Origin of the sequence: Croceitalea rosinachiae, assembly GCF_031846445.1 — a bacterium.
GTDB classification, from domain to species: Bacteria; Bacteroidota; Bacteroidia; order Flavobacteriales; family Flavobacteriaceae; genus Croceitalea; species Croceitalea rosinachiae.
This window is the reverse complement of record NZ_JAVRHR010000003.1, coordinates 113,841-170,907: the sequence shown is the minus strand read 5'-3', so window position 1 is coordinate 170,907 and position 57,067 is coordinate 113,841. Positions and strand designations below refer to the sequence as shown.

Annotated in this window: 63 protein-coding genes (2 of these 63 only partly in view); 24 read left to right on the top strand and 39 right to left on the bottom strand. The window is 35.7% G+C overall.

Annotated elements, in window-relative coordinates; all coding sequences use genetic code 11:
* A protein-coding gene (locus RM706_RS13365; RefSeq protein ID WP_311352378.1) for a hypothetical protein crosses the window boundary here: on the bottom strand, positions 1-11 show its start. It extends 289 nt beyond the left edge of the window; the window shows 11 of its 300 coding nt (coding positions 1-11); the start codon lies at positions 9-11; its stop codon lies beyond the left edge, outside the window.
* 2 nt (positions 12-13) lie between these two features.
* A complete protein-coding gene (locus RM706_RS13360; RefSeq protein WP_311352376.1) occupies positions 14-163 on the bottom strand; it encodes a hypothetical protein in 150 nt (49 codons plus the stop codon).
* 115 nt (positions 164-278) lie between these two features.
* Here RM706_RS13360 and RM706_RS13355 point away from each other — a divergent pair, with 115 nt between their 5' ends.
* Entirely contained in the window at positions 279-581 is a 303-nt protein-coding gene (locus tag RM706_RS13355) for a helix-turn-helix domain-containing protein (RefSeq protein WP_311352374.1), read from the top strand.
* 137 nt (positions 582-718) lie between these two features.
* Here RM706_RS13355 and RM706_RS13350 read toward each other — a convergent pair whose 3' ends face one another.
* The 5 genes from RM706_RS13350 to RM706_RS13330 all read right to left on the bottom strand — a co-directional run bounded on the left by RM706_RS13350 (position 719) and on the right by RM706_RS13330 (position 4,516).
* Positions 719-1,120 (bottom strand): hypothetical protein, encoded by a 402-nt coding sequence (locus RM706_RS13350; RefSeq protein ID WP_311352372.1) that lies wholly within the window; start codon positions 1,118-1,120, stop codon positions 719-721.
* Positions 1,121-1,372: 252 nt separating this feature from the next.
* A complete protein-coding gene (locus RM706_RS13345; protein WP_311352370.1) occupies positions 1,373-2,200 on the bottom strand; it encodes a hypothetical protein in 828 nt (275 codons plus the stop codon).
* A 75-nt stretch (positions 2,201-2,275) separates the two neighbouring features.
* Positions 2,276-2,932 (bottom strand): toll/interleukin-1 receptor domain-containing protein, encoded by a 657-nt coding sequence (locus tag RM706_RS13340; protein WP_311352368.1) that lies wholly within the window; start codon positions 2,930-2,932, stop codon positions 2,276-2,278.
* A 159-nt stretch (positions 2,933-3,091) separates the two neighbouring features.
* Positions 3,092-3,886 carry a cation efflux transmembrane domain-containing protein gene (locus RM706_RS13335; protein ID WP_311352366.1) on the bottom strand — a complete coding sequence of 265 codons (795 nt, stop codon included), beginning with the start codon at positions 3,884-3,886 and terminating at the stop codon, positions 3,092-3,094.
* A gap of 354 nt (positions 3,887-4,240) precedes the next feature.
* Positions 4,241-4,516, bottom strand: coding sequence for a hypothetical protein (locus tag RM706_RS13330; RefSeq protein ID WP_311352364.1), 276 nt, complete (start codon positions 4,514-4,516; stop codon positions 4,241-4,243).
* Between the two features lie 121 nt (positions 4,517-4,637).
* Here RM706_RS13330 and RM706_RS13325 point away from each other — a divergent pair, with 121 nt between their 5' ends.
* Positions 4,638-5,423 carry an SOS response-associated peptidase gene (locus RM706_RS13325; RefSeq protein WP_311352362.1) on the top strand — a complete coding sequence of 262 codons (786 nt, stop codon included), beginning with the start codon at positions 4,638-4,640 and terminating at the stop codon, positions 5,421-5,423.
* The gene (locus tag RM706_RS13320; RefSeq protein ID WP_311352360.1) at positions 5,423-5,674 is read left to right on the top strand and encodes a hypothetical protein; all 252 of its coding nucleotides are present in this window, start codon (positions 5,423-5,425) and stop codon (positions 5,672-5,674) included. Before RM706_RS13325 ends, RM706_RS13320 begins: the two co-directional genes overlap by 1 nt.
* Positions 5,675-5,706: 32 nt before the next feature.
* Here the strand turns inward: RM706_RS13320 and RM706_RS13315 are convergent, their stop codons facing one another.
* The gene (locus tag RM706_RS13315; RefSeq protein WP_311352358.1) at positions 5,707-6,240 is read right to left on the bottom strand and encodes a hypothetical protein; all 534 of its coding nucleotides are present in this window, start codon (positions 6,238-6,240) and stop codon (positions 5,707-5,709) included.
* Between the two features lie 5 nt (positions 6,241-6,245).
* A complete protein-coding gene (locus tag RM706_RS13310) occupies positions 6,246-7,361 on the bottom strand; it encodes a hypothetical protein (protein WP_311352357.1) in 1,116 nt (371 codons plus the stop codon).
* Positions 7,362-7,576: 215 nt separating this feature from the next.
* Here RM706_RS13310 and RM706_RS13305 point away from each other — a divergent pair, with 215 nt between their 5' ends.
* From RM706_RS13305 to RM706_RS13295, 3 genes are all read left to right on the top strand, one after another.
* On the top strand, positions 7,577-8,380 hold the full coding sequence (locus tag RM706_RS13305) for a tetratricopeptide repeat protein (RefSeq protein WP_311352355.1): 804 nt from the start codon (positions 7,577-7,579) through the stop codon (positions 8,378-8,380).
* Between the two features lie 328 nt (positions 8,381-8,708).
* Positions 8,709-8,939 (top strand): hypothetical protein, encoded by a 231-nt coding sequence (locus RM706_RS13300; RefSeq protein ID WP_311352354.1) that lies wholly within the window; start codon positions 8,709-8,711, stop codon positions 8,937-8,939.
* The gene (locus RM706_RS13295; RefSeq protein WP_311352352.1) at positions 8,940-9,398 is read left to right on the top strand and encodes a DUF2335 domain-containing protein; all 459 of its coding nucleotides are present in this window, start codon (positions 8,940-8,942) and stop codon (positions 9,396-9,398) included.
* Positions 9,399-9,604: 206 nt separating this feature from the next.
* Here the strand turns inward: RM706_RS13295 and RM706_RS13290 are convergent, their stop codons facing one another.
* From RM706_RS13290 to RM706_RS13225, 14 genes are all read right to left on the bottom strand, one after another.
* Positions 9,605-9,823, bottom strand: a complete 219-nt coding sequence (locus RM706_RS13290) for a hypothetical protein (RefSeq protein WP_311352350.1) — start codon at positions 9,821-9,823, stop codon at positions 9,605-9,607.
* Positions 9,820-10,128: a hypothetical protein gene (locus RM706_RS13285; protein ID WP_311352348.1), complete on the bottom strand. Its 309-nt coding sequence runs from the start codon at positions 10,126-10,128 to the stop codon at positions 9,820-9,822. Before RM706_RS13285 ends, RM706_RS13290 begins: the two co-directional genes overlap by 4 nt.
* Complete coding sequence (locus tag RM706_RS13280) at positions 10,121-10,438, bottom strand: hypothetical protein (RefSeq protein ID WP_311352346.1); 318 nt, start codon at positions 10,436-10,438, stop codon at positions 10,121-10,123. The genes RM706_RS13285 and RM706_RS13280 overlap by 8 nt, the downstream gene beginning before the upstream one ends.
* 17 nt (positions 10,439-10,455) lie before the next feature.
* A complete protein-coding gene (locus RM706_RS13275) occupies positions 10,456-10,710 on the bottom strand; it encodes a hypothetical protein (protein ID WP_311352344.1) in 255 nt (84 codons plus the stop codon).
* 1 nt (position 10,711) lies between these two features.
* Positions 10,712-10,960 carry a hypothetical protein gene (locus tag RM706_RS13270; protein ID WP_311352342.1) on the bottom strand — a complete coding sequence of 83 codons (249 nt, stop codon included), beginning with the start codon at positions 10,958-10,960 and terminating at the stop codon, positions 10,712-10,714.
* Between the two features lie 4 nt (positions 10,961-10,964).
* Positions 10,965-11,363, bottom strand: coding sequence for a Rha family transcriptional regulator (locus RM706_RS13265; protein ID WP_311352340.1), 399 nt, complete (start codon positions 11,361-11,363; stop codon positions 10,965-10,967).
* A gap of 35 nt (positions 11,364-11,398) precedes the next feature.
* The gene (locus RM706_RS13260; RefSeq protein ID WP_311352338.1) at positions 11,399-12,208 is read right to left on the bottom strand and encodes a hypothetical protein; all 810 of its coding nucleotides are present in this window, start codon (positions 12,206-12,208) and stop codon (positions 11,399-11,401) included.
* The gene (locus RM706_RS13255; RefSeq protein ID WP_311352336.1) at positions 12,209-12,484 is read right to left on the bottom strand and encodes a hypothetical protein; all 276 of its coding nucleotides are present in this window, start codon (positions 12,482-12,484) and stop codon (positions 12,209-12,211) included.
* A gap of 88 nt (positions 12,485-12,572) precedes the next feature.
* Entirely contained in the window at positions 12,573-13,436 is an 864-nt protein-coding gene (locus tag RM706_RS13250; protein ID WP_311352334.1) for a hypothetical protein, read from the bottom strand.
* A gap of 2 nt (positions 13,437-13,438) precedes the next feature.
* Positions 13,439-14,722: a site-specific integrase gene (locus tag RM706_RS13245; RefSeq protein ID WP_311352332.1), complete on the bottom strand. Its 1,284-nt coding sequence runs from the start codon at positions 14,720-14,722 to the stop codon at positions 13,439-13,441.
* A gap of 368 nt (positions 14,723-15,090) precedes the next feature.
* On the bottom strand, positions 15,091-16,971 hold the full coding sequence (locus RM706_RS13240; RefSeq protein ID WP_311352331.1) for a S9 family peptidase: 1,881 nt from the start codon (positions 16,969-16,971) through the stop codon (positions 15,091-15,093).
* Positions 16,968-18,443 (bottom strand): sodium:solute symporter family protein, encoded by a 1,476-nt coding sequence (locus tag RM706_RS13235; RefSeq protein ID WP_311352329.1) that lies wholly within the window; start codon positions 18,441-18,443, stop codon positions 16,968-16,970. Before RM706_RS13235 ends, RM706_RS13240 begins: the two co-directional genes overlap by 4 nt.
* 54 nt (positions 18,444-18,497) lie before the next feature.
* Positions 18,498-19,163 (bottom strand): hypothetical protein, encoded by a 666-nt coding sequence (locus tag RM706_RS13230; protein WP_311352327.1) that lies wholly within the window; start codon positions 19,161-19,163, stop codon positions 18,498-18,500.
* Complete coding sequence (locus RM706_RS13225) at positions 19,164-20,378, bottom strand: dipeptidase (protein WP_311352324.1); 1,215 nt, start codon at positions 20,376-20,378, stop codon at positions 19,164-19,166. It lies immediately after the preceding gene.
* A 228-nt stretch (positions 20,379-20,606) separates the two neighbouring features.
* On the opposite strand from RM706_RS13225, the gene RM706_RS13220 reads away from it, so the two are divergent.
* The 3 genes from RM706_RS13220 to RM706_RS13210 all read left to right on the top strand — a co-directional run bounded on the left by RM706_RS13220 (position 20,607) and on the right by RM706_RS13210 (position 23,912).
* Positions 20,607-21,965: an exonuclease domain-containing protein gene (locus RM706_RS13220; RefSeq protein ID WP_311352322.1), complete on the top strand. Its 1,359-nt coding sequence runs from the start codon at positions 20,607-20,609 to the stop codon at positions 21,963-21,965.
* A gap of 47 nt (positions 21,966-22,012) precedes the next feature.
* The gene (locus RM706_RS13215) at positions 22,013-23,059 is read left to right on the top strand and encodes a sensor histidine kinase (RefSeq protein ID WP_311352320.1); all 1,047 of its coding nucleotides are present in this window, start codon (positions 22,013-22,015) and stop codon (positions 23,057-23,059) included.
* Positions 23,060-23,135: 76 nt separating this feature from the next.
* Complete coding sequence (locus tag RM706_RS13210; RefSeq protein ID WP_311352318.1) at positions 23,136-23,912, top strand: LytR/AlgR family response regulator transcription factor; 777 nt, start codon at positions 23,136-23,138, stop codon at positions 23,910-23,912.
* Positions 23,913-24,274: 362 nt separating this feature from the next.
* Here the strand turns inward: RM706_RS13210 and RM706_RS13205 are convergent, their stop codons facing one another.
* From RM706_RS13205 to RM706_RS13195, 3 genes are all read right to left on the bottom strand, one after another.
* Positions 24,275-25,051: an aldose epimerase family protein gene (locus RM706_RS13205; protein WP_311352316.1), complete on the bottom strand. Its 777-nt coding sequence runs from the start codon at positions 25,049-25,051 to the stop codon at positions 24,275-24,277.
* Positions 25,052-25,060: 9 nt separating this feature from the next.
* On the bottom strand, positions 25,061-26,041 hold the full coding sequence (locus RM706_RS13200) for a PLP-dependent cysteine synthase family protein (RefSeq protein ID WP_311353005.1): 981 nt from the start codon (positions 26,039-26,041) through the stop codon (positions 25,061-25,063).
* A 90-nt stretch (positions 26,042-26,131) separates the two neighbouring features.
* Positions 26,132-27,373, bottom strand: a complete 1,242-nt coding sequence (locus tag RM706_RS13195) for an ABC transporter permease (RefSeq protein WP_311352314.1) — start codon at positions 27,371-27,373, stop codon at positions 26,132-26,134.
* A gap of 3 nt (positions 27,374-27,376) precedes the next feature.
* Between RM706_RS13195 and RM706_RS13190 the strand changes: the two genes are divergently transcribed.
* Positions 27,377-28,606, top strand: a complete 1,230-nt coding sequence (locus tag RM706_RS13190; RefSeq protein WP_311352312.1) for an exo-beta-N-acetylmuramidase NamZ family protein — start codon at positions 27,377-27,379, stop codon at positions 28,604-28,606.
* Positions 28,607-28,855: 249 nt separating this feature from the next.
* On the opposite strand, the gene RM706_RS13185 is transcribed toward RM706_RS13190, so the two are convergent.
* Both RM706_RS13185 and RM706_RS13180 read right to left on the bottom strand, forming a co-directional pair.
* Positions 28,856-29,692, bottom strand: a complete 837-nt coding sequence (locus RM706_RS13185; RefSeq protein WP_311352310.1) for a sterol desaturase family protein — start codon at positions 29,690-29,692, stop codon at positions 28,856-28,858.
* 72 nt (positions 29,693-29,764) lie between these two features.
* Positions 29,765-30,262: a YkgJ family cysteine cluster protein gene (locus tag RM706_RS13180; RefSeq protein WP_311352308.1), complete on the bottom strand. Its 498-nt coding sequence runs from the start codon at positions 30,260-30,262 to the stop codon at positions 29,765-29,767.
* A 51-nt stretch (positions 30,263-30,313) separates the two neighbouring features.
* Between RM706_RS13180 and RM706_RS13175 the strand changes: the two genes are divergently transcribed.
* Positions 30,314-31,024, top strand: a complete 711-nt coding sequence (locus tag RM706_RS13175) for a class I SAM-dependent methyltransferase (RefSeq protein ID WP_311352307.1) — start codon at positions 30,314-30,316, stop codon at positions 31,022-31,024.
* Positions 31,025-31,066: 42 nt separating this feature from the next.
* Entirely contained in the window at positions 31,067-31,963 is an 897-nt protein-coding gene (locus tag RM706_RS13170; protein WP_311352305.1) for a hypothetical protein, read from the top strand.
* Here the strand turns inward: RM706_RS13170 and RM706_RS13165 are convergent.
* The 3 genes from RM706_RS13165 to RM706_RS13155 form a co-directional block, all read right to left on the bottom strand.
* Entirely contained in the window at positions 31,960-32,592 is a 633-nt protein-coding gene (locus RM706_RS13165) for a 7-carboxy-7-deazaguanine synthase QueE (RefSeq protein ID WP_311352303.1), read from the bottom strand. The two genes, RM706_RS13170 and RM706_RS13165, sit on opposite strands and share 4 nt — an antisense overlap.
* A gap of 38 nt (positions 32,593-32,630) precedes the next feature.
* Entirely contained in the window at positions 32,631-35,162 is a 2,532-nt protein-coding gene (locus RM706_RS13160; protein WP_311352301.1) for a T9SS type B sorting domain-containing protein, read from the bottom strand.
* 103 nt (positions 35,163-35,265) lie between these two features.
* Complete coding sequence (locus RM706_RS13155; protein WP_311352299.1) at positions 35,266-35,718, bottom strand: Rid family detoxifying hydrolase; 453 nt, start codon at positions 35,716-35,718, stop codon at positions 35,266-35,268.
* Between the two features lie 77 nt (positions 35,719-35,795).
* Here RM706_RS13155 and RM706_RS13150 point away from each other — a divergent pair, with 77 nt between their 5' ends.
* Positions 35,796-37,301, top strand: coding sequence for a helicase HerA-like domain-containing protein (locus RM706_RS13150; RefSeq protein ID WP_311352297.1), 1,506 nt, complete (start codon positions 35,796-35,798; stop codon positions 37,299-37,301).
* Between the two features lie 30 nt (positions 37,302-37,331).
* On the top strand, positions 37,332-37,880 hold the full coding sequence (locus RM706_RS13145) for a hypothetical protein (protein ID WP_311352295.1): 549 nt from the start codon (positions 37,332-37,334) through the stop codon (positions 37,878-37,880).
* Positions 37,881-38,121: 241 nt separating this feature from the next.
* Here RM706_RS13145 and RM706_RS13140 read toward each other — a convergent pair whose 3' ends face one another.
* On the bottom strand, positions 38,122-38,622 hold the full coding sequence (locus RM706_RS13140) for a winged helix-turn-helix transcriptional regulator (RefSeq protein ID WP_311352293.1): 501 nt from the start codon (positions 38,620-38,622) through the stop codon (positions 38,122-38,124).
* A 28-nt stretch (positions 38,623-38,650) separates the two neighbouring features.
* On the opposite strand from RM706_RS13140, the gene RM706_RS13135 reads away from it, so the two are divergent.
* Together RM706_RS13135 and RM706_RS13130 are read left to right on the top strand one after the other, a co-directional pair.
* Positions 38,651-39,487 (top strand): alpha/beta fold hydrolase, encoded by an 837-nt coding sequence (locus RM706_RS13135; RefSeq protein ID WP_311352291.1) that lies wholly within the window; start codon positions 38,651-38,653, stop codon positions 39,485-39,487.
* Positions 39,488-39,547: 60 nt separating this feature from the next.
* The gene (locus tag RM706_RS13130; RefSeq protein ID WP_311352289.1) at positions 39,548-39,973 is read left to right on the top strand and encodes a VOC family protein; all 426 of its coding nucleotides are present in this window, start codon (positions 39,548-39,550) and stop codon (positions 39,971-39,973) included.
* Here the strand turns inward: RM706_RS13130 and RM706_RS13125 are convergent, their stop codons facing one another.
* Both RM706_RS13125 and RM706_RS13120 read right to left on the bottom strand, forming a co-directional pair.
* Entirely contained in the window at positions 39,974-40,606 is a 633-nt protein-coding gene (locus RM706_RS13125; RefSeq protein ID WP_311352287.1) for a DUF2306 domain-containing protein, read from the bottom strand.
* A gap of 4 nt (positions 40,607-40,610) precedes the next feature.
* Positions 40,611-42,341, bottom strand: coding sequence for an alpha/beta hydrolase-fold protein (locus RM706_RS13120; RefSeq protein WP_311352285.1), 1,731 nt, complete (start codon positions 42,339-42,341; stop codon positions 40,611-40,613).
* Positions 42,342-42,476: 135 nt separating this feature from the next.
* On the opposite strand from RM706_RS13120, the gene RM706_RS13115 reads away from it, so the two are divergent.
* Positions 42,477-42,605 carry a hypothetical protein gene (locus tag RM706_RS13115; RefSeq protein WP_311352283.1) on the top strand — a complete coding sequence of 43 codons (129 nt, stop codon included), beginning with the start codon at positions 42,477-42,479 and terminating at the stop codon, positions 42,603-42,605.
* Here RM706_RS13115 and RM706_RS13110 read toward each other — a convergent pair.
* The 3 genes from RM706_RS13110 to RM706_RS13100 all read right to left on the bottom strand — a co-directional run bounded on the left by RM706_RS13110 (position 42,602) and on the right by RM706_RS13100 (position 46,809).
* Positions 42,602-43,492: a bifunctional 5,10-methylenetetrahydrofolate dehydrogenase/5,10-methenyltetrahydrofolate cyclohydrolase gene (locus tag RM706_RS13110; RefSeq protein WP_311352281.1), complete on the bottom strand. Its 891-nt coding sequence runs from the start codon at positions 43,490-43,492 to the stop codon at positions 42,602-42,604. The two genes, RM706_RS13115 and RM706_RS13110, sit on opposite strands and share 4 nt — an antisense overlap.
* A gap of 48 nt (positions 43,493-43,540) precedes the next feature.
* Positions 43,541-44,869, bottom strand: coding sequence for a signal recognition particle protein (ffh, locus tag RM706_RS13105; RefSeq protein ID WP_311352279.1), 1,329 nt, complete (start codon positions 44,867-44,869; stop codon positions 43,541-43,543).
* 167 nt (positions 44,870-45,036) lie between these two features.
* Positions 45,037-46,809, bottom strand: coding sequence for a hypothetical protein (locus RM706_RS13100; protein ID WP_311352277.1), 1,773 nt, complete (start codon positions 46,807-46,809; stop codon positions 45,037-45,039).
* A gap of 117 nt (positions 46,810-46,926) precedes the next feature.
* On the opposite strand from RM706_RS13100, the gene RM706_RS13095 reads away from it, so the two are divergent.
* The 3 genes from RM706_RS13095 to RM706_RS13085 all read left to right on the top strand — a co-directional run bounded on the left by RM706_RS13095 (position 46,927) and on the right by RM706_RS13085 (position 51,145).
* Positions 46,927-47,427, top strand: a complete 501-nt coding sequence (locus RM706_RS13095; protein ID WP_311352275.1) for an RNA polymerase sigma factor — start codon at positions 46,927-46,929, stop codon at positions 47,425-47,427.
* Between the two features lie 264 nt (positions 47,428-47,691).
* A complete protein-coding gene (locus RM706_RS13090) occupies positions 47,692-48,603 on the top strand; it encodes a FecR family protein (RefSeq protein WP_311352272.1) in 912 nt (303 codons plus the stop codon).
* Complete coding sequence (locus RM706_RS13085; protein WP_311352270.1) at positions 48,584-51,145, top strand: TonB-dependent receptor; 2,562 nt, start codon at positions 48,584-48,586, stop codon at positions 51,143-51,145. The genes RM706_RS13090 and RM706_RS13085 overlap by 20 nt, the downstream gene beginning before the upstream one ends.
* On the opposite strand, the gene RM706_RS13080 is transcribed toward RM706_RS13085, so the two are convergent.
* Positions 51,142-52,014 (bottom strand): Brp/Blh family beta-carotene 15,15'-dioxygenase, encoded by an 873-nt coding sequence (locus RM706_RS13080; RefSeq protein WP_311352268.1) that lies wholly within the window; start codon positions 52,012-52,014, stop codon positions 51,142-51,144. The genes RM706_RS13085 and RM706_RS13080 overlap by 4 nt on opposite strands.
* A 117-nt stretch (positions 52,015-52,131) precedes the next feature.
* Between RM706_RS13080 and RM706_RS13075 the strand changes: the two genes are divergently transcribed.
* Complete coding sequence (locus RM706_RS13075) at positions 52,132-52,875, top strand: bacteriorhodopsin-like (protein ID WP_311352266.1); 744 nt, start codon at positions 52,132-52,134, stop codon at positions 52,873-52,875.
* Positions 52,876-52,930: 55 nt separating this feature from the next.
* On the opposite strand, the gene argS is transcribed toward RM706_RS13075, so the two are convergent.
* Positions 52,931-54,709 carry an arginine--tRNA ligase gene (gene argS, locus RM706_RS13070; RefSeq protein WP_311352264.1) on the bottom strand — a complete coding sequence of 593 codons (1,779 nt, stop codon included), beginning with the start codon at positions 54,707-54,709 and terminating at the stop codon, positions 52,931-52,933.
* Between the two features lie 104 nt (positions 54,710-54,813).
* Here argS and RM706_RS13065 point away from each other — a divergent pair, with 104 nt between their 5' ends.
* The 3 genes from RM706_RS13065 to RM706_RS13055 form a co-directional block, all read left to right on the top strand.
* Positions 54,814-55,239, top strand: coding sequence for a hypothetical protein (locus RM706_RS13065; RefSeq protein ID WP_311352262.1), 426 nt, complete (start codon positions 54,814-54,816; stop codon positions 55,237-55,239).
* Positions 55,236-56,666, top strand: a complete 1,431-nt coding sequence (locus RM706_RS13060) for an SDR family oxidoreductase (RefSeq protein ID WP_311352260.1) — start codon at positions 55,236-55,238, stop codon at positions 56,664-56,666. The genes RM706_RS13065 and RM706_RS13060 overlap by 4 nt, the downstream gene beginning before the upstream one ends.
* A 98-nt stretch (positions 56,667-56,764) precedes the next feature.
* Positions 56,765-57,067, top strand: the 5' end (the start) of a protein-coding gene (locus RM706_RS13055; protein WP_311352258.1) for a peptidase associated/transthyretin-like domain-containing protein. 1,200 nt of this gene lie beyond the right edge of the window; only the first 303 of its 1,503 coding nucleotides appear in the window; its start codon is at positions 56,765-56,767; its stop codon lies off the right edge, out of view.

The window sequence follows — 57,067 nt, the reverse complement described above, 5'->3', positions numbered from 1 at the left end:
TTTGTTTTCATTTTTACTTGATTTGATTATTAAAAATTAGTCTCGGTTTCTTCAAAAGTTGCTGAGAGACTTTTTGAAGTTGTGATAAGTTCTCTTGTGTTGGATTGTATTTGGCCTCATAGGCAACATTCCACAACTTATTAAATCCATCTGTTTCACTCATTTTTATTCTTGTTTAGTATTTATTTATAAACAAATATACATCACAGGTATATATTAAACAAATAGAATTATACTTTAATTGTATATTTAACATAATAATTATACTTTTGAAGTATATGTTTAGAATAAAAGAAGTATTAAAGGAGAAAGAAACCACGGCTACAGCTTTGGCAGAGAAACTTGGTGTTTCCAACAACACTATAACTAGAGTGGCAAATGGAGTATCAAAACCTAGTATTGTTTTACTGACATCAATTGCTAATGAGCTTGATATTGATATAAGAGAGCTATTTAAACCAACTAAAGGAGGGAAGCTTTTAAACGGCTTCGTTCAGTATAAGGATAAGGTTTATACAATCAATAATGAGGCAGACCTAGCTAAATTGGTAGCGGTTGTGGCTAATAATATTGAGAAATGACTAACTGATAAAAGGTGGATAGCTTTTAAATGGTTTTGTCCTATTTAAGGATAAGGGATGCCCTATGATGAAAATTATGTGTCCAGATGAACTTAAAAAACTTGTTTTTTAACTCAGTTCTTCGTTGTAAAACATTTTTAAAATGATTTGAGCTTTTCAACTAAATAACTCCAAAATTCTAAATGATTTTGTCCATAAGATTTGTATGAGATTTTGATGGTATTAATTCTGAAATGTTCCGAATTGTCGGTACATGAAAATCCAAGTTCTCTATCACCATTATAATTTGCATTATCCCGAGGATAATTGAATTCGTAAATACATTGACCTCTTAAGGCATTAAATTCAAAAAGAATTTCAGGAATTATTGATTTAAATAAATGGTCCTCCGCACTTTTTGAATAGCCAATTTCTAAATAACTTCCAAGCATTCTATCAGTTGGACCATATTTTGAATATAATGATTGAATATTATTGTTCTTATTTATCTCGATTAAATGATTCTTAATCTCTTCATCTATTTTCCAAAATTCCTTCATACTTGAGAGTAATTTATTGAAATCTTGTAAATAGAGTAATTTTAATTCCGGGGAAAGATAAATATCATTCAAAACTATAACGTTTAAAATCTGTTTAAATTTAATTCAAATGTCATACAATGGTCTGGGCTATGAGTAGTTACATGGTTTAGCGATTAATTTAGCAAATACACACCAAACTGAAAATCCTCGCGGATTTTCGTAAGTAAGCCTGTACTAGCAATGAATTAAAGCCCTTGTTTTACAACGTTTTTATTTAAAATAATCTTTAATTCTTTTATAAATTTCTAATATCAAATAGCCAACAATCGAATAGGAAAATCCAACAATACCTGAAATGATAATCAAAGCCTTATTTTCTGGATAATTGTATATAATAATTGTAAGTATAATAATTACAAGCGCTATTCCTATTCCAACTGCTGTCCATAAATTTTTCTTAGCTACTTTATCATCATCCACTTTCCGTTCCAATCTAACTGACTTATGATTAATTGAAGTATTTAAAATGGCTGTACTACCATCAATAGGGTCTTCAAATAAAAAATTAAAATGAGCAGTGTCTTTTCTGTTAAATACTGGGATTAAATATTCTTGATTTTGATTTACATAATTAATTTGATTCTGCAAATTATCTGGAATTTGTTTTAACCCATTTTCATCAGTTGGTAAAGCGTTAAACTCAGAAAGAACATTTTGAAAAAAATCGTTATGATTTTCAGTCCAATTGAGCCAAGAAAGACTACTTCTCACATATCCTTCACTTCCTTGAAAAATTGCTCCTTGACTTATACTAAATCTTATTGCAACATTTTCTAAATCAACATTGTTCTTATTTTCAAACTCGACATACGCACTTCTCAGCGAGTCAATTTCTCTTTCGCTCAGAGATATTTTTAAATTTCCTATAAGATTCTTTGATAGATTTGGCTTTAAATTTTGAGTATAAATTTGGTAGGTAATAATTCGTAACCTGTTCTTAAATTTTTCAGTCAATATTCCAATTAGCAACCCAAAAAGGGAAGTGACAATCAATGTGATTGTTCCTGGTAGTAGTGAGTTTATCGTTTCAGTATCCATTTTTTGTCAAATGTTGTACAACGTTCTAGCTAAACTGCGTTTTAATGCAGTTTAGGTTTTGTTATCATCAGTTTATTAGTTTTCTGCGAGTGCTATTAACCAGTCTGTGCGCCAATAGAATTCACCTTTATCAATATCAAGTTTGAACGTATTTGATAGCTTTTCTCCATTGCGACCTAACGGATTCACTTCCACTACCTTTGCAGTCAAACCAAGATAATTGTCCATCTCTTGGTCATTCCAATCGACCAGATCTATTACGCTCCGATTTGGATTATCAACTATTTTCACTCTTTGGCCGATTAAAATACTTTGCTGTTCTACTTTTGGCTTCTTAATTGGTTTTCTCTTAATAATTTGACCTTTGAGCTTTTTACCGACTTCTCCATAATACTTGTCAATATCATTGAGATCCCGAGCTAAATATTTTGAGATTACATCAGGTATTTCATTTACACCAATAAATAATAGAATGGGGATTATATTCTTTTTTAGAGCAATTGCTCCTCCTAATTCGACTAAAACCCAAGCGCTTTTGAGGGACGCTTCACTTAACAAAATGACAAAATCATCAGAATCTCCCAAATGATCATTGATAGAATCATCAATTGCCTTTCCAGTTGAAATATCTTTCTCATCCAGGAAGGTCTCACAACCTAATTGTATTAATTCTTCGGAGATTTTCTTTGCAATCCACTTTTCTCTACTTGAATGACTTATAAATATTTTCATTGTTGTCTATGTTGATGATAACGTCTGGGCTATGAGTAGTTGCGTGGGTTAGCACTTAACTTTGCAAGTACACACCAAGCTGAAAATCCGCGAGGATTTTCAGAAGTAGGCGAGAACAAGCAATTACTTATAGCCATTGTTGTGGTTAGTGTTTTTTATTTATTTACTTAATTTTAAAATTCTTAATGCTCCTTGAATTACCAAAATAAAAACGATTGTTCCGATAATCAAATCGGGTTTGCTCGAACTCAACCAATTTACCAAAAGTCCAGCGATTATGACTCCTAAATTAATAATCACGTCATTCGAAGTGAAAATCATACTTGCTTTCATATGTGCCTCTTCTTTACTTTTCGACTTTTGTAAAATGTAAAGACAAATTCCATTTGCGATAAGCGCAAAAATTGAAACGATAATCATTGTCGAAAAATCGGGAAGTTTCTCGTCTCCGAAAAACCTCCTTAACACTTCCACAAATCCAATAATTGCAAGTGTTATTTGAAAATATCCAGCAAGTTTCGCAATCCGCTTTTTTCTTGTCAGAGTTCCGCCAACCGCAAACAAGCTAATTCCGTAAACGAAACTGTCCGCAAGCATATCCAAACTGTCTGCAACTAATCCCATCGATTTTGAGATTAATCCAGTTGTCATTTCGATTATGAAAAAGGCAAAATTTATGGTAAGTACAGACCAAAGTAACTTTTTTTGGTTTGCATTTTCTTTAAATTCCGTTTGTTCGGTTTGTTCAGTAGAGATTTTCTTTCCGCCTAAATTCAGTTCGATAACGGACTTTTCGATTTGGTCAATTTGTCCGCTGTGAAAAACAGTTAGTTTTCGGTTGGGAATGTCAAAGTCCAAATTCGCAATACTTGAGATTCCATCCAATTTCATTCGGATTAAATTTTCCTCTGAAGGACAATCCATTTTGGTAATCTCAAATATCGTTTTGTTCATTCAATTTATCGGTTTTTGGACATTAACCACAACTACTGGATATGACGAAACATCAGCATATCCCTATTGATTTGGAATAAAAATAGCACTATTTAGGTATAATTTAATATGTTTTCTAAATTCTGTCCATTCCCGATTTTGTGAAAATATTGGAGGTTAAAAGGAATAGTGTGGATAGAATCAATAGCTAAGTAACCGCAAAGAAGATTGGCAGACAGTCTTATTGAGAACAATTAGTTTTTCCCAATATCCGCGCGCTATTCTTTGGTTTCTATAAATTGGAAGCGACATAAATTATAATGCCAACCAAAACAATCATCCAAAATATAATACCATTTTTATCTTCTCCGTCTTTCATAATTTCTGTCTGTACCAATCTCCATCATAAAAATAATAGTAATACCGTTTGTATTCAAAATTTAAGTACCTACCCACTCTCTTGTTGAATATATCGATAGTAACTTCTTTAGTCTTTTTCACCTCTCGAACAACATTGAGATGTTTCATTAAAAACCTACCGTTATTGTACTCAATATAACTAGTTCCTTTGTTTTTAATCTTAAAAGCACCCTCTCCAGATTCAATAACTTCTGCAATCCAATCTTTGATTTGAGCACTATCTAAATTCATTTTTCTTGATGGAGTGTAGGACATAATCCAAAAATATGGATATATTCCTTTTTATTGATGAATGTTTATATCTTGTAAGTGTTAAATGTTATAATTAACTTGAAACGATAAGTTTTGGAACATGTGTTATTCAACAAGACAGACCAGAAAAAGAGAAGAACTTGAAAGACAGCTTCAGGTGGAGGCATTAATTGGTAAAGACCATCAACTGGATTTAGAGCTTATCCACTTTCACGCTAACGGATGGAGCCATCCATTGATGTGGATAATGCCTCAGGAGGAACCCAATAAGATTACACCAGGCATGTGGGGCATAATGCCATCCAAGAATAAAGGTGCTGACTACAAAGAGTATTTCAAGAACTATAAAACATTTGGTGGATTGAATGCCAAATCGGAAAAGCTATTTGACCATTTTATCTATAGATATTCATGGGAACACAAACGATGTATCATACCCGTAGATGGTTTTTTTGAGCCTCACACTACCCCAGTCAAAGTAAAGGGCAAACCATTTAAAGTTCCGTTCTATTTTAAGCGCAAAGATGATGACCCTATATTCTTGGCTGGTATTTACACCACAACGGTTGACGGCTATAACACCTTTACCGTATTGACAAAAGAAGCGACACCAATGTTCGCCAAAATCCACAATGAAAAGTTTAGAAGACCAATCATTATAAACGATGAAGATGTCGATGCATGGTTGTACAATAGAAATACTGAAGATGATGTTCAGAACCTCATCGATGACGATTTATGGGAGGGTGAATTAGAAGCATATCCTATCGCTAAAGACCTATATTCAAGAACTATAGATTCCAATAGGGAAGATATAATCGAAAAGGTTGATTATAATGAAGTGGCAATCGACTACCCGGGAAAACCTCAAGGCTTATTTGGATAATGGATTTAATTGATTACCTCGCACTATCAGAAGAAAAACAATGGGAACGCCTATGGGATAAAGGAGAGCACGTAGACACCTTTAAATCTATTGATTGCTCTTATGTTCTTTATGCTCTTTATAAGTTCTATGTTGAGGTTGAACTAAATCTTGAAACTGACAGAATTATAGGTAAGAGTGTTTTTGTTTATGGTCATAAATTAGAAAAGTACACTCTTGATTTAGATATAAAACCAAAACCTTGGGAATAGTTTCAAGCAATTTGGAATAAGTTGATTCTTTTTTAATCTAATTTAAACCATAATAAAGTCAATCTATTTTTATTTATATTCTTTAATCTGTTGCCATGGAGGTCGTAAGCAAAAAGTCTAGGTCCATAATTTGCACTTCTTGCCATTTTCATAAATTCATCGTACTCTTTCTGATTTGAAAGTTTTGTAATTGCGAAGGCTACAAATACATTTTTCATCTTGAAAGAAGATTCAAGTCGTAATAGTTTGTCAATATCTTTTTCCAATCTATAGGCAGTCGTAGAATCGTTCAATCCTTTTTGTGTTTTTATTTCAAAATAAATTTTTGTCCCCCTATTGGGTTCGACCATCATATCATAATTCGACCCGGAATTTGGATAATACGTTTGTTCACGTGAAAATGAGCCCTTAAACTTCAGATAGGTAAGCATATACATTGCTAATTCAACTTGAAACCAACCTTCCCATCCGCCTTTTAATATATTGCTTAAAATATCATCAATATCCTTCTGTTTTTGTTTCAAGAAGGGAACTACAAAATCTTCTCTTACCTGTTGAGATCTCATTTAAATTAGCTGCTAGTTTTTAATGTATATATTGCGTCGGAATATACCGTTGTTTTACTTTTTGTTGTTGCGTCCGTGATAGTCATTTCAAAACTTGCCTTTTTGTGGGCTTTAGGATCACTTGGAGCAGTGAATGAAAATTTCAAAAAATAAGTATCATCTAATGGATTAATAAGTGATGGCTCGGTTGTCAAATTTGCTCTGATGCCATCAAGAGTTATTTGGATTGAATCGATACTGATGCCCTTAAGACCCTGAATCAAAAGGTTATAATCTGTAGCATAAACTAAATCACTTATAATGTTATCGGATGTAGTACTGCGGACATTTATTAAGCCCGGGGGTGCATCTCTCAGGGCCTCTCGAAGATTATCTACTAATTTGTTGAAGGCGGGATCATTCTCACCTTGCAAAATTTCCTGAGAGTATTCTTTTACTATATCGGGAACTACAAATAAATAAGCATCTTTATTGATTGTCATTGTTGCAGTATCAGAAGAATATCCAAAACAAGGCCCAACTTTCACATATTCACGTACCTCACTAGATTTAACATATATCACAAGAGCGGTTACCAACGGCATTCCCATTAAATACTCACACACAAATATTATGTTACTAACTTTTTCGCTGTCTTTTTCGCTTCCAGTCCCTATTGTAAGCCCGGCCTTACCCATAGATGCCACCATAGACTGGGCAAATGATATTAATGTTTTATCAGTTGCTAAACCAATAACACCCAAAAGCAATTCTTCACTAAAATTTGTCGAGTGACGGGATAAATCATGATGAATACTTTCTTTCTGAAGTTGTATAAAGGAACCCGAGTAGTCAATTATTTTTTTAAGCGCCGAATAATGAAATATGTCATATGATTCCCCTTTGCCTGGTATCTTAGTAAGTTCCATTGCCTTAGTAAGTGCTGCGAAAAATACATTTACTTCATTAAATACTGTTTTCACATCATCTTCAATCTGAGTAGAATTAGCAACAGTTGTAGACATCATAATATTTCCTGTTTGACTAAATACATAGTATTTATCGAGGATAACATTGTGGGTATCATTTTGCATTACGGTAAAAGGCACTCTACCTCTTAATTTTTTTGGAAGTTCGGACATTTTAAGATTTTATTTAGTTAGAGATTTTATTCGATTTTTCATTGCTTTTAAAGTAGTAAATGAAACCAAAAACACTTTGTATAAAAACCATAAAAAAACTAGGGTTTTGCTTTTAAGGTGTAATTAATCAGATATTTATACCAATTAATCGAATTATTTGAAAGACATGTAATAGTAGAATTAGTTTTTCAGCGTACTAACCAATAACTTTTTAAATGAGTAAACTTAAAATCTTAAAAGAGAAATCATTAACTTTTTTAGGTACTGAAAAAGCCTTAAAAATTGCAGAAAAACTGTTGTTACCTACAATTCTAGCAATATTTGTAATAAATAGTAGAGAAACGAATAATGAATTGATAAGTAAACAAACCGAATTATTGGCAATTCAAAATAAGATTAATGAAAAGTATGGACAAGGTCAACTTGATGTAAAATATTTAGAACTTTTTTATATCGATATGACCTCAATGGATGAAGAGAAGAAGACAGCATCTTTAGGACTTCTTCAAGTAATGAACCCGGAGTTGGCAAAAGATTTAAGTGCTTGGACAAAGAACAATATAACTTTAGATTCTGCAGGGATTAAAAAAATAAATGAACTAGACATCAATATTGCACAAAAGCAATCAAACTCCCTAAAAGAACAAGGTATATCATTGCACCGACAGGGAAAATTCAGAAGTGCTATAGAAATATATAGACAAGCTTTAGAATTAAATCCTAAAGACTATGAATTATATGAATACTTTGGACATACAAACTATAAAATTGGCAATTTAGGGAAAGCAGAAATTTACTTAAGAAAGAGCATCACTATAAATTCTAAACATAAAATGGGATATTATAACCTTTCTTTGGTTTTATGGGATTTGGGAAAGAAAAATGAAGCTTTAGAGTGTCTGAGAAAAGTTATCGAATTAGACAAAAACTATCTTCAAATAATCAAAGGGGATGGTCAATTTTCTAAATTCCAACAATCAAGAAAATTTAATTCTTTATTTGAATCACAAAAGAGTTAGAATTATAAAACAACGAATATACTAACCCAATATATCAACCAATTTGTAATTCATTAGTCATTATTTTAGTGATACTCTTGGATTGCTGAGGTATTTTTGGAGTGGTACAGTATTGAACCCATGGAAAAGGCTTAAAAATAATTAGGATTTAAGAAAATTCTGAAAAAAGGCTTAGATTGGAATCCTAAAGACAAAGGCTGAACTATACCAAAATATAACTATATTACGTTATCCTATGTAACTAAAAGAAGGAATTAACGTCTTATTATAAAAACAAATAAGTATTATTGCTTAAATTTAAATACTTATTGAATCGCTACATAACCCAATGAAAAAGGTTTTAAGAAAATACCGTACTGATTTTCTATTCCCTAAGTCTTCATTTATAACAGGAATGGGCAGTGCATTTGATTTTACAGGTAACTACTATAGTTTTAACACTTCAAAGACGCCAGAACTAGCTGATTATAAAGCTATGCAATCTGACTGGGGCATGGTGGGTGAAGACATTAAGGTTTCTGTCGATGAAATTAAAGAGCAAATAAGTCATAAAGATTAAATGTCTGAATTAGATAGCCCAGAAGAGGAGCCGGTAAAAAAAATCCCAAAAGAAGTACAAGAGATTCTTGAAAACCCATCTGTTTCGGATGAGCAAAAGGAAACTCTTATTGAAGTAACACAAGTTAGAAGTAGTAGTTTTAGCGGGCCTTTGCCTCCTCCTGAAGTTTTAGAGCATTATAACGGAGTTGTAGAAAACGGTGCTGAAAGAATCATGAAGATGGCGGAAAATCAAGCTGCTCATCGTATGAGACTTGAAGATAAAGCAGTGACTAGTCAATTGAGTCAAAGCAAGAAAGGCCAAATTTTCGGGTTCATTATTGCCTTGTTGTTAATAGCATCTTCCGTTTATTGTGCTTTTTCAGGCTATGAGAGCTTGGGCAAAATACTTGGCGGAAGTACTATATTGGGGTTGGTTGCAATATTTGTTACTGGCAAGATTCTACAAAGAAAAAAATAAAGAATAGCATCAGTTCTGACTGTTTAGTCTTGGATTCGCCCTAAGTAAAGTCGTATTTTCAATCGAAATTATGTTGTTAACCTAAACTAATATTCCCTCCTAAACCTTTGTTCTTACTAAGTGTTCTGTTAAGCACACCTACTAACTTCTGACCACTTATTTCAAATACCACAGTACCATTCCCTTTTCCATAAAATTATTCTTGTTCATTCGTCTAATATTAAAGTTTTTATTTCTTCATCTGTTATATCCCAACCCATTTCTTTGTAGGCTTTTTTAAGCATATTTAATGGATATTTTCCATCCTTTATTTCGGCCAATTCGAAAAGAGTTTCCTTTTTCAACTTCGAATAATCCAACACCCATCCTCGGTCCTTCATAACCAGTTCTAATAGAACTTCGCGCTCATTCTTTAAATTTCTCATATCAAAAAACATGGCAGGTTCTTTATGTTGAAATTATTCTTTTGATTCTGTTCAATCATCTTTTTAACCTCAGCAGTTTTAAAAACGGTCTTTTCCTTAAGATCAATGAAATCAAGCTTCCGTTTGAAGACATTTGTAAAATCTTCACTTTCAAAACTTAGATAAAGTTCGTTTCCTGAGCTATCCGTAACTTGATTAAAACTCTTATCGTAATAAAAACAGTCAGCAAATAAAGGATAGGTTCCTTGTGGGTCATCCAATTCCAAGTCCTCAAGCATTTCTATATATTTCTTAATCTCACTCATTGATATTCTCTTTTAATTCCTTCAGTTTCATCATGCGTTCTTTTGGGGTTAACTTTAGATAATCTTCAACACTTGTTGAACCCTTAAACTCTGTCCGATTTAATTTTGGAAGAGCATATTCCAACAACTTCACTATGGTATCAACCCTTTCCTTTGGGGTTAGACTTTCAATATCATCGCTAAGTCTTTCCCAATTATCATCCAGTATGTTTTCAACCCTTTTGCGCAGGCTATCTGTAGTTTTGTTGGGCTTTCCCTTCCTTGATGATTTCTCTCCTGCCTTCGCGGCTGTTTCTTTGTCAAATGGCATGTTTCTATATGTTTCTTTTACTTATAGGTTCTCTCAGTCCTAAATTTTATAATCTTGCTATGCATCAAACCATACTTTTCCAAAATTTCTTCATATTGTTCAAATGGCATTTTCTTAGAACTATCGATGATGACCCCAAATTCCAATGAATATTGAGCAACATCTTTGCTCGGTTCAACCATGCCATCGTCTATGATTATTGCAAAAACTTTGGGTGCCTTAAAAAACAAATCAAGGTCGTTCAATAAAATTCGCTTTTGTTCATCATTCATTTCACACAACTATTTTCCTGATTATCCTGATTGTTCTTAAGTCATCTATGCTAATCCCCTTTTCTGCCAATAGTTCGCTAAACACATCAAATTCGAAGTATTGTTGCGCCTCTAATTCTATTCCGATAGCTAAAAGGCTATCCCTCAAATCTTTTTTGATCAATACCCTATGATTGCGTATGACAATAGGAAAGGTCAATAGACTGTCCATCATTTCAAGGTCTTCCAATAGCTGTTTTATGCCATTCATGGTTTTATCTGTACAAGTCGCTTGTATCGCTTTTGTTCCAAGCATAACTTAACTCTAGTTCTAATCTCCTTTTTGATTCAGCTTCGGCTTTTTGGTTCTGTATCTCAAGAACTTCAAGTCTTTCTATTATTTGAAGTCTCAACTCGTCGCTGTATTTAGAGGCCAGAAGTAAAAGACCCTTTTTAGTGAGTAAATAGTGTTTTCTATTTTTTCCCTGCCCATCGATATATTTACTTTCTGTCCATAGCCGACGTAATCCTGCGTTAGCAATCTTTTTTTCTAAATGATAAATTGTTCTTAGAACGTCTGAGTGTCTTTTTCCGACTATTTCTGCTAAATCTCTAGTGCTGTTGTTGTCAACACTTGTAATTTCCGTTAGCCCTTTGTTTATAATCGTTTTCATACAACTTGCTTTTTTTCCGTACCTACTAGAAGCATCTATACTATTTTAATGACTGGACTTAATTCATGATATACTCCTAAAGAACCTTGAGAAAGAGAACCAAAGCGCAAAAACTCAGATTCATTTTCAATAAACTCTTGGTCTTTAATTCCAGGGTATTTTAAAACTGTTAACCTATGTTGTGTAATCAAACCAAGCTTTAAAAGTTTTAATTTGAAATCTTTACCGCTATTTTTATTACAATCATTAACTATATCACTATCTTTGAGTATTTTATGAAAGGACAGATTGGAAATAGTGCTATTTGAACGATATTTTAATTTAAGTTCCTCCAGCGTTACTCCTCGCCGGTACAAATTCTTCCAAATTCTGTAATCGCCTTGGGATAGTCGCTTATTGCGGGAACATGCCTCCAGTACCTCTATCCGTTTAGCCTTCTTTTCAATCTGCCTTTCTTGTTTTTTTATTCTTGAATGAATCCTCACAAAAGCTGAGTATGTTTTTGTATCTACGAAGTTTTTATAAACATTCATTGGTATCAGTTTGTTATTCCTAAATTGGGTAAGGTTTTTATTGCTCCAGTTACGACCTCTAACTGCTATATTGCCATTAAAGTGAACCTCAACTAGATTAAGTTCAATTAGGATTGGTAGGTGTTTTAAAAGAATAGTGCGGGACAGACCCGTTACACTTTGGAGTGTAGCCAACGAGCCTTTCTTCCCCACTTTCCTTATAACTACATCTTTTTTTGAATATCTGATAGTAGCAAAAACAGCTACCAATGAATCAGATCCATGAAAAAGCAGATAATCATATTCCGCATTAGTTAGGTAGACTCTTTTCATCTAACCTACTCTTTGATATTTCATGGATTTGGCCTCTTCACAAACACGATTAAACTCCTTCGCTGTGATTAAGTATTTTCTACCAAACTTTTCAGCTTTTATTCGACCATCTTTGATAGCTGCCCAAACTGTTTGAATACCTAAGGGAGTATTATCGGCAATATCCTTTGGTGAGTATTTTTTTAAAGGTTGCTTGTTAATCCGAGTATCGATTTCATCAAGCCTTTGTAGGATTATTTTTTGACCTTCTACTAGGTCTTCAAATGGAAGTACCATAACCTTGTATTTTATTGTTATACAAGGCCAATTTCAATAAATAACTTAGAGTTGAAAGAGTATAGTAACTACGTTGTGCTACTATGAGTTATATTTTACTTGAAACAAAACTATTGAAGTCCTGCAATATTTCGGGGTGCGTCATTTTTAGCATTTTTTCAACTTGAGTAATATCCTTAATTCTGAATTTAACATTGCTCTGGTTGCTAAGGATCCCCGGGATTTTATTGTAGTACATTTGAAAGTTTTTCCAGTTTTTTCCATATTTCTGACAAACAATTTTAATTTCTTTTTCAATCTGAATGAAATTTAACTCCGCACCAAATTCTTGAAGGGCATAATGATAAATAGCATACTGAGAGGTAGTTGGTGATAAATTTTTAAAAGGTTCAGAACTTTGGGTTTGCAAATACATTGTATATCCAGGCACTAACGTTTGTTCACAGTGAAATATAATTTTAGCAATACAACTAGCGGATTCTACTAAATATTTAAAGCCTTCCAAATCTCTTAATGAATCCAAAAAGTGATGATGATTGTTAATATATTTCCCAGATTTTGTTAAATGGGATAAGCTCGTATTTTTCCTAGCTTTATATTTCTTTAACTCTTTTAAAACCTCTGGTTGATTTTTATCGATCATCTTGGCCTCTATAAAATCTTCACAGAATACTTGACTTAATCTCCATAAGGAGGATACAATCTTCTCAGAATCACTTTCTTTTAATTTAATTAATGAATCATAATAACTCTGGAATACAAAAGGAATTATTTTCAGTCTTTTTTTGTCGGTGAAATCATTTAAAATATCGACTCGAAGCTCTTCTAAAAAAGAAGAATTGTTCTCAAAAGGATCCTTTAATTGCAGCTGATTACTTAATTGGTAATTAAAAGAAAATGTACTTTGAAAATTTTTTACACATTTAAAAAAAATCAAATCAAATTCATCCATTTTTAATCCACTTTCTTTAAAAGTTCAAACTTTACTTTAAAAACATCATTGACCGCTTCGGATTTGGCTTCATCATCAACTTGGTAATATTGGTTTAAGGTTTTCATGTCCTTATGACCTGTTATTGAAGCTATCAGCTTATCACTAATGCCTTTTTTCTTCATCATAGTGATAAATGTCCTACGTGCTGTATGTGATGAAATACGCTCACTAAAACGAATCTTTTCCCTAATATTCTCTTTCCCTTTGGTTGTAACTTTTTCAACGTCCCAGGTATAGCCAATAATTTCAAAAACCTCCTTGATATATTCGTTGTGCTTCTGATTAGCAATCAAGGGCAAATCGTAATCGTACTTTCTAAGAATGAACTTTGCAATATCATTAAGGGGTATTCTTCTTACTACTTTTTCAGCATCCTTCTCTTCTTTAAGATGCAGCTCCCCATTTACAATGTTTTCAAAAGTGATAAATTTCAATTCACCGAATCGCATACCGGTAACGCAAGCGAAAACAAAAATGTCCCGCACCCTTTCCAACCTCTTCAATTTAAACTCATGCGCCATTAACTTCTGAAGGTCTTCTAATGATAATGCAAGTTGATTGGTCACGACAACCTTTTTCTTTTTAAAGTCCTTAAAGTCCTCTTTGTAGGTATAGCCATTCTTAAAAGACCATAACATGAAAGTTTTAAATAAGCCTAGGTTTCTGGAGTAGGTGTTGTTTATATGCTCTCTTTCATTCATGCAGTAATCAGTAAACTCGGCATGAAATTTATTGTTGATTGTATTGAAGGTCAATAAATATTTTCTCTCTCTTTCAAAGTCCTTTAAAATGCCTTTGATATTGTTGTATCTTATTATGGTACTTGGCGACCAGTCCCCTATCTTTTGCTTATAATCCATAAAAGCATCATAGGCTTCAAAGAATAGGTTTTTCTTGTTTGGTGAGCGTTTAAATGATTTATCAAATTCGTCCTTTAGAACCTGTGAGGTAAAATCCTCATCCATTGACTTACATCTTGCTTGAATCTCTTCAAACTTTTCTTTATATCTATTTATCTGTGTTGCTATTTCCGCTGCAAGCTTAGAACGATTAGAACCATGGCGAAGTGGTTGCCGATTTTTAAAATCCCAGCTTTTTGGAGCTATCCTTTCGCCTGTGGAGTAAACAAATTTCTTTTCCTCTAGCTTGAAGTAGCATGAAAATAAAATAAGTGATTCGTGGTTTGATTTTTTTCCTCTTCCTTGAGGGTTCTTTAAAAAGAACGTTGACTTAAGAGTTGACATAAGAATTACAATTTGGTTGACAATTATTTTAAAGTCTAACCAGACTGCCAACTATAATAAAGATAAGAAATACCAGTGTTTCAAGGGATTTTGTAAGCTAACCGTTATTCAATAGTTATCTACAATTAAATCTTACAATACTCCCCGGCTCCACAAGATTAATTAAGCCACGCCTAAAGGCGTGGTTTTGTATTTAGAAACAATCCTAAAAAGCGTGTGCTTTAAGCTTTTATAATTGCAGATTGAGTGAGGGAAGCATTAAACAATCCCTCCGAGTATACTCTTAGATTGTTCAATTTGACTAAAATTTTTTAACTAATTGATTTACAGCAATTTTGTAGCCCCACTTAGCGCTATTTACATTCAAATTATAGCCATTTTTTAAACCAAGCTTCCAGGCGATTATACATATCCACTCGATTCTGGGGATTTCGAAAACCATGGGGTTCATTCGGATAGGATTTACTCTCAAAGGTCTTCTCTTTTTCTTTTAAGATTTTGACGGCCAATTCATACTGCCTAAAGGGGGCCCGAACATCGGCTTCTCCGTGCATAATCAGCAAAGGAGTCTTCACCTTCTCCACCCGTGATAGTGCATTGCTAACCTTGTATATTTCGGGACGTTCATCGGGCGATCCACCATGCCCGGTTTTTGTAAAGATTTTGCCAATGCGATCGGCATTGGTGTAGGCATCCCCAAAATCATAAATCCCTGCCATAGGCACTGCGGCGTCAAAGGCATCAGGCACACGGGTAATTGCAGCCATAGAAGTGATGCCTCCATAACTATAGCCATAAATTCCCACCTTTCCATTTGACCAAGGTTGGGAACGGATGAAATTAGAAGCGAAGGCCGCATCCTTGGCCTGTCCATTTCCCCAATCATTTATACTCAAATCTTGAAAAGGCCTATCAAATCCTGATCCCCCACGGTAATTCACAGCAATGACAACATAGCCTTTTTGCGCCATATATTGTTCGTTGAGACTGAGGCGTTTGTAGTATGTATTGGTTCCCCCACCATGGACATGAACCAGAGCAGGATATTTATTGCCGGCATCAAAATTATGGGGGTAATAAACAAAGCCTTGAATGTACAACCCATCCCAAGAACGGTAACTAATTTCTTCTGGCTCTAAGAGACCCTGCCACTCTGTGGAAAAATTGGTCAGGCGCCGGGGCAATCCTCCTTCAACCTTGATATAGTCAACATCATTACCTCGAGTAGACGTAGAACGCACAAAAACAAAGGCATCGGCACTGGGCGTAGCATGGTAATTGAAAAACGTCCCGCCCATATTGGTTACCCGCGTCGCTACACCCCCTTGGGAAGACACCCGCCATAATTCCACCTCGGAGCGTTCTTGGTAAGGAAAAAAGAGTTCACTACCATCTCCAGACCAGCTTACCGTATGATTAAAAAGCAAATCTGTGGCGTGTACTTGCATTTTCAATTTCTTATCTGTTCCTGCTTTGGGGTCTATCAAATAGATGTAAGAGAGATCCTCATACCAATACTCATCTTTAGCATTGGCAAAGAGCGCAATTTGGGAACCATCGGGAGACCATATCGGGGTCGACATGGCCATTAGATTTTTGGATACTTGACGTTCCTCACCCGTGGCAACATCCACCACCCAGATATCATCTTCCCAATAATCACCCTTAAACGAATAGTAGGCAATTTTACGGCTGTCCGGAGACCAAGAGGGATAAAACCGAAAATCATCGAGTGCCATTGCCTCAATGGTCAGCTGTTTTGCCTCTGCAGAGCCATCAGAAGGAACCATCCAAATATCTTGAAACCCAGACCGACCACTATAAAAAGCCACATATTTTCCATCGGGAGAAGGCTTTGGGGCACGTTCGTCTAAAGTATCGCTAGTCAAACGTTTGGGTGTAATTTCCCCAATCCCAATGGTCCATAGGTCTCCCTTATTGGAGTAAACGATACGCCTTCCATCCGCAAACCAAGATGGAGAGCTACCAGAGATCCAAAACTGGGCTTGAGCACCACTTTCCACTTCCTTGAGGAAAATACCTCTTTGTTCAGGAGTACTAGCCGTTATCGCTACCCATTTCCCATTAGGGGAAAGGGCCGCTCTACTTGCTCCATAATTTTGAGTAAAGATATTTTCCCAAGTCAAGGTAAGAGGTTCACGTTGAGCTTCAAGACCAAGAGAAATCAGGAAAAATACACTTAAGAAACAACTCAAGCATAAGGCCATATATCTTTTTTCTTTTTTCATTCTTTTATCTTCTTAGTATTCGAATTCTTTTCAAAATAGGGTTTCCAGGCCGATTCAGGTGGACGTTCGGTGAATAAGCTAACCACAATATAGGATAGTACACTTACCAAAAAACCAGGAATCACCGGATAGATTAATTCGTTTCCAAAAGCCTTCCATAAACCAGTCACTAAGACACCACCTACCATGGCTGCGATTGCGCCTTGTTTTGTGGCTCGTTTCCATAAAACCCCGCCCACTACTGGCGTAAAAAAGCCAGCGGCCATAATTGCGGTAAAAAGAATGACGATGAATTGAATGAGTTCTCCTTCGGCAAAACCGCTGATAATAGAAATCAAGGGAATAATCCCCACAATTAAAATACCAACTCTAGCAACAAATAATCGTCTGGATTTGGACGCTTTTTTCCGAATCAAATTCTGATAAATGTCTTCGGAAAGGGCAGAACCGGCCACCAGTAATAGGGAGTCTACCGTGGACATCATGGCTGAGGTCACCGCTGCCAACATAATAGTGCCTACAAAAGTGGGCAATACGGTCTTGGCAATCATGGGCATCGCCAAATCCCCTGTGGGAAGATTGGGAAAGAGTACCATAGCCACCAAACCTAGGATAAAAACTAACAAATTGATGCCCGTTACTACAATCACGGCCAAAAGAATGCCTCTGCGAATAGACTTCATATCCTTCATGGCATATAGACGCACTACTTTCTCTGGAGTCGCCACTGATCCCAAGAAAAAGGCAAGTCCCAATCCGATAAGTAATACGGTTGGAAAACCACTCCATTCAAAGGTCAATGGTTTTATCAACTCCACTTTTTCCATTAAGGCGGCCATTCCATCAAAATGAATCAAGGCTAAAGGAACGGATACCACCGTACCCACTATCATGATCAACATCTGCAAAAAGTCGGTGTAGACTACAGCAAGCATTCCGCCCACTAAAGTATAAAGCAATAAAATAAGGGTAAAAATAATCATCCCAGTTAAGGGGCTGATTCCAAATACCACGTTGGCCACCAAACCTCCGGCCAATATTTGGGCCTGAATGTAAACCACCGTAGCTATCAAAATAATGACTCCACCTATACCTCGGGCCGTTTTACTTTGGTATCGTCTTTCTAAAAAAGCAGGTAAGGTCAATTCTTTCACCGCCGTAAAACGGGGTGCCAGTACAGCTACCATAAACCAATATGCCAGAGGAATGGTAATTAGTACCCAACCAAAGGACCAACCTACAGCATAAATAACACCAATGGTACCTATGAAGGTTCCTGCACTGGTATGGGTGGCCGCCATGGTGGCCCCACCAATGCCCCAACCCAATTTACTACCGGCAATCCAGTAGTCTTCTTCAGATTTTGTCCAGCGCAAGCTCAACCAGCCGATTCCAAAAATCAACAGAAAATAGCCAACGAATATGATAAATTGTAAATCTATCATTTCCGTTCTATCCAAAACATCCAACATGTATAGGCTATTACAATCAAGCCTAATATGGCAAATAGCCCCCAAAATATAAATCTATCCATAAGCTAAGTGTTTTCGGTTTAGCCAAATGACTATACCCATGATTATGAAAATGACTGCCACTAAACTATCCATCCATATGGCTAGAGCAATATGCGTTTTTGGTCCATCATGTATTTCTAACCGAAGCATCGAGGTCAAGGCAGGAATTTGAAAATCAATTTGCCGCATGACATCAGTATCCCTTTCCGTAGTTTCTACATTGGGAAATAGCAAGGTATAGTTCAGGTCATTGGCAGATTCCAGTTTTATGGTTAAAAAGTCGTTATCCGAATTTGATGCCGACAAATCGGTAAAAAAAAAGGGGATGTAACGGTCTGTGGTCTTTGTTTCAACAGTATACACCAATTCGAGCTTATCTGAAAAATTTTCGATGGGTAATTCAATGGGAATGGTTATCAGACCATTAGTCCCTTGACTTTTTATAGCAATATTTTGCCCAGAGGAGTGGATAGACACATTCAATAGTTTGTTTCCTTCAAACTCTAATATTTTAAGGGAAAGCTGTTTTGTGGAGTCAGGTAAATTCAAATAGAGGTTTTGCCTAATAATGGTTGTATCTTGCTTTAACTTCACCAAGGCAGAGGCCCCGGCAAGTTTACCCTGTGATTGCGAGGCGCCTGTTGCCAACAAAAAAATAAGGACGAAGACCTTTTTCATCTAAACCCAGACTTCCTTTAAAAGGCGCAATGTATTTTGGCCCATTACTTTAGCAATTTCCATTTCTGAATAGCCATGTTTTACCAACCAACGTAAAATATTATAAGAACCTTCAGTAGGGTTTTCCAATCCATCTACGTATTCCACCGGTTCATATTCCATTCCCGGTTTTCCTGTTCCTTTTGACGCTTTTAATGATAATGCAGCCGTGTAGGCCTTGTGCAGTCCTACATGATCTCCGTAAAGGGTATCAGGTCCTAGAGTAACATGGTCGATACCTACCAAATCTTTAACATGTTCAAAATGCTCCATGACCGCATCCAAATTGTGTTTCCGATGATTTGGGGTAAGCGTAGTATGTGGAGCTGCCTCAATACCAATGACACCACCTTTATCTGCACAGGCCTTAAAGACCTCATCAGGAGCCATACGGTTGGTATTCCAGAGGGCCTTGGCTCCAATATGGCTGATAATAATTGGCTTGGTACTGTGCTTTATAGTGTCTAGGGCAGTTTGGTCCCCTGTATGTGAAACATCGATTAACATGCCCACCTTGTTCATGCGTTCTACAGCGCGTTTACCAAACTTGGTCAGCCCCCCATCCCGCTCTTCCTTTAAACCTGATCCCAAGGCATTGGACTCACTATAAGTGATTCCTAAAGATCGGAGTCCAAAACCGTAAAGAAGATCAATTCGATCCAATTCATTCTCAATCATCATGGCACCTTCCATCACTGCCACCAAGGCTACTTTGCCCTCTCGATGGGCTCTATAAATATCGTCGACTGTTTTGCAATGTATTACAAAATCTTGATGGGCTATATCACAAAGGCGCATACCCAAATCGTGGATAACCTCGCTCCATTTCCATCCACCTTTGGAGTGAATTTGGCAGACCCCGTTCATCAAATTATCAAAGACACAATCCCAATGCCCTTTGGAAAGACCCTCGAAAGCAGTTGCCATTCGACCTTCCTTAATATAGGATGGTGTCTGCATAATATCTTTGGGAAAGGTTCCTAGATGCTCATGCACACTGATAAGAACATTTTCTTTAAGAATATGGTCTACCAACTGCTCTTGTTCAGCATTTAAAGAAACTTTTTTAGATGGAACACGATCAATTTCTTTGGCTAGTTCAAAAGATTTATAATCCACATCTTTTTCTAAATATTGAAAAGATTGGTACCCTTTATAGATTTTATTGGAGCCCATGTGCTTTATTTAAGGTATGTGATGGAAAGTTAAAATAAATATTTTAAAATTGCTTTTTATGATTAAATAGATATGGCCGAATAAAAAAGAAAGTTAGATAAAAGACATGAAGAAGATGCAAGATTGGGGTTATGAATTGGATTGATAAGCCTTTTTATTGTCAAAGTTTAGAACAGCAATTTCAATCTCCACTGCCCGATAACACAAAATAATCTTTAATTTTATTGAGTGTACACCATCATCGACATAGAAACCACAGGTAATGGTATCAAAGGCAATAAGATTACTGAAATCTCCATTTTTAAATTTGATGGCGAACAAATAATCGATGAGTTTACAAGCCTTGTCAATCCAGAATGTGAAATCCCTTATTTTATTACTGGTTTAACAGGTATTGACAATCAACTGGTTGCCAATGCACCAACCTTTAAAGAACTTGCAAATAACATTCTTGAGATTACGAAAGATTGTATTTTCATTGCACATTCCGTAAACTTCGATTATGGTATAATTAAGGAAGAATTTAGACAACTAGAATTAGATTTTTCAAGAAAGAAGCTCTGTACCATAAGGCTTTCACGAAAACTTATCCCTGGATTAAAATCCTATAGTTTAGGTAAGTTATGTACTTCTCTTTCCATCCCATTAACTGATAGGCACAGAGCTAGAGGTGATGCCCATGCTACCTTACTTTTGTTTCAAATATTGTTGAAAAAATCCGAATCAAGTTCTATAATCAAAACATTTCTTAATGCTCGAAGTCAAGAAGCTACTTTGCCACCATTATTATCAAAATCGATCGTAAATAACCTACCGACCACTCCAGGAGTCTATTACTTTAAAGATAAAAACGGTAAAATCATTTATATCGGTAAAGCAGTAAATATTAAAAAAAGAGTTTTAGGCCATTTTTACGATAAGAGCAATCACGAAATTCGACTTTGTAAAGAAATAGCCGATATTGATTTTGAACTTTCAGGGAGCGAACTTTTAGCACTATTGATGGAATCAGCCGCTATTAAAGAGCACTACCCCATGTACAATAGAGCGCAAAAAAAAACAGTCAAACAATATGCCATTTTTAGTTATGAAGACCGAAAAGGGGTTTTGCACTTGGCATTTGATTCACTTAGAGCAGCACCTAACCCGTTAATGATATTCTATAATCAAGTAAATTGCAGAACCTATTTAGAAAATTTATGTGAAGCCCTTTTTCTTTGTCCAAAATATTGTCATTTACAAACAGCACCTGGACCTTGCTCTCATTTTAGAGCTAAAAGTTGCGAGGGAATTTGCAGATCTGAAGAATCTCCTCTAGATTATAACAATAAAGTGTACAAAGCTATTGCCATATTAAAAAAATATGAAGACAGGGTTTTGATAGAACGCAATGGACGAAACCCAGACGAAAAGGCGATTATTCTTTTAGAAAATGGCGTTTATAAAGGATACGGCTTTATTGAAAATAATAGGCAAGTTAATTCTGAAGAAGACCTAAAAGCAATTATAATTCCACAAAAAAATACGGTCGAAGCGCAACGTATTATTCAAAGCTCAATTAAGCGCAAGTTTGCGATTACTCGCTAAAAGTTTTGTACATTTTAACACTAAATCGAGGTAAAATATAACTTTTGATGTTATTTGGTAACCCTAAAAACATTATTGGATTTGATGACCGTGCATATGTTATAGCTGGGGCTATATTGAATACGCAGACTACAATGGCAATCTACTATACCGGTTCGTTTTTTGAAGTTAGTTTCCAAAATTACCTAGTAAAATGGTTTGGTGAATTTTTGATTATCTTGATATTATGGATCACAATAAGAGATATATACTTACAAATTATAAAAAGGTTTAAAGGCTTTGACAGTCTTAAAAAAAGACTATTAATTATGCCCCTATTTTTAATTCCCTATTATATTATTGGTATTCTATATCTAGAATTTTTGCAACCTATTTTCCATTGGGGATATATAAACTACCCGCTCCCTAGTTTTCCAGTTCAGTTTGCTACTGGTGCGATTGTGCTATTTGCAAATCTGGGATTTTACGAATGCCTTCTCTTAATCGTGGAGCTTAAAAACATTAAGGTTAAAGAAGAGGTTATAAAAAAAGAAAAAATCACCTCTCAATTAATGAATCTTAAAAATCAAATAAGCCCACATTTTTTATTTAACAGTCTTAGCACTTTAATTCACCTTATTGATACCGATAGTGAAAAATCAAAAGAGTTTGTGCATAAACTTGCAAACGTTTATAAAAGTACTTTAGAAGTATCTGATAAAAATTTGGTTTCTTTAAAAGAAGAGCTTAAGTATATAAATACCTATACCTCATTATTACAAGAAAGATTTGGCAGTAACGTAAATTTTAAAATCAAAATACAAAATGAAGATAAACATAAAAGAGTAATTCCTTTGTCTTTGCAATTAGCAGTTGAAAATGCTGTCAAGCATAATATCATCACCAAAAAACAACCTTTGAACATTAATATTCAAACCGAAAATGATTATTTGATTATAAAAAATAATCTTCAAAAGAAACTGACCAATGGAATTAATTATGGTTTAGGTCTAGAAAATATTACAAAAAGGTACAAGCTTTTAACTAATAGACGAGTGATAATTGAAAATGGAAAATTAGATTTTATTTTAAAATTACCCTTATTAAGTGAGTAACTATTTTCAAGATTAAGTGTTTTATTGATAAACAATATGTTATATTAACAATCAGTTTGCATATTTTTCATAGATAATGTCAAAAAAATTAAGAATTGCTATCATAGAAGATGAGCCCATTTCAAGTGCTTATCTGAAAAACCTAATTTCTCAAACTGGTATCGAACACAAAATAATTCAGGAACTAGATTCTGTTTCTGAAGCCTTGGAATTTTTCACTAAAAACCCTGATTTGGATTTAATTTTTATGGATATCCATTTAGGTGATGGTACTTGTTTTGATATTTTAAACACCATTACAATTGAAAAACCAATAATTTTCTGCACCACCTTTGATACCTATGCAGTTCAAGCTTTCAAATACAACAGCATTGATTATATTTTAAAGCCCGCTAAACTTACTGATATTGAGGCAGCCCTAAAAAAATACTGGTCTTTTAAAAAATCTGATGAAGATGACTATTTAATAAGAATGGACAAAATGATGGGGGCTTTTATTGCACCCAATTATAAAAAACGCTTCTTGGTAAGGAAAAATAACAAGCTAATGCTTATTGATATCAATAGCATAATTTGTTTTTACTCTGATGGAGGCACGAGTTATTTAATGGAAAAATCTGGAAGTTCTCATACCATTGATTTTACTTTAGAGAAATTAGAAGAATTGATAGATCCAAATAGTTTTTTTAGAATCAATAGAAAAATGATGATTTCAATTAACGAAATCCACTCAGTTGAAGACTACTTTAACAATAGGCTAAAAATCAGGTTACATAGCCGAGTACCATTAGATTTAGTGGTTAGTAGAAACAGGGTAAAGCACTTTAAAAACTGGTTGAAAGGAGTTTCTTAGGCTATTTTTTTATTTTGCTGTACATTTTAACCACAAACACTAGCCACACTAAAAAAATTAGTGCCACCACAATGGAATAAAGTAGAATAAAATCCATTATTTTTTATACCTCAGGTAATTCATAAAACCAAGTATTGTCGGTGCCCAGAACGCAATAAATATAGCATCCATCTTTTTTCCGCTTAGGAAAAGTACTTCAGAGACAATGATAATTGATACCACTAATAAGAGCATGATACAATTCATGACTCCTATCCTCTCAATAAAATCTTTAAACATTAGGCTATTTGTAATATTATTACAACCAAATTACCTATAATAACGCAGAATATGTTAAGAAAATTGTGATTTTCTTAACATTTTTAATCGCCTGATATGAGTTTTACCTTAAAGGTTTTTTCATTGTTTAGATATTGAAAACCTTCGTGAAGTTTACGTTGTTCAACCGAATAAGGATAGAAAGTAATCGGTTCTATACAGACCATATTATTTACTTCAGTCCAACACATGAAATGCCCAAAACCTTCAGTCTTTATGGTAATCCTCTTTTCGTCGACCAAAGTAATTTCATTGCAATTAGGTACTTCTAAGGCACGACTGCCAACAGCTAAGACTTCAGCTAAGCTAATCTGTTTGTGATTGTTCTTTATAATAGGATTATCTGTGGTTAACTTGAAAGCAGGATGATAACCTAACATGTAGGGCATATCGCGTTCTCCCGAAACCTTGAAACGGATTTCAAGGGCTTGATCGGTAAGAGAAAAAAATTTTTCAAATCGAAAGCTATAAGGCCAAACCAATAAGGCCTTATCTGATTTTTCTGGGTATTTTTTATTCGTTACAGGTGTTCCCGCTTTATATTCCTTGACGAATGTTGCAGAAGTGCCAGAGTTTTCGGCTAAGTCATAGGATAACAGACGTAAATGACCGTGCTGATCTTGAACCGCATTAGCTTTCGGAACTTGCACCATAAAACCAGCTTCATTAACAGGGCCTATTATTGGAAACATTTCTGTATCCGAACTCCCCCAACCTAAGCTACCTTTTTGATGAATAAATTCATGACCATCAACGGAGTAACTTACCAATTCGCCTTCTTTAATTTTTACAATTTTATTTTCTAATTGTAATGTTCTCATATTATCTTTTTAATCGATATAACCCATTTCCTTCATCCAATCGTCATTGAACATTTTACCAACATAGCGACTCCCATGATCGTGAAACAATACTACAACGACATCATCTTTTGTAAAATAATCTTTTAATTGCAACAGGCCTTTTATAGCAGCACCAGCAGAATTGCCCAAGAACATACCTTCTTCTTTAGCTAGTTTCTGAGTATAGATCGCGGCATCCTTATCGGTCACTTTTGTAAAACCATCAATGATTTCAAAACGAACATTTTTGGGTAAAATATCTTCACCTATACCCTCGGTGACATAAGGGTAAATTTCTTTCTTATCAAAAATACCAGTTTCATGATATTTTTTAAATACTGAACCATAGGTGTCGATTCCCCAAACTTTTACATCAGGATTTTTCATTTTCAAGTACGAACCTACACCAGATATGGTACCTCCTGTACCAACACCAACTACAAAATGCGTTACCTTGCCTTCAGTCTGTTCCCAAATTTCGGGACCTGTGCTCAAAAAATGCGCTTTGCAATTGCTGGGATTATCATATTGATTGACGTACCAAGAATTGGGTATTTCATTAGACAAGCGTTTTGCTGTGGAGTAATAACTTCTTGGATCTTCTGGAGCAACATCTGTAGGGCAAACATGCACCTCACTACCAACAGCTTTTAAAATATCTATCTTTTCTTTTGATTGTTTGTCACTAATAACACAAATCATCTTGTATCCTTTGACAACTGCAGCAAGAGCGAGTCCCATACCCGTGTTGCCCGAAGTGCCTTCTATTATGGTGCCACCAGGTTTTAAGATGCCTGCATCTTCAGCATCTTCAACCATCTGTAAGGCCATACGATCTTTAACTGAGTTACCAGGGTTAAATGTTTCGTATTTTGCCAAGACCAAACATGGAAGCTCTTTAGTAAGCTTGTTCAACTTTATTAATGGTGTTTTACCAATGGTTTCAAGGATGTTTTTTGCGTATTCCATAATTGCCACAAAGGTAAGTTTTTGGTTGATTTTGATGTCCAGATTTATTGATTAATAGAAGTTTGAAAACAAAAAATATTTACAATAAGGTCATTCAAACTTTATCGCCTTTACTGGAGAGATTTTAGCGACCGCATAAGATGGAATCAACAGCATCAACAAACAGAGGAGCACCACTCCAAGATTCAATAATAGAATCGTAGATATATCAATCTGTACCGGGATGTATTTAATATAATATTCTTCAGGATTTGGAAATTTTAAAAACTGAAACTTTTTCTGGAGAAGAAGAATACCAAGTCCAATTATATTACCCCAAAAAACTCCAATTCCTATTAAATAGGTTGCATTATACAAAAATACCTTTCTAATGCTCCAATCACGCGAACCCAAAGCCTTTAAAATGCCTATCATTTGCGTGCGTTCTAGAATTAGCACCAAAAGTGCCGTAATCATATTGATGCCGCCAACGATAATCATTATACTAATGATGAGGGCGGTGTTGAAATCAAACAATTCTAACCATTCAAAAATCTTATAATATTTCCCCTTTAGGTTTTGCGTGTCTAAAGCAGATGGCGTTTTATTATATAACTCAATTGTTTTCTGATCAATTTGAGAAAAATCGTTCAGAAAAACTTCAAAATTACCTACTTCATTAGCATCCCATTTATTCATTCGTTGCACATGGCGCAAATCGATAAAGACATATGAAGCATCCAGCTCTTCAAAACCACTTTCATAAACACCCACGATCTTAAATCTTCTATTATTGGGAGTTTTAGAGAGATCACCACCTTTCAAAAAGATAGCAAGAAACGTGTCCTCAAGTTTTAATTGCAGTTTATTGGCCAGTATCTTTGATATAAGAACCTCTTCATTCAACTCATTAGAAAAAATAGGCAAACGCCCTTCAATTAAAAACTCTTTAAAGAATTTCCAATTATAATCTTTGCCTACACCTTTTGCCAGTATTCCCTCAAAAGTCTCTTCTGTTCTAATGATTCCGGCTTTTACCGCTACTCCCTGAATATGTGACACTCCTTCGATCTCATCGAATTTTGGGTAAAAACTATCATCTAAAGAAATCGGGGAGACGGAAACATCAGAAGTATTGTTATCGTAATTTTGAATTTGTATATGACCGTTAAATGCTGCCACTTTTTCGCGAATTTTGAGTTGTAGCCCAACACTTGTGCCAATTGCAATGAGCATCATAACAATGCTTATAGCAATAGCAGCAATGGCAATTTTTATTATTGGGGCAGAAATACTAATTTTATGTTCCTTCCCTGTAATCAGGCGCTTGGCGATAAAAAATTCTAAATTCAATTGATGGCGATTTTCCCAATTTTCAAAGTTACGGTTTTAAGCCTATGTTTTTCTTTTGTTAGTTGTGCACAGAAACAAAGTTTAAATTCCAAAAAAAAAGAAGTATCAAATACTAAGAATATTAAAAAGGAAATCGTCGTAGCTGCTAATAGCACAAAAACATATTTACCAAAACTAGAAGGGAAGAAAATTGCTGTTGTTGCCAATCAAACAAGCGTCATATCCAAAAGAAATGGTTATACCCATTTGATAGATTCCCTTTTGTCTTTAGATGTCAATATTAAAAAAATTTTTGCTCCAGAACATGGATTTAGGGGCAAAGCTGATGCAGGTGAATTCGTAAAAGATGGCATAGATACAAAGACTGGCTTATCGATTGTATCGCTTCACGGACAAAACAAAAAACCTAAGCCAGAACAACTAAAGGGCATCGACCTTGTAATTTTTGACATTCAAGATGTTGGAGTTCGGTTTTACACGTATATAGCCACACTACAATTGATTATGGAAGCTTGTGCCGAGGCCAAAGTACCAGTAATGGTCTTTGATCGTCCTAATCCTAATGGAAATTATGTAGATGGTCCAAGTATGGAGACCGAGCATACCAGCTTTTTGGGAATGCAGGCCATTCCACTAGTTTATGGTATGACTATTGGCGAATATGCTGAGATGATCAATAATGAAGGATGGCTCTCTGATGGGAATAAGGCCGATTTGACCGTAATACCCTTGTTGCATTACACACATGATTCAGATTATTCATTTGCTATACGACCTTCCCCTAATTTACCCAATGACCAATCTATAAATCTGTATCCTAGTCTTGGTCTTTTTGAGGGAACCCATATAAATGCGGGTCGCGGAACTGAGTTTCAATTTCAACGTTATGGCGCTTCATTTTTAGACAGCATAGCTTATGATTTCAATTATGTGCCCAAGCCCAATTTTGGCTCGAAATATCCTAAAGAAAAAGGTAAAATATGTTTTGGAGAAGACTTGTCCAATCACTCAAAATTGAATGTTGTTTCTTTACAATGGCTAATCAAAGCTTATCAAAACTGTACTGATAAAACTAAGTTTTTTAATACCGATGGTTTTACAAAGCATGCTGGAACTGAAAAACTGCAAAAACAAATAGAAGTAGGGATGTCTGAAGCTGAAATAAAAGCAACCTGGCAAGCTGATTTAGAAACTTTTAAAGAAGTTAGAAAGAAATATCTTCGCTACGATTGAAGCCGGGCTTAGCAAGTCAAAGCTGTTTTCTTGCCTTTCTGTTTCTGCTACTTCTAAAATTCCTGCTATTTCTTGTGATGTAACTGACCAAGGCCAACCCTGCCGCAACCAGAATAATTGGCACTAGTAGTTGAAAAAACTCATAGGGTAAATCCATATGTGATAATATACACAATAATACCTTCTAAAAAAAATTAAAGCCCTATTAAAAGCGCATATGCAAGTCTTTAAAAATTAAAGAAAAAGTACTTAGTCATGATTGCCTGTAGTGGGTTTTCGATATTTATGAAAAGGCTGTTTTAACAAGCCCACAATACTGCTGTTCACTTTTTCATCTGGGAAAGTGTCCACACCATAGGTAATCTTATCAGGTTCCAATTCCATAAAAGTGCCAAAAAGTCTGTCCCAAATCGAGAAAATATTACCATAATTTGAATCGGTATAAGGCAATACAAAATGATGGTGTACCTTATGCATGTCGGGGGAGATGATAATCCAGCTCAAAGCTTTATCCACTTTTCGCGGTAACCTAATATTCGCGTGATTAAATTGCGATAAGATTACCGAAAGGCTCTGGTAGAGCATAATAACCCCAATTGGAGCTCCAACTACAAAAACCCCAATTAAGGTAAAAGTATATCGAATAAGACTTTCTAGCGGATGGTGTCTATTTGCAGTTGTAGTATCTACATTATGATCAGAGTGATGCACCAAATGCACCATCCATAGCGGCTTTACCTTATGCTCAACCAAATGGGCTGTATAAGCTCCAATTAAGTCAAGTAGCATTACTCCTAAAACAACATATAACCATAATGGCATTGCTGGCAACCAATTGATAACTCCAAACTGGTTTTCAATAGTCCAATCAGAAGTTTTTAAGAGTAAAAATGCTAAAGGGAAGTTGATAATTATTGTACTTAAGGTAAAAAAGAAATTGGGCAATGCGTGCCGCCACTTTCTATACTTAACATTAAAAAGAGGAACAATGCCTTCTAAAATCCAAAAGAATGTAATTCCGCCCACCAAAATCAAACTTCTATGTAATGGGGGGATGGTTTCAAAATAATTCATTAGCTGCTCCATAGTCTTCTAAAATACAAAATCACGTTCAAAGATTTGGACCATTAAAAACGAAAACTTAAAAGTGATTTCTAACTAATACGACTTTATTCTCCTCTTCATTTCTTCAACAATGTTGTACGCTGCAGGACAAATAGCAACATTTTTCAAAGTTAGATCGCTTATTTGCTGGAACTTCTTTCTATCCGTGTGCGGAAATTCGCGACAAGCTTTTGGTCTCACATCATAAATAGAACAATAGTTGTTCGTACTTAAAAATACGCATGGTACTTTTTTTAGTATATAATCATGATCTTCATCAACTTTCAAGTACTTTTCAATAAACTGCTGTGGCTTTAATCGAAAATACTTCGCAATTCTCTCAATATCAATATTAGTAAAAAGAGGTCCTGTAGTTTTACAACAATTGGCACATTGCAAACAATCAGTCTGTTCAAATTCATTTTCATGCAATTCTTGCATGATATAGTCTAAATTCTTAGGCGGCTTTTTTTTAAGTTTTGCAAAGAATTTTTTATTCTCTTGGTGCTTTTTAGCCGCTTTCTTCGGCAATTCATTTATTTGCTCTAGCATACATTACAAACCTAAAAAATATTGTTACATTTTTGTGGTATAATCAAACTTATGAGCGATATTATCGGAAAGGCACTTCTGGATTTTCAAAACGGTAATTATTCCGAAGATATCATAACGTACTCATCTTTAGGCGAAGAAGATATGATTACGGTTCCATATTTGTTTCGGGCATATAATGACATGCCTAAAATAGAACAACGAGCATTAGGTCTTTGTTATGGAAAAATTTTAGATGTTGGGTGTGGAGCAGGCAGTCATAGTGTTTACTTACAAGAAAAGGGTTTTGATGTTACTGCTCTTGATTCTTCTAAAGGAGCCATACGAGTCTGCGAGCTTAGAGCCTTGCAAAACACAATTTGTACTAATATTCAGGATTTTTATGGAACAAAATTTGATACGCTTTTACTATTAATGAATGGTATTGGCATTGTTGGCAACTTAAATAGGTTGGGCAACTTTTTGAATCATTTTAAATCCTTATTACGGCCAAGAGGTCAAATTCTTCTTGATTCAAGCAATATTATCTATATGTTTGAACAAGACGATGATGGTGGATATTGGATACCTGACACTATAGATTACTATGGTGAAGTTGAATTTCAGATGAGTTATAAAGGTTTGAAAGGAAAACCTTTTCATTGGTTGTATATAGATTTTGAGAATTTAAAAAAGTATGCACAAAACCATAGGTTTGCTTGTGAGCTTGTAAGTGAGGGTAAACATTACGACTATTTAGCCAAACTTACCTTAAGACCATAATAGATTAATATATTAAAACGTTTATCTAACAAAGTATTGGTAATGAATAAAAGAAGTATCTATTTTTTAGCAATTTCAACCTTGATTTTTATTGCTTGTAGTTCAAATGACAATGAACCTACTGATCCTGCTGATGATGGGCCAACTCAGGTAGACAAATCGCAAAACCTACTAGCTACAGGTGCTTCTGCAAATGATATTCTTTCAAATGCACGTTTTGATAAATTATTAATTGAAGCTACCTATGCACCGGGGTTTAGACCAACCGATGAAGCGATGAACAATTTTCAAGACTACTTAAGAACGCATACTTTTAAAACTGATATAGAAATTGAATATAGAGAGATTGATGCAACTGGCGAAGAATCATTGACATTAGAAGAAATAGATGATTTAGAGCAAGAAAATAGAACTGCGTATAATGATGGAACCACATTGGCCATATATATCTTTTTCGCTGACGCACCTTCTGAAGGTGATAATCTTGATGAGGGTTTAGTTACTGTTGGCGCGGTTTACCGAAATACCTCTATGATTATTTATGAAAAAACTGTAAAAACATTAGCCGACCGTAGTTTTACAATAACCACTGCAGATGTTGAAACAGCCACTTTGAATCATGAATTTGGACATTTATTTGGATTAGTAAACCTTGGAACAGTACCCGTAAATGACCACGAAGATCCAGAAGCTGAAAACCATTGCAACGTAGATCCATGCCTTATGCGAGCCGAGCTAGAATTTGGACAAGTGAACAGAGCATTTTCCGCAATTCATAATAAATCTCATTTACATTCTTCATGCTCTTTAAATGGTGAAGCATTATTAAAACAAATGGAACTTCAAGTTTCTAGGGGCAATGCTGCTACTCCCGGATTGGACCCAGAATGCCGATTAGATTTAGAAAGTAATGGAGGTAGACCAAGTACTGAGAGCTAAGGGATGTTCAAATATTTATGGGTTTGCAGTGAGACCTTCCATTTTGGGTTTTGCATAACGTAGTCTACAATTAAAGGAGTCACCTTTTGCCGTACACTCCATTCAGGTTGCAAGTACAAAATACAATTTTCACCCACCTGAGCAGCCTGTTCTTCTGCAAAATTTAAATCATGTTTATTGTACACTATCACTTTTAATTCATGGGCTTTGTTATAAATATCACCCACAGGGAGTTTGTTTTTTTTTGGAGATAAGCAAATCCAATCCCAAATACCGGTCAAGGGGTAAGCCCCTGAAGTTTCAATATGGATGTTTAGTTTATGCGATTTCAAAGCATTGGTAAGTGGTCCCATGTCCCATGTTAACGGTTCACCACCGGTTATGACTATGGTGTCAGAATATTTGACAGCATTAGTCACAATCTGTTCAATACTAGTTGGCGGATGGGTTTCCGCATTCCAACTCTTCTTTACATCACACCAATGACAACCTACGTCACAGCCACCGATTCGTACAAAATAAGCAGCTGTACCTTTATGAAATCCCTCTCCTTGTATGGTATAGAACTCCTCCATCAAAGGCAACATATGGCCTTTAGCCACCAAACCCATTACATCTTTTATAGCCATGCTGCAAAGATAAAACTAACTGTGTCGAAAGTTCAAAATTATTGTTTCAAAGTAAAATGTCCGTTTCTTCTTTCTAATGAACCTTCTCTAGTGACCAACTCCAATACATACCAATAGTCTGATGGCGGCAATAACCTTCCATTGTAAAAACCATCCCAACTCCCAGTTAAGGCGCTCTTTTGAGCCAACAACTTACCATAGCGGTCATAGATAAACAAGTTTCCACTTTGATAAAAATTTTCGGTAATTCCTAAGACCTTCATTTCATCGTTTACAGTATCGTTATTTGGAGTAAAAAACTTTGGAACACCAACTATACCAACCTCAAACTCATCCGTGCCACAACCATTTAGGTCAACGGCATATAGCGTATGCAGCCCAGGTTCTACATTCACAAAAATTGGTTCAAGCTGGTAAGGTCCGAAGGGACTGTCCAAAGCATACTCATAGTTTCCAAGCCCTAGTTCACCATTGTTATTTTGTATAGTAATGGTTTGCTCATTACTGTTCACAACAATAAGTTCAGATGAAAAAATTGGTGGTCCTGATTCTATTACTGTGAATAAAACAAACTCAGAACTACACCCATTTGCACTAATGGCAGTAACACTATAATTTCCTTCATCCGATATATTTATTTCTGAACCGTTACCAATCATTTTATCATTTGAATTAAACCAACTATATTGATATTCAGCTTGAGGATTTAATGGTGATATCTGTACGAAATCTTCTGTACAAAATTCATATTCATTTTCAAGTTGAAAAATTGGCAAGGGTAGAACGCTCAATAAAAGGTGTTCTCCGACCCCAAAGCAAGTGCCAGTTTCCTCATCATCGACCCTAACAAATAACATCTCTGAAAATGGTGTTGTATTTAAATAGGACGATGTATTTAAAATTTCGTTCTGTTTTAAAATTGCATCATCATTTGATTTAAAAAAAGAAACGGACAAGTTTTGACCCGCAGGAAATTGAGCGCGTAACGATTCTTCTGCGACCTCTAAATCAAACACTGCAATTCCATCAGTTTCATCAATATCGCATGTTTCAAGTTCAAATAAAAAATCTGTTGGAAAAGAGGTTGTTGATACTTCTAAAAACAAGTTTCCAATGGTATAGCAATAATCACCAGTTCCTTCAATTCTAAAAAAAACTTCATTGGCCAAAGCCAAGCTATTATTAAACATTGTAGCTGATTGAAGGTTTGTATCGTTTTCGGCATCATCCAAAGTCAGATGAAAGGTAAATGTGTAATTGGTAAAATCAGAGTTTATTAATGACAAATACTGTGTTAAATCAAAATTGGTAAATCCGTCTGAAAGACCGTCTTCATCGCAATTTGTTATTGTAAGTCCATTATTGATTGTTGGAATTAATTTCACAATTGCTTGCACTGCCGTTCTTTGACCGCTCAAGCAACCATCAACCGATGCCAAAACATAAAAAGTTTCATCTTGAACCAACCATGGAGTTTCAAAAACCTCACCACTACCAATTGGAACTCCACCTGATGCGCTTTCGAACCAAAACAATTCTCCAATAGACCCACGAGCTTCCAATGTCGTTGTACCTGGTCCACAAATTTCGTTCGGGAAAGTTTCTACAATTTTAGGTGTCGTTAATTTCGCGCTTGCGGAAAGATTTATCACTGGATCACCAGGGGTTCCACCATATTCGACCACATAACCCTTAGGTTGATAATCGCCACTTGGCTCTCCTGTAAGTCTTAGGTCATTCCACGAACCTGGAATCCCGATACCTGGAGCGGTTATATGAACATAATCTTCATCCCCAAAATTGTTGGGTTCTGCAGTATTCCAAAAAGCAAAGCTCGGTGATGTTCCATTAATTCCCCCATTCCAGAAAACATCCCCTGTTTCGGGCCCTGTCATCCAACGCCACACGCCTTCTTGTTCCGAATCTGAACCTCCTATCCAACCCGTTCCAGAAGCCTGTTCACCTGATAATTGTGCTTCAGCTTGCGAAGTAATGGTCGCCAAATACCCTTGCAGTCCAAAAAACATACGGTTCTCCGCTGCTATTCTTGCATCATCCCAAGAAATTCCTACGAAAGGAACATATTCATAATAATGGTCTGTCTGCGGTAAGTAGTTGGCACTGCCCACAGTCAATGAAAAAAACTTTTCTGCCGTAGGATTATCAGATGAACTTTCAAATACCACATTCTGCACGGCAGGTATTAAATCAGCATATAAAATTGGTCCACCGATTGTTCCTCGAAATATTAATTTCCCTTCACGGTCATTCCAGCTAGTCGTAACGCCCAAATTTGTTCCCTCTAATCTTAAAATATCACTACCGCGCTGATAACCTTCTGATATTTGAATAGAAAATTGGTCAATTCCAATATCGTCAACATCTATGATATCAAATGCGGTTACTATCGGTATCGTTGCACCTGGGCAATATAACTGGTCCCCCTCTGCAGTAACTACCGGTGCGCTATTATCTTGAGCATTAACAAAATTGAAGAAAAGAAGCACCAGTGGGATAGGCCTGCCAAAAATCTTTACAATAAAACTAATAAGAATTTTTAGCTGTTCCAATTTTCTTCTCCTTCAATTACCAAGTTTAAAAGGTCGTAAAACCAAACCTGTTTGACAAGTTTGACTGTTAAGTTGGATAAAAACTCGGTGAGTTCTATATTTTTTACTTCACCGCGATTACATCTATTTCGATTTTAGCTCCCGCGGCTAAGCCGGCAGCGGCAAAGGTCGTTCGAGCCGGTTTCTTTTTAAAGTATTTAACATAAACTGAGTTGAAGTCTCTAAAATCATCAATATCGCTCAGTATAACGGTACACTTGACGACATTGTTCAAATTTAGTCCATGGTATTCCAAGACCCCTTGTATGTTCTTGATTACCTGTTCCGTCTCACCTTTGATACCACCTTCGGCAAGTTTACCTACTGTTCTATCCATTCCTATTTGCCCTGCTAAAAAGAAAAGGTTCCCTGCTTGCACTGCTTCACTAAAGGGAGCCGAAGCACGAGCTGGGTTTTCAGGTTTATGAAATATAATTTCCGTTTTCTCTTGCGCATGTGCTCCAGTAACAAGCATGTATGCAAATAATACGATGGCCAACTGTGTTTTAATTTTCATTGTATTCTATTTTTTCTAATGTCTTGAATCTTTTGTCTTCTACCAAATTACCCTATTTTTATCGGAAATTGAATGCAATGAGCAATAAAGAAAAATTCTTTGCCCATATTGAAAAAGGGTATACCACAAAAGGTGACTTCATTACAATGGGCGCAGGAATGGTTGATGGAGAAACCGTAACAAATGCCTATGTCAAAGTACCTTTAAAAACCCTAAACAGGCATGGTTTGATTGCTGGTGCAACCGGTACGGGTAAAACCAAAACACTTCAAGTTATTGCTGAAAACTTATCAGAGAAAGGTATTCCTGTATTGTTAATGGATTTAAAGGGAGACTTAAGTGGTATTGCAAAAGCGAGTCCCGGTCACCCAAAAATCGATGAACGACACGACGCTATAGGGCTTCCTTTTGAAGCAAAAGGTTTTCCTGTTGAAATCATGTCTTTGTCAGAGCAGAATGGAGTTAGACTTCGTGCTACTGTTTCAGAGTTTGGACCTACTCTACTATCAAGAATATTAGATTTAACGGTTACCCAAGAGGGTATTGTTGCAGTGGTCTTCAAATATTGTGATGATAACAAGCTGCCTTTATTGGATTTAAAAGATTTTAAAAAAGTCTTACAATATGCCACTGGTGAGGGAAAGAAAGAGTTTCAAAAAGATTACGGTAGAATTTCAACAAGTTCTACGGGCACCATCCTCAGAAAGATTATTGAGCTAGAACAACAGGGAGCAGATTTGTTTTTCGGAGAAAAATCTTTTGATGTAGAAGATTTGGTTCGAATAGATGAAAATGGTCGTGGTTTCATCAACATCATCCGCTTAACAGATATTCAAGACAAGCCAAAACTGTTTTCCACTTTTATGCTAAGCCTTTTGGCAGAAATCTATTCTACTTTCCCGGAGCAAGGGGATAATGACCGGCCAGAGTTAATCTTATTTATTGATGAGGCTCATTTAATTTTTAGTCAAGCAAGCAAAGCCTTATTAGAACAAATAGAAAGCATTGTAAAATTAATTCGCTCAAAAGGCATTGGACTCTATTTTGTTACTCAAAACCCTACTGATGTTCCTGATGCAGTATTATCACAACTGGGGCTTAAAGTCCAGCATGCTTTGAGAGCATTTACTGCCAAAGACCGTAAGGCTATAAAACTTACTGCAGAGAATTACCCGGATTCCGAATTTTACGATACCAAAGAAGTTTTAACCTCATTAGGTATTGGAGAGGCATTAATTTCAGCCTTAGATGAAAAAGGGCGTCCAACCCCATTGGCAGCAACCATGTTACGCGCACCTATGAGTAGAATGGATGTGCTAACGGACAAAGAACTAAAAGAAACCTTAGGACAATCAAAGCTTATCAAAAAATACAATGATGAGATTGACCGCGAAAGTGCTTATGAAATTTTAAATGAAAAAATTGAAAAAGCAGAGAAAGAGGCGGAAAAAGAAAAAGCCAAGCCAAAAACACGTCGAACCTCAACAAGAAAAAGTACTCGAATGAACCCTGTGGTCAAGGTTTTAACCAGTGCAACCTTTATTCGAGGTGTACTTGGCGTTTTAAAAAAGGTAATTCGCTAACTAATTTAGTATTCTCCCTAAAAAAACAGTATGAATAAAGTACGTATTAGTATTATACTTTACCTATTACTCTTGGTAATTGGGTGTACCGAAAAGGACATCACCTTCTTAATTTCGGAAAATTCGATTGGTCGGTTGACTTCAACTTCAGAGGTAGAAGCAATAAGTTCGGTTTTTCTTCAAGATTCCATTGTTAGAGATACTTTAAAATCAAAAATTGGCTCTTCCTCTAAAAAAATCCAAATCTTTGAAAAAGGAGGTTTACCACTATTGCTTTTAACACCGAGTACCGATAGTATCCCCACCATTGAAAATGTTCAGATTCTTGACCCAAGGTACAAGGCTGAAAATGGCATTGGACTACTAAGTACTTTTAAGGACATTCAAAGTAGTTATACCATTAAAAAGATTGTAACCACTTTGAATAGCGTTGTTATCTTTCCAAAAAACAGCAACCTCTACTTTACGATTGACAAAGCGGAGCTACCTACTAATCTTAGGTATACTACCTCTAATATTGAAGCGGTGCAAATTCCAAATGGGGCCAAGATTAAGTATTTAATGCTTGGTTGGGATTGATTGTAGCTACTAAGAATTGAAAAAAGTCATCATTGACTTTAGTTAATTAACTTATAAGTAGTACCTTTTTTTATACCGGTTTTCTAGACGCACTTTTTACGATATCAATGAGAATAGTTACAAATGGATAGGAGAATGTAAGCAATAAGTGAATGGAAAGGTAAATATGTCGTTATCTGGGAAAAAGGAAATGATACTTGGAAAATGTCCCCTGACATTTGGAATTCAATCAAACAGTAGGCTACAAATCGCCAAAACTCCCATACTTACTCCTGTTCGCGATTACCTTAGGACTATTAAGGTGCATCCATTCCGTCAGTTCCAGTAATTTTTCTACATAGTTTTGGCCAAACTCTGTTAAGCTATATTCTACCCGTATGGGAACCTCAGCATATGCCTTTCTTGAAATATAGCCATCTGCCTCCAAAACCTTCAATCGCTGGCTCAGCACTTTGTTTGAGATGCCGTACACAAATTTTTTTAATTTATTAAACCGCAGAACAGGGAAATAACCGAGCCAAAGAATGATTAAAACACTCCACTGATCCGATGCAACTGACATCACGTCACGAACAGGACAAAGCTCTGGTGGGTGTTTGTAATCAATATGACCAAACATTTTTTCTAATTTTTTTGTCATCCTAACCTTCTGATTATCAGTATTAGTTTCCATATCAATACCAAGTTTTTCCTTAGCCACCTCTTTTTTCTTAGAAAAGGAATATGTATTTTTAGTTTCCAATAAAGAGTAAGTTACAAAAAGTAACCATATGAAAAAAATACTGACCAAAATCATTCCACTGGCATACGGTAAACTTTTTAATTTTCGTGTCTTTTTTGATCCACGGGGTACTGCCATAAAAGCATTTGATATTTTCTGTACGATAAGAAAAGGTAAAGTACTACCAATTCAAAAAGACTTTTTGGACGCTGCCAAAAACGAAGTGGAAAAGGTGAATGAGCATTTAGTGCAATCATACCGATGGAAAGGCAATGGTGATACGGTACTTTTAATGCATGGCTGGGAAAGCAATACCTATAGGTGGCGAAATCTCATTAAAAAACTCATAGAATATAATTTCAATATTATTGCGTTTGATGCCCCTGCCCATGGGTATTCGACCGGAAAGCGCTTGCATGTTCCTTTATATTCCATTTCTTCTCGGCATATGTTAGATAAGTACCAACCAAAATATGTAGTTGCCCATTCGGTGGGCGGTATGACTATTTTGTACGACCATTTTAAAAACCCAAAATCGTCGGTAGAAAAAATTGTCACCATCGGCTCCCCATGCGAATTCTCTCAATTTATGGACCAATACCAAGGTCTTTTAAAATTTAATAGTAAGGTGCGTATGGCTATGGACAAACGTTTAAAAGAATGGCTTAATTTTCATTTTCATGAATTCTCAAGTGCTCGTTTTGTAGCTCATAATACCAAAAAAGGACTGCTTTTTCATGATGAAGAGGACCTTCAAGTACCCTTTACAGCCTCTAAAAATGTACATGAACATTGGAAAGGGAGTGAACTAATAGCTACCAAAGGCCTTGGGCATTCAATGCACCAAGAATCGGTCAATGATCAAATCATAGAATTTTTAACATAGGAATTGTAAAGAAGGGTACAATTCTTATTTTTAACCAACTTTTTACTTAATTCAGTTCTTATGAATTCAATTGTCACCCCCTTTCACATCGCTATTCCTGTTTATAACCTCGCTGAATGCCGTACATTTTACCGTGAGGTATTGGGTTGTGAAGAAGGCCGTAGTAGCAACCATTGGGTAGATTTTAACTTATTTGGTCATCAAGTGGTCATACACTATAAACCTAAAAGTGGTGAACAACTACATGCGAATGCTGTTGATGGCAAAAACGTGCCCGTGCCACACTATGGAGTAGTTTTACCTTGGGAAACCTTTGAATCTTTCTCAAAAGACTTACAAGCTAAAGGCGTTGAATTCATCATTGAACCTTATGTACGTTTTAAGGGTGAAGTTGGTGAACAAGCTACCATGTTTTTTTTAGACCCTGCGGGTAACGCCTTAGAATTCAAAGCCTTCAAAGATATGGGACAGTTGTTTGCTAAATAGTCATCCTAAAACAATACCCTTACGCCTCACCCAGAAGTAAGCGAAAATCATGTTAGGCACCCAACATAGCCAAGCCACTATCTTGTAAGCGGGCAAAAAAGCTCCAAACGCCAAAGTTAATAAGGGCAACCATATTCGTAACGTAACTGCTGCAAAACAGGCAGCGTAGCTATAGATCATCATACCCTGGTGCAAAGAAACATCCCCTTTTCGAATAGCAAAATAGGCCTTGCCAGTCGTATAAAGCCAAACCAAGCCCAAGCCTAGAAAACCAAGCATAGTAATATATCCGCCAGTTGCATAAAAGGCGATATAAACCCCACAAATACCGCTTATTAATACAGAAACACTATAAATTTTTCCAAGATTTCTGTGAAGCTGCAAACGTTTGACCCTTAATTTTTTGCTAAACTGTGACCAGCCCGTTAGCAGGGCTAGACCTCCAAAAGATACATGTCCATAAAACCCGATATTCCAAATAGAATTTGCTAAAAGCTCAGCACTTTTAGATTGCCGCAAGGCGAACTCTCCTTCTTGAAAAGCCTGATAAATGTAGCCTAAAGGGTATAAGCTCACCCCAATGGCCATAAAGGCAAATACAAACCAAGCAACCTTATTTGAGGTGTTCTCCATATTTTTATTGATACCTCCAGCTTTTTAAATCCGCATCTTTTGGGGCACTCTCCGCAATGCGTTTCATAATTTTTGGCACGTACATGCTATTGTAGCGCATTCTAGTGATATGGTTGGGCAGTTCTGGATCTCCGTTCCAGCAATGTTCGGCACGATCACCATATAATACTTCTCCACCATAATAGGGATTTGTGGTCCGTTCCAAAAAGTCTTCCATCAAATAAACAGCATTGTTCAAATAGTAATTATCCATATCGCCGCAATAAATATTGATTTTACCTTTTAGGTTTTCACCTAATTTATCCCAATCACGTTCCAAAATATGGCGTAAATCATAGTTTTCTTTCCAATAATTTGCCACTTCAGGATTAATATCACCTGTCACCTTATCCCAAATCCTTTCTGGGTAACCCTCATCATTTTGTGGGGAATAAGTAGCTTCCCAAATATCCCATTGTTGTCCAGACCTAGATTTTGTGCCTAAAACCAATTCTAAATGGTTTTCCTCTTTTAAGGTTGACGAAATATTGCCCAGATAATCACGTCGCGCTGGTACTTCTAATTTCTTGTTCTCACTTTTATAGAAATAAGCATTTTCATCTTCGTAAATGTTTGTTAAGCAATATGCCCTAAAATCTATAGGGTCGGGACAGGCAGCAAAACAACCATTGTATTCTTTGGGGTATTTTACTTGAACGGCCAAAGCCTCCCAACCACCCGTAGAACCTCCATATAAAAAACGAGACCATCCCTCGCCTATTCCTCTAAATTCTTTTTCAATATGGGGAATCAATTCGTAAGTTATCGCGTCTCCATAAGGGCCCTGACTGGCTGAATTCACAGCATACGAATCATCATAATAAGGTGTCGGATGCTGAATTTCAATAATTAAAAACCTTGGAAAGTCAGGTTCGTTCCAACGCTTATAAAAGTCATAGGCCTCTTGTTGCTGAATAATATTGTACCCCTCCACATCAAAACGGGCAGAATATTCTGGTTTTGTATCTGGATTTGGTGGAGTTGTTCTGAATCCTCCAAAATCTGATGGGAAATGGCCTTGAAAAACCATTAAGGGATATTTAGCTTTAGGATGATTCTCAAAACCTTTAGGAAGTAATATATGAGCCCCTAAATACATATCGCGTCCCCAAAATTTAGACAGTTTTTCCGATTTAATCTTAATGTGTTTTATCCACTCTGTATCCTCTGGCTCTTCAATCGGCGGTATCACCTTATCCATTGAAACACTAAGATTTTGAACTCCATTAGCACCTATAGTGATTTTAAAGGGTTCGCTATAAAGATTTCCTGGGGAACGATTCCATTGTTGTCCTTCACCATTATCCATAGGTAGTTTTACTGTATGACCGGTTGCGAGGTCAAACGTTTCATAAGTGTGCAGTAATGCCTGTACGTAATATTCTCCTTGGGGAACATCTGCCATGCTTGTATAAGGAAATCCAAATACCGAATTGTCAAAGACAAATTCATCACCCGGTTTCATTCCCTCTACATCCATTCCAAAAATTAGTTGTGTGTCCAATCCTGAATTGATTTGAAAACGTGGCTCTTTTTCATTATTTGTAGAAAGCATTAAGAGCAATCGACCGTCCAAAGTAGAGTCGCTAGTAATTTCTGAAAAAGACACCTTAATACTATTTTCATGATTTTTTTTAGAAGTACATGACAAGAATAGAAATATGGTCATAAACGGAACAAGTAAAAATCTTTTCATAATTGGTTGGATTTAGTATCAAAAGATAGCGATTTTAAATTTCATTCCAAAAAGAGCTCATCCCATACTAATAGCTTAATTAATAACGTTTTATATATTAATAAATAGTAGGCACTGCTATTAAAACAAAAACAGATGAAAAGGAAATACCTGATAATTACTACGCTATTCATTTCCATTATCCTAATAGGTTGTACGAATGATGAAGGCGAGCAAGATGTTGAGATTTTAACTCCAGACGAAGAAACTCAGGTGGAAAATTAAGAACTGTTTCTAGCAGTGTGACGCGCTCTAGCAATCAATGTATTTTTCAATAGCATGGCAATGGTCATTGGTCCTACCCCACCTGGTACAGGAGTTATGTGCGAAGCCTTCTTACTCACATCCTTAAAATCAACATCGCCGGTGATATAATATCCCTTTTCCCTTGATTCATCTGGTACTCTAGTGATACCAACATCTATAATTACTACACCATCTTTCACCATATCTGCTTTTAAAAAATCAGGAACGCCAAGAGCAGATACAATAATATCGGCATTTCTGGTAATTGAGGCCAAGTCTTTTGTTCGACTATGTGTTATGGTTACGGTAGAATTTGCTGCCTTGCCCTTTTGACTCATTAAAATACTTATAGGGCGACCAACAATATGACTACGCCCTATAACAACCGTGTGCATACCCTCGGTTTCTACATCATATCTTCGCAACAACTCCATGATTCCAAAAGGTGTAGCGGGTATAAACGACTCCATATCCAAAGCCATTTTTCCAAAATTGGTAGGATGAAACCCATCAACATCTTTATCGGGGTCAACTGCCATTAACACTTTCTGCTCATCAATATGCTTTGGCAATGGAAGTTGTACGATATAGCCATCTATATCTGGATTTGTATTTAATGCATCTACTTGTTTCAACAGTTCTTCTTCAGTTGTTTCTTCAGAAAGGTGTATTAAAGTAGATTCGAATCCGATTTTTTTACAAGAACGCACCTTACTACCAACATAGGTAAGACTGGCCCCATCAGTACCTACCAAGACTGCCGCTAAATGAGGAACTTTTTCTCCATGTTCCTTCATCTTTGAAACCACTACAGTGATTTCATCTTTAATATCATTGGATATTTTCTTTCCGTCTAAAATTTCCATGTTGGTTGTGACTATTTTATAATTGTTAAATCAGATTACTTGTTATAATCACTTCATATTTTGCATCATTTGCATCATCTTCTTGCCTCCACCGCCTTGCATCATTTTCATCATCTTGCTCATTTGATCAAATTGCTTTAATAACTGATTTACATCTTGAACAGTACGGCCACTACCAGATGCAATTCTTTTCTTTCGACTTGTATTTAACTTATTCGGATTTGATCGCTCATCAGGAGTCATAGAATGGATAATAGCTTCTATATGCTTAAAGGCATCATCATCAATATCAAGTCCTTTTAAGGCTTTGCCTGCGCCAGGAATCATGCCCATTAGGTCTTTCATGTTCCCCATTTTTTTGATTTGCTGAATCTGACTTAAAAAGTCATCAAAACCAAAACGGTTTTTGGCAATTTTCTTCTGAATCTTTCGAGCTTGCTCTTCATCAAATTGTTCTTGTGCACGTTCAACAAGTGAAACCACATCTCCCATGCCCAAAATACGATCTGCCATCCTTGATGGATAGAAAACATCGATAGCTTCCATCTTTTCTCCAGTACCAATAAACTTAATGGGTTTATCAACTACCGATTTAATTGATATGGCAGCACCGCCTCTGGTATCACCATCAAGTTTGGTCAAAATGACACCATCAAAATTTAAAATATCATTAAACGTTTTTGCCGTATTTACCGCATCTTGCCCTGTCATAGAATCAACTACGAACAAAGTTTCTTGTGGTTTAATAGCTCTATGAATATTGGCGATTTCATCCATCATTACTTCGTCTACCGCCAAACGACCGGCTGTATCGATAATCACCACATTCGAACCTATTGATTTTGCATGCTTAATACCTGCCACAGCAATTGAAACTGGGTTTTTATTCTCTCTATCAGAATAAACCTCAACCCCGATTTGTTCCCCAACTACATGCAACTGATCAATTGCAGCAGGACGATAAACATCACAGGCTACTAGCAATGGTTTTTTGGTCTTCTTATTCTTTAAATAATTAGCCAGTTTACCAGAAAAAGTAGTCTTACCAGAACCTTGTAAACCTGACATTAATATAACTGATGGACTGCCCTTTAAGTTTAACTCTTCGACATCACCACCCATTAATTGCGTAAGTTCATCCTTGACAATCTTAACCATCAATTGCCCGGGTTGTAAGTTGGTCAGTACATTTTCACCGAGGGCTTTTTCTTTAACCCTATTAGTGAACTCTTTTGCAATCTTAAAATTGACATCGGCATCAAGCAATGCGCGTCTAACTTCTTTTAGGGTTTCTGCTACATTTATTTCGGTGATTTGACCATGTCCTTTGAGTACATGTAGGGCCTTATCTAACTTTTCACTTAAATTATCAAACATGGGCTTTCATCATTTTTGAAGAAAGACAAATTTAAGAAATACCTATGGATTGTGGTATTGCGTAGAACTATAAATCTAAAGAAGAAAATTTACATACTAGACTAAAAGAGAAAAGGACAGCTTTGGGGAAAGCTGTCCTTTTCAGAGTTGATGTGGGGCAAAAAAGATTACATTTTTTTCTCGAAGACCAGCTTCTTAAAGTTGACATTTTCATCTTCGTAAACCAATTCAATACGATCTGCAGACACTTCAGTGATATACCATGCTTCTGTTAATTCTCCAAAAGTATCATCATCACCAAGGTTTAGGTAAAGCTGAAGGTTATCTCCGTAACCTCTTAATACTCTCCAGACGCCAGCTGTTATAGGGTCATCGTTCACAGATACCTCAACTTGATTGAACATAGAGAAGCTAAAGTCCATTCCTGCAAAATTTTCTGTTCCGTTTTCTCCTTCATTATCATATATGGCAACATTCCATTGTCCGCCCAACATAATATTTCTTATCTCAGAGACATCTCCGTCACCAGCACTGGCATTACATACTCGCTGTAATACTAGCTCGTAACCAATTTCTTCAACCTCGAACCTTAAACGATTATCATCTAAATCCCTTAATGGCCAATTGAAGTTAACAGCTGGTTCAGAACCAAATTCTATCAATAAAGACAATACTTGCTCATCATTATAACCAATTTCCCAAGTACCTTCACCTGTTGTGATTCCATCACTTAAAGTAGCAACACCTTCAGGCAAGAATTTGAATTCAAAACCTAGCAACCTTCTGACCTCTTCATTCTGCAATTCTACTTTTCTAATAATCCATGCACATTCTTTTAAGATTTCTCTCAAAGTATCTGGATCTTCATTACCATTTTGATCATCATCGCAATGTTGTCTTAAGATAATTCTATTACCTTCGTCATTGTATAATTTAATTGTATGTTCGCCAATCTCATAAACCAACCACTCTAAAGTGAAGTCTACTAAAACATCAAACTCAAGGTTTAAAAGAATTCCATGGTCCGAAACTCTGGTTGCCCATTCACCATTCAGAATATTGCCCATCCTGTCTTTAACTGTTACTGCACCATCCTCTGTGAAAGTCATTAAATATTCAAGATACTGATCCGTTTGATTTAGACCATCGCGTTTGACTTCTCTGACTTCCCATGGGCATTCCACCAAATAGGCATCTAATCTTTCTTTAGTGAAATCATCATCATTAAAATCATCATCATCATCTTCATCACAAGCGTCTTTTGCCATTTCAATGGCATTTGCAAGCTCTCCATTGCTATCCACGACTAGTTCTGTACCATCCGCTTTCTTTAAAGTCACAGGAAAGTCAATGCTAATAAGCTCATTATCATCACGTTCTTTAAAGAACAAATGCAATTCTCTATCACTGTTTACAGTTACTGAACCTGTTTCTTGTTCATTAATATCGAAAGTGAACAGCGTTATAGGATAAACAAAATCAATACATTCAATATCATCATCGTCTCCGCCTTCCAAACATTGCGCAGCTAGTTCTCTAAGTGCTTCCTTGCTTTCAATAACAAGTTCAGAAAAGTCACCTAAGGTGATGGTTATTGGAAAAAGGATATCCAATATATCTTCATCATCTTCGAACTCGTCAAAAATTTCTTCAATTAAATGAAGGTCTTCTCTAGAATCAATGGTAATTTGAATTCCACCAACTTCCACAGTATAAGGGAATTCAATAGCCAAACAACTTGCACCATCAACAATATTGTCAAAAGATCCATCATTCGATGCGGTATTTGTTATTAAATCAGCAGTTGTAGAACTTGCTGTTATAGTTTCTTGTTCATTTACTTCGCCACCCACTTGTTCAAACTCTTCTTGACAAGCGGTAAACATAAGGGCCATTATTAAAAGGCCAATGCACATTAAATTATTGATTAAATTTTTCATAACGATTTGGATTATTTTTTTGTTACTACAACTCTAAAACAGTTTTCATAAATAAAACCCTACCTGATTTTTAATTTTTTTTAAAATATCTTTGAGAAACCAAGCAAATAGGCATACATGGACAATGTTTGTGAAGAGCAAACCTTCAGCTCAGTATTTAAAGCCAATTCTAAAACGATTTTCAATTACATATATTATAAGTATGGTAATGAAGAAAAAGCACATGATGCTGTGCAAGAGGCTTTTGTAAAGCTTTGGGAAAATTGCTCCAAGGTTGCTCCAGAAAAGGCAAAATCATATTTATATACGGTTGCTAACAATTTGTATTTAAATGTTCTTAAAGCTGAAAAGGTGAGAATGAAATATGCCGACCAACATTCTAGCACTATTTCAAATGAGTCTCCAGAATTTGTTTTGGAAGAAAAACAGTTTCAGAAAAAATTAGATGATGCCTTAAACTCCCTACCTGAAAATCAACGTACTACTTTTTTATTAAATCGAATAGATGGTAAAAAGTATGCAGAGATTGCCGAACTGGAAGGCGTAGGTGTAAAAGCTATCGAAAAACGTATGCATTTGGCCTTAAAAACATTGCGGGAGAAAATAGATGGAATATAATGTTAGGTGTTAGGTGTTAGGTGTTAGGTGTTAGGTGTTAGGTGTTAGGTGTTAGGTGTTAGGTGTTAGGTGTTAGGTGTTAGGTGTTAGGTGTTAGGTGTTAGGTGAAAAAATAACTTTTTTCCAAATTCAAAAAAATTCAACCTAATACTTAGGTTTTGAACTTGAGTTTGATCTTTAAATTTGAGCTTGTGTTTGATACTTGAAATTAAAAGTAGGGTTTTTGAAACCTAAGTTGTTATACCACAGTAAAGCATAGAAATCATGCAAGACAATTATTTAGCAAAATGGCTCAACAATGAACTCACAGAAGAGGAGTTGTCAGAATTTAAAAAGTCTGATGAGTACGCTACGTATATGAGAATTTCAGAGGTTGCAAAGAAAATAAAAGCTCCTGATTTTGATGTTGATGGGGCTTATGCCATATTTCAAAACGAGCATATGGAAATAACTTCCAAAGTTGTTCCTTTTCGCCCATATAAACAGTTTTTGCGAATTGCCGCAGTAATCGCAATCATGCTCACTGGATCATACTTTTACTTGAATTCATTAGATGAATATTTCAAAACTGGGCTTGCTGAGCATACAGAAGTTACCCTACCTGATAATTCAGAAATTGCATTAAACGCTGATTCTAAAATTTCGTTTAGTGAAAAAAAATGGGACAATGAAAGAGCTGTTCAATTAGATGGGGAAGCCTTTTTTAAAGTTGCAAAAGGCAAAAAATTTACGGTATCTACCTCGTCTGGTTCCATTGCCGTTTTAGGTACAGAATTTAATGTTGAAAATAGAGATGGCTTTTTTGAAGTTACTTGTTACGAAGGTCTTGTAAGCGTTTCTTACAAAGAACAAGAAATCAAACTACCTGCAGGCACTTCATTTGTAGTAATTGATGGGCAAATTCAAAATACAGAAAAGCCTAGAATGCTGCAGCCCTCTTGGATGTTAAATGAAAGTTCGTTTGCAAGCATTCCGTTAAAGTACGTTTTCGATGAGCTGGAAAGGCAATATAACATTGAAGTAAATACCAAAAATGTTGATACTAATCAACTTTTTACCGGCACATTTAGCAACACTGACTTAAAAATAGCGTTAGAAAGTATAAGTACCCCTTCACAGATTAGTTATAAATTAGGTGAAGATAACGTGCTTTTCTATGCTGAGAACACTCCGTAGTTGCATCATAGGGTTATTTTTAGGTATTGTTTTTCTTAATCCTTTAATTCCTGCAAATGCACAAAATAAGTCAACCGTCAACCTAAAGGCATATTTAAATACGCTTGAAGAAAAATATGCCGTAAAGTTTTCTTTTATTGATGAGGCAGTTGGTGGTATTACCATTGAAGAGCCTAATTCCAATACTCTTAATGCCATTTTGCAAGCCATAGCCTTGCAGACCCAGTTAGAAATCAAAAAACTTGATAATCGATACTATGCGCTTTCTAAAAGCGCTTTTGTTAGTCTCTGCGGTAAAGTATTGGACAATTTTGCGGAGAATACCGTTTCAGGTGCCACTGTTGAGCTGATTAACCTTAATAGGGCAATCATTACTGATTTAGACGGGTCATTTCGATTAGAAAAAGTGCCCAGAGACGCTTCTTTAAAGATTCGTTATTTAGGATATATCACAAAATATATTTCAGTTAATGAATTAGCAGCTAACTCGGATTGTACCACGATTCTTTTGGCCCAGAATTACGAGAGACTGGAGGAAGTTGTAGTGTATGAATTTTTAACTTCAGGAATCATCAAACAAGAAGATGCGAGCATTACTTTAAATACCGCAGAGTTAGGAGTATTGCCAGGGTTAATTGAACCCGATATTTTACAAAGTGTTCAAGCCCTACCAGGAATTAAAAGCATTGATGAGACAGTTTCCGACATCAATGTCCGTGGTGGTACAAATGACCAAAACTTAACTTTATGGAATGGAATTAAAATGTACCAATCGGGTCATTTTTTCGGATTGATATCGGCTTTCAATCCATATCTAACAGATAAGGTAACGGTTTACAAAAATGGTACCCCAACCCAATATGGAGATGGTGTCAGCAGTGTAATCAGCATGGAAACTAAGAATGACATAGGTGGAGAATTCTTTGGTGGCGCAGGCTTTAATTTTATCAGTGGTGATATTTATGGACAGATCCCTGTTAAAGACAATCTAGCTTTTCAGTTCTCGGCGCGTCGCTCCACTACGGATTTTTTGAACACTCCCGCATATGATAGCTTTACGGATAGAGCTTTCCAAGACACTGAGGTGAAAAACCAACAGAACCAAGAAATTGATGAAGGGTTAAGTAGAGATGAAAAATTCTTTTTTTATGATTTCACAGGAAAATTACTCTATGACATTAATGAAGATCATAAACTGCGATTGAGCTTTATTGCCATTGATAATGATTTAGACTTTTCTGAAACGGACATAATTACCAATGAAACTTCTAGAAGTTTCCTTGATCAAACTAACATCTCTACTGGTCTGCAATTACAAAGTCAGTGGAGAAGTAACTTCAGCTCAAACCTGAACGTATATTTTTCAAAATACAATTTAGATGCACAAAGTTTTTTCCCCAATCAAGTACAACGTTTAAACCAGAAGAACATTGTTGAAGAAAGAGCACTGAAATTAGATACGAACTTTAAAATATCCGAGACCGCCTCATGGCATAATGGTTACCAATATATTGAAACAGGAATTACTAATAAGGTTTTTAATACTCAACCCCCATTTGATATAGAAGAAAAAGGTGTTATACGCATTCATGCCCCTTACACGCAGTTCAGCTACAAATCATTTGAAGACAATTTTATAGCAAGTGGTGGATTTAGAATGAACTATATGGAGAACTTAGGTACCTTCTCTAAAATATTGATTGAACCAAGAATCAATCTTAACTTAAGAATTGCCAAAAATCTAAGAGCACAACTGTTGGGTGAATTTAAAAGTCAATCCACCAATCAAGTTATCGATTTGGAACAAAACTTTTTAGGAATTGAAAAACGCAGATGGACTTTAAGCGACGATAATGAATTACCAATTACGAAGAGCAAACAAGGTTCAATAGGCCTCAATCATGCAAAAAACTCACTTTATATTGGTCTTGAAGGGTTCTACAAGCAAGTGGATGGTATCAGCACAAGAACACAGGGCTTTCAAAACGAAAACCAATTTAATGGCGAAATTGGCAGCTATGAAATTAAAGGGTTTGAATTTTTAATAAATAAAAAGGGGAACAATTATAGTACCTGGTTAAGTTATACGTTCAATAAAAATGATTATACTTATGATAGTATTGTTCCCATGACATTTCCTAATAATTTAGATGTTCGCCATACTATGACGTTTGCCAGCACCTATACCATTAAAAGATTAAAAATGAGCTTTGGTATTAACTACAGAACTGGCAAACCTTTTACGGAGCCACAGGCAACCAATGCAATAGATAATAGTTTCTTTCCAGCCAGAATCACTTACCAAGAGCCTAATAGTAATCGCTTGCCAGACTATTTTAGGGCAGATGCGTCGGCTGTGTATCAATGGGAAATCAATAGAAGAACAAAAGCAAAAATTGGAGTTTCATTATTGAATATTACCAACAAAAAGAACATCTTGAATCGTTATTACAGAATCTCAGAAGATAATAGCGCCATTGAAAAAGTGGAAAATAACTCTTTAGGAATAACCCCCAATATAAGTTTTAGAGTGAGCTTTTAATTTTTTTCCAGTTTTGACATTACGATAACGTGCGGAAAGGTTATTGCCGCAAGAAAGTAAATTAAAATCGATATGAAGAACTCCTTATTATCTTTGAAAATAAGAAACAATGCGATTAGACCAATAATGGAAGTTAACCAATAGGCCCAAGAAGTTTTTAAATATTTTAATAGCCCTTTAATCTCGAACTTTCCATATAGCATTTCGATTTGGTCTTTTAGGGAAGGAATACTGTGCCACAAAATAAAATAAATAGAGAAAGCCCATAAAAGGTCCGCAACTTTAAATACCACCATTAATATCAATAAATAAAAAATCTCTTCAACGACATTTACAATTATTACTTTTCGTGAATTTACCAAGAGAAAGCATAAAACTAATCCTGAAACAGCTGCGATAAGTATATTCCTAAAAAAAGAGTCTGGCATTGAAAACCCAATTACTTCTAAAAAAATTGGATTAGTTTTGTTCATATTAAAATGAAATATCATGAACAATATGGTCAATCCATAAAAAAAATAAAAAAGCTTAGTCAATATAACCTCTTTTAACACTTTCCCTTTAAAATGTTGTTCTCCAAAATGATAACCACTAATGATTATAAACAAAAACAAAGCAAGTGGTGGGTAAATTGAGAATACACCAAGAATCAATATTACTGTGCTCAAATAATAGGCCAACACCTTATAAAAATTTGATTTCTTTTTTTTACCTCTTGTAATTAAGTTAATTAAGTTAATATCATTTGCGCCATGTAACACCCCCACCGAAAGAATAAGAACATATGCCAAAACCTGTTGAACATTCTCACTGAACATAGTGGAAATCCACAGGCTAAAAAATGTAAGTACAATAAGCCAATTTTTCATCTTAACAAAAATTCATGCTTCTGTTTAAAGATATGATAAAAAAATTAAACATTTTTTATGTTATTCTGTTTAATTATTATTACATTTAGTTCAACAAAATTAATTAACTCTATTTATATGAAAACGTTATTATTAAGTATGCCCCTTTGGGCCGATGTTTCAAAAATCGCAACAGACGATTATGTTGGCTTCACATTCTTTGTTGGATGTATGGCTATGATTGCAGCTTCTGCCTTCTTCTTTTTATCAATGAATGATTTTGATAAAAAATGGAAAACTTCTATCCTAGTTTCTGGATTAATTACATTTATTGCCGCAGTTCACTATTGGTACATGAGAGACTATTGGGCTGGTGTTGGCGAATCACCAACTTTCTTCCGCTACGTTGATTGGATACTTACAGTACCATTGATGTGCGTTGAGTTTTATCTTATACTCAAAGTTGCTGGAGCTAAAAAGTCTTTAATGTGGCGATTAATAGCAGCTTCAGTCCTAATGCTGGTTACAGGTTATTTTGGAGAAGCGGTTTACAATACAGGTAGTGGTCCCGCGATGTGGGGGCTTGTTTCTGGTATAGCCTATTTCTATATCGTTTATGAAATTTGGCTAGGTAGCGCCAAAAAATTGGCAGAACAAGCAGGTGGTGCTGTATTGAAAGCCCACAAAACACTATGCTGGTTTGTACTGGTTGGTTGGGCAATCTACCCGATAGGTTATATGGCCGGAACTACCGGTTGGTATGATGGAGTATTCGAAGGATTGAATATGGACGTCATCTATAATATTGGTGATGCCATTAACAAAATAGGATTCGGGCTTGTTGTTTATGGTGCTGCAGTTGCAGCTCGAAATAATGACTGATCCTATGATTTTAGTTGGTTACTAAAGGAGAGCCCCGACGAAAGTTGGGGCTTTTTTACATTCGTTCAGGAACCTCAACACCTAATAAACGAAAAGCATCTTGAATAACATGACCTACTTTTCTAGATAATTCAATTCTAAAGCCTTTCTTTTGCTCATCCGACTCGCCCAAAATAGAAACCTGCTGATAAAAAGAATTAAATTCCTTGACCAAATCATAGGTATAGTTTGCCACTACTGCCGGACTATAATTTTCGGCTGCCAATTGAACCGTATCAGGAAATAATTGTAACTGTTTTAAAAGTTCTTTCTCCTTTATATGAAGTTCTAATCCTTCGATTAGCTCAGGACGACCATCTTTATCTGCCTTTCTTAATATTGATTGAATTCTGGCATAAGTGTATTGTATAAAAGGCCCTGTGTTCCCTTGAAAATCAACCGACTCTTCAGGATTGAACAAAATTCGTTTTTTAGGGTCTACCTTGAGTATAAAATACTTCAGAGCCCCCAAGCCTATTGTTTTATACAATTGTTGTTTTTCAGCTTCGGAATAGCCTTCTAACTTGCCTAATTCTTGAGAAATCGATGCAGCCGTCGTTGTCATATTATCCATTAAATCATCAGCATCAACAACGGTGCCTTCGCGACTTTTCATTTTACCAGATGGTAAATCTACCATACCGTAGCTTAAGTGGTATAACTTTTCAGCCCAAGAGTAACCCAGTTTTTTCAGTATCAAAAACAGTACCTTAAAATGGTAATCTTGTTCATTACCTACAGTATAGACCATTCCATTAATATCAGAAAAATCTATTACCCGTTGAATGGCAGTACCAATATCTTGTGTCATGTAAACGGCAGTGCCATCTGAACGCAATACTATTTTTTCATCAAGACCTTCATCTGTCAAATCAATCCAAACACTACCATCCTCTTTTTTAAAGAAAATCCCTTTTTCAAGACCTTCTTTAACAACATTACGGCCCAAAAGATAGGTATCACTTTCGTAATAAAGTTTGTCAAAATCAACCCCCATGGTTTTATAAGTGGTATCAAAACCTTTATAAACCCAACCGTTCATTTTTTTCCAAAGGGCAACAACTTCTGAATCGCCTGACTCCCATTTAAGAAGCATTTGCTGAGCTTCTAAAAGAATTTCAGCTTCCTTTTCTGCTATATCTTTTTCTTTTCCTTCAGCAACCAATTGTTGTATTTCAGCTTTGTAAACCTTGTCAAAGGCAACATAATATTTACCAACTAAATGATCGCCCTTCAATCCTGATGATTCAGGGGTCTCCCCTTCGCCAAATTTCTGCCAAGCCAACATACTTTTACAAATATGGATTCCCCGGTCATTGATAATTTGGGTTTTATACACTTTATGCCCCGCAGCTTTTAAAATCTCGGCAACAGAATATCCCAAAAGGTTATTCCGGATATGCCCTAAATGCAATGGTTTGTTGGTATTGGGTGAAGAATATTCAACCATAATGGCATCTCTGGAATCCGCTTTTGCATAGCCATAATTTGACATACCAAAAATGGAATTGAAAAATTCCAAGTAATAATTATCAGCAATCACCAAGTTCAAAAATCCCTTGACCACATTAAATTTTAAAACTTCAGCAACATTTTCTTGAAGATACTCACCAATTTGGGTGCCAATCTGAACAGGATTACCTTTCACTAGCCTTAGCATCGGAAAAACTACAACCGTTACATCACCCTCAAAATCTTTTCGAGTTGGTTGAAATTCCACTAATGGCAGCTTGGCATCAAAAATCTCTTTTACTGCGTCTTTTACCTTTGTCTCTAAAATTTGCTCTAACACCATTAAATTGCCATTTTCAAGCAGCAAAACTACGTTTTTTTACCCTTTTTAGACAAGATTAAGAATCTATTCAAGTTTGAAGCTCGCTATTTGATTAAATTTAGTTCATGCTTTTAAATGTTTCTTACAACGACAAGAAAGTCACTAAAAAAATAGATGACGAAGTTGGCAAACCATTTACCTTAAAAGAACGCTTTAAACTTGGTGGAATTGGCTCTCCAAAATTAGAAATTGCAGAGGCTAGCATTGAAATTAGAAATCTCTTGATTCTAGATAATAATGCCAATATCTGCAATATTGAAATGCGCCCAAAAGGAATTATAGTCGGTTTTCGTTCATTATTAGAATCGTATGCCCTGATTATACCCCATTATAAATTGGTCATTTACAAAGGGGATTTTGCAATCTATTCCATTTACCGTGATAACTATTTTATTAAAGTAAAGTCTGACACCAAAGCCATTCAAAAATTCTTTAAAAAACTTTTAGACTTTAAAGCGGATAATGCCCCAACTTCAATTGAAGATTTATGAAGATTCTCTTAACAGGTGCCAACGGATACATAGGTATGAGGCTATTGCCACAACTTTTGAATGCTGGACATGACGTTATTTGTGCTGTTCGCGATGCTTCACGATTATCTGTAGAAAAAGAAATTCTTTCGAAAATCGAGGTTCTAGAAATTGATTTTTTAGAACCTGTAATTGAAGGGGTAATTCCTAAAGATATAGATGCCGCGTATTTTTTGATTCATTTGATGACAGTAAGTACTAAAAATTTTGATGCTTTAGAAGCTCAAACGGCCAATAACTTCAATGACTATGTAAAAGATACCCATATCAAACAAGTCATTTATTTAAGCGGTATTGTAAATGACAAAAATCTTTCCAAACACCTATGGTCAAGAAAAAACGTTGAAAACATTTTATTTCAAGGAAGTTTCAACCTCACCGTATTGCGTGCAGGTATTATTGTGGGTTCTGGAAGTTCTTCTTTTGAAATTATAAGGGATCTCTGTGAAAAGCTCCCCTTTATGGTCACCCCAAAATGGGTGTTGACTAAAACACAACCAATTGCTATACGTGATGTAATGTCTTTTTTGACCAAGGTTTTGGGCAACACAAAAACCTATAACGAATCATTTGATATTGCAGGACCGGATGTTTTAACTTATAAAGAAATGCTGCACCAATATGCTAAGGCAAGAGGATTCAAAAATTGGATTGTCACCATTCCAATAATGACTCCAAAATTATCTTCCTATTGGTTATATTTTGTTACTTCTACCTCCTATAAATTAGCTCTTAACCTTGTCGATAGCATGAAAATTGAAGTCATCGCTAAAGATCACAGATTAGCAAAAATGCTCAATATTACACCACACTCATATCTTGAAGCCATCGATATGGCATTTAAAAAAATTGAACAGAACCTTGTTATGAGCAGCTGGAAAGATAGTATGGTCAGTGGGCGGTTCAACAAAAACCTAGAAAAATATGTACAGGTACCCAAATATGGTGTGCTCAAAGATGTACAGCGGTTAAAAGTAGACGACCCCTCAAGTACATTAAAGAGGATTTGGCAAATTGGTGGAGAAACAGGTTGGTATTATGGTAATTGGCTTTGGAAAATTCGTGGCTTTTTAGATAAGCTAATAGGCGGTGTGGGCCTTAGGCGTGGCAGAACTCACCCTGATAAGATATACCCTGGCGATGCACTAGATTTTTGGAGGGTTCTCTTAGCTGATAAAAAGCGAAAACGATTATTGCTCTTTGCAGAAATGAAATTACCTGGCGAAGCTTGGCTTGAATTTAAAATTGACGAAAACAACATACTCCACCAAACAGCAACATTTCGACCAAGAGGTTTAAAGGGTAGACTGTACTGGTATAGCATCGTCCCCCTTCACTATTTTATTTTTGGAGGTATGATTAGAAACATTGCCAAACCTAAATTTTAAAATCTTGGAAACAAAATATTAAGTTAATCGTCTAGTAGAAGCAACCATTTCGATTTAAAAAATGTCTATAAAATAGCAAGCGTCATCAAAATCCAATTATGCGTTCTAATTTTCAATCAACATTCTTTATTATTTTACTCCTTTTTACAGCTTCAATTTCTGCTCAAACCTTCAGTGCAAAAGTCATTGATGGCAAAACAAAAAAAGAGATTCCCTATGCAACAGTTCAATATGCAGAAAACGAAGGGGTCATTACCAATGATGAGGGAAGGTTTAGCTTTACCATAAAAACCAATTCAATTAGTTTAGACTCGATCTACATTTCCAGCATGGGTTATGCACGAACAGGTTTTACTTTAGAACAACTAAAAGATAGCGTGCTTATTATAACACCCAAGGCA

Bases quoted from the DNA above. Each gene is read 5' to 3' on its own strand.
- RM706_RS13360 (WP_311352376.1), bottom strand. From the start codon at position 163: ATGAGTGAAACAGATGGATTTAATAAGTTGTGGAATGTTGCCTATGAG.
- RM706_RS13355 (WP_311352374.1), top strand. From the start codon at position 279: ATGTTTAGAATAAAAGAAGTATTAAAGGAGAAAGAAACCACGGCTACA.
- RM706_RS13350 (WP_311352372.1), bottom strand. From the start codon at position 1,120: ATGAAGGAATTTTGGAAAATAGATGAAGAGATTAAGAATCATTTAATC.
- RM706_RS13345 (WP_311352370.1), bottom strand. From the start codon at position 2,200: ATGGATACTGAAACGATAAACTCACTACTACCAGGAACAATCACATTG.
- RM706_RS13340 (WP_311352368.1), bottom strand. From the start codon at position 2,932: ATGAAAATATTTATAAGTCATTCAAGTAGAGAAAAGTGGATTGCAAAG.
- RM706_RS13335 (WP_311352366.1), bottom strand. From the start codon at position 3,886: ATGAACAAAACGATATTTGAGATTACCAAAATGGATTGTCCTTCAGAG.
- RM706_RS13330 (WP_311352364.1), bottom strand. From the start codon at position 4,516: ATGAATTTAGATAGTGCTCAAATCAAAGATTGGATTGCAGAAGTTATT.
- RM706_RS13325 (WP_311352362.1), top strand. From the start codon at position 4,638: ATGTGTTATTCAACAAGACAGACCAGAAAAAGAGAAGAACTTGAAAGA.
- RM706_RS13320 (WP_311352360.1), top strand. From the start codon at position 5,423: ATGGATTTAATTGATTACCTCGCACTATCAGAAGAAAAACAATGGGAA.
- RM706_RS13315 (WP_311352358.1), bottom strand. From the start codon at position 6,240: ATGAGATCTCAACAGGTAAGAGAAGATTTTGTAGTTCCCTTCTTGAAA.
- RM706_RS13310 (WP_311352357.1), bottom strand. From the start codon at position 7,361: ATGTCCGAACTTCCAAAAAAATTAAGAGGTAGAGTGCCTTTTACCGTA.
- RM706_RS13305 (WP_311352355.1), top strand. From the start codon at position 7,577: ATGAGTAAACTTAAAATCTTAAAAGAGAAATCATTAACTTTTTTAGGT.
- RM706_RS13300 (WP_311352354.1), top strand. From the start codon at position 8,709: ATGAAAAAGGTTTTAAGAAAATACCGTACTGATTTTCTATTCCCTAAG.
- RM706_RS13295 (WP_311352352.1), top strand. From the start codon at position 8,940: ATGTCTGAATTAGATAGCCCAGAAGAGGAGCCGGTAAAAAAAATCCCA.
- RM706_RS13290 (WP_311352350.1), bottom strand. From the start codon at position 9,823: ATGAGAAATTTAAAGAATGAGCGCGAAGTTCTATTAGAACTGGTTATG.
- RM706_RS13285 (WP_311352348.1), bottom strand. From the start codon at position 10,128: ATGAGTGAGATTAAGAAATATATAGAAATGCTTGAGGACTTGGAATTG.
- RM706_RS13280 (WP_311352346.1), bottom strand. From the start codon at position 10,438: ATGCCATTTGACAAAGAAACAGCCGCGAAGGCAGGAGAGAAATCATCA.
- RM706_RS13275 (WP_311352344.1), bottom strand. From the start codon at position 10,710: ATGAATGATGAACAAAAGCGAATTTTATTGAACGACCTTGATTTGTTT.
- RM706_RS13270 (WP_311352342.1), bottom strand. From the start codon at position 10,960: ATGAATGGCATAAAACAGCTATTGGAAGACCTTGAAATGATGGACAGT.
- RM706_RS13265 (WP_311352340.1), bottom strand. From the start codon at position 11,363: ATGAAAACGATTATAAACAAAGGGCTAACGGAAATTACAAGTGTTGAC.
- RM706_RS13260 (WP_311352338.1), bottom strand. From the start codon at position 12,208: ATGAAAAGAGTCTACCTAACTAATGCGGAATATGATTATCTGCTTTTT.
- RM706_RS13255 (WP_311352336.1), bottom strand. From the start codon at position 12,484: ATGGTACTTCCATTTGAAGACCTAGTAGAAGGTCAAAAAATAATCCTA.
- RM706_RS13250 (WP_311352334.1), bottom strand. From the start codon at position 13,436: ATGGATGAATTTGATTTGATTTTTTTTAAATGTGTAAAAAATTTTCAA.
- RM706_RS13245 (WP_311352332.1), bottom strand. From the start codon at position 14,722: ATGTCAACTCTTAAGTCAACGTTCTTTTTAAAGAACCCTCAAGGAAGA.
- RM706_RS13240 (WP_311352331.1), bottom strand. From the start codon at position 16,971: ATGAAAAAAGAAAAAAGATATATGGCCTTATGCTTGAGTTGTTTCTTA.
- RM706_RS13235 (WP_311352329.1), bottom strand. From the start codon at position 18,443: ATGTTGGATGTTTTGGATAGAACGGAAATGATAGATTTACAATTTATC.
- RM706_RS13230 (WP_311352327.1), bottom strand. From the start codon at position 19,163: ATGAAAAAGGTCTTCGTCCTTATTTTTTTGTTGGCAACAGGCGCCTCG.
- RM706_RS13225 (WP_311352324.1), bottom strand. From the start codon at position 20,378: ATGGGCTCCAATAAAATCTATAAAGGGTACCAATCTTTTCAATATTTA.
- RM706_RS13215 (WP_311352320.1), top strand. From the start codon at position 22,013: ATGTTATTTGGTAACCCTAAAAACATTATTGGATTTGATGACCGTGCA.
- RM706_RS13210 (WP_311352318.1), top strand. From the start codon at position 23,136: ATGTCAAAAAAATTAAGAATTGCTATCATAGAAGATGAGCCCATTTCA.
- RM706_RS13205 (WP_311352316.1), bottom strand. From the start codon at position 25,051: ATGAGAACATTACAATTAGAAAATAAAATTGTAAAAATTAAAGAAGGC.
- RM706_RS13200 (WP_311353005.1), bottom strand. From the start codon at position 26,041: ATGGAATACGCAAAAAACATCCTTGAAACCATTGGTAAAACACCATTA.
- RM706_RS13190 (WP_311352312.1), top strand. From the start codon at position 27,377: ATGGCGATTTTCCCAATTTTCAAAGTTACGGTTTTAAGCCTATGTTTT.
- RM706_RS13185 (WP_311352310.1), bottom strand. From the start codon at position 29,692: ATGGAGCAGCTAATGAATTATTTTGAAACCATCCCCCCATTACATAGA.
- RM706_RS13180 (WP_311352308.1), bottom strand. From the start codon at position 30,262: ATGCTAGAGCAAATAAATGAATTGCCGAAGAAAGCGGCTAAAAAGCAC.
- RM706_RS13175 (WP_311352307.1), top strand. From the start codon at position 30,314: ATGAGCGATATTATCGGAAAGGCACTTCTGGATTTTCAAAACGGTAAT.
- RM706_RS13170 (WP_311352305.1), top strand. From the start codon at position 31,067: ATGAATAAAAGAAGTATCTATTTTTTAGCAATTTCAACCTTGATTTTT.
- RM706_RS13165 (WP_311352303.1), bottom strand. From the start codon at position 32,592: ATGGCTATAAAAGATGTAATGGGTTTGGTGGCTAAAGGCCATATGTTG.
- RM706_RS13155 (WP_311352299.1), bottom strand. From the start codon at position 35,718: ATGAAAATTAAAACACAGTTGGCCATCGTATTATTTGCATACATGCTT.
- RM706_RS13150 (WP_311352297.1), top strand. From the start codon at position 35,796: ATGAGCAATAAAGAAAAATTCTTTGCCCATATTGAAAAAGGGTATACC.
- RM706_RS13145 (WP_311352295.1), top strand. From the start codon at position 37,332: ATGAATAAAGTACGTATTAGTATTATACTTTACCTATTACTCTTGGTA.
- RM706_RS13135 (WP_311352291.1), top strand. From the start codon at position 38,651: ATGAAAAAAATACTGACCAAAATCATTCCACTGGCATACGGTAAACTT.
- RM706_RS13130 (WP_311352289.1), top strand. From the start codon at position 39,548: ATGAATTCAATTGTCACCCCCTTTCACATCGCTATTCCTGTTTATAAC.
- RM706_RS13125 (WP_311352287.1), bottom strand. From the start codon at position 40,606: ATGGAGAACACCTCAAATAAGGTTGCTTGGTTTGTATTTGCCTTTATG.
- RM706_RS13120 (WP_311352285.1), bottom strand. From the start codon at position 42,341: ATGAAAAGATTTTTACTTGTTCCGTTTATGACCATATTTCTATTCTTG.
- RM706_RS13115 (WP_311352283.1), top strand. From the start codon at position 42,477: ATGAAAAGGAAATACCTGATAATTACTACGCTATTCATTTCCATTATC.
- RM706_RS13110 (WP_311352281.1), bottom strand. From the start codon at position 43,492: ATGGAAATTTTAGACGGAAAGAAAATATCCAATGATATTAAAGATGAA.
- ffh (WP_311352279.1), bottom strand. From the start codon at position 44,869: ATGTTTGATAATTTAAGTGAAAAGTTAGATAAGGCCCTACATGTACTC.
- RM706_RS13100 (WP_311352277.1), bottom strand. From the start codon at position 46,809: ATGAAAAATTTAATCAATAATTTAATGTGCATTGGCCTTTTAATAATG.
- RM706_RS13095 (WP_311352275.1), top strand. From the start codon at position 46,927: ATGGACAATGTTTGTGAAGAGCAAACCTTCAGCTCAGTATTTAAAGCC.
- RM706_RS13090 (WP_311352272.1), top strand. From the start codon at position 47,692: ATGCAAGACAATTATTTAGCAAAATGGCTCAACAATGAACTCACAGAA.
- RM706_RS13085 (WP_311352270.1), top strand. From the start codon at position 48,584: ATGCTGAGAACACTCCGTAGTTGCATCATAGGGTTATTTTTAGGTATT.
- RM706_RS13080 (WP_311352268.1), bottom strand. From the start codon at position 52,014: ATGAAAAATTGGCTTATTGTACTTACATTTTTTAGCCTGTGGATTTCC.
- RM706_RS13075 (WP_311352266.1), top strand. From the start codon at position 52,132: ATGAAAACGTTATTATTAAGTATGCCCCTTTGGGCCGATGTTTCAAAA.
- argS (WP_311352264.1), bottom strand. From the start codon at position 54,709: ATGGTGTTAGAGCAAATTTTAGAGACAAAGGTAAAAGACGCAGTAAAA.
- RM706_RS13065 (WP_311352262.1), top strand. From the start codon at position 54,814: ATGCTTTTAAATGTTTCTTACAACGACAAGAAAGTCACTAAAAAAATA.
- RM706_RS13060 (WP_311352260.1), top strand. From the start codon at position 55,236: ATGAAGATTCTCTTAACAGGTGCCAACGGATACATAGGTATGAGGCTA.